Here is a 57,671-nt window from a genome sequence, read left to right on the forward strand (position 1 = left end):
CACGCCGTACAGCGATTCGCTGTGGATCATCTGGTACAGGCTCGATGGGCTCAAGCCATGCTGGCGCAGCGCGCTCGAGGCGAACTCCCAGATGCTGCCCTTGGTGAACACGACGATTTCCTGGCCCGCCAGCTGGTCCCAGCGCACTTCCTTGAGCGGCGCCAGCGCATGGCGTCCCGCCGTCACCAGCACCAGCTCGTCTTCGAACAGGCCCACGCTTTCCAGCGACACGGAACCGGGCACTTCGATGCCCACGCAAAAGTCCAGCTGGCCCGAATGCAGCGCGTGCAGCAAGCCATCGTTGGGCATGTCCGACAGGACGATTTCCACTTCATCGCCATGCTGCTCGCAGTAGCGCGCCACCACCACGGCCGTCATCGCCATGGCCGACGGGATGGCGCCGATGCGGATGCGGTGCCGGCCGCTGCCGATGGCGCGCTGGATATCGGCAAAGGTATTGCTCGCCGTATTCAATAAATGCGTGGCGTAGTCGAGCGCCAGCTTGCCTTCGCGCGTCAGTTCCAGCTGGTGGGTTGTGCGGTTAAACAACTTTTTTCCCAGTTGGTTTTCCAGCAGCTTGATCGATGCGCTGAGGGCCGGCTGGGTCACGCACAATTCCTGTGCGGCCTTGCTGAAGCTGTTTACCCGGGCTAGGGTGGCAAACGCTTGCAAATGTCGTAAGGAAATTTTCTTGCTCAGTTCATGCATGGGTTTGCTTATTAGAAAAAGTAATGGATTTATAAAAATAAACAAATTTTCTTATCCTGCAATTTACCATATTCTGGACTGGTCCTTACTTGTCTTGAAGGCAACAATCTTCAGAGAAGCGCTTGCCAGGCGGCGCCGGTACTCGCGGCAGCGCGCCACGCAAGGGATGCATCAATAAAATAATTCCAAAAAAACTCAGGGTTTATTCTTTTTAGGGTGGCGGCGATGAACAAATGGATGACGGGAACGATGGTGGTGGGGGGCTTGCTGGCGGCGCACGGCGTGGCGCAGGCGCAAAGCAGCGTGCAAGTGTATGGCTTGCTGTCGGCCGGTATCGGCTATGTATCGGATGAAGGCAAGGGCAGCCGCACGCATGCGCTGAGCGGCACGAATCAGAATCCCCGCATCGGTTTCCGCGGCCAGGAAGACCTGGGTAACGGCACCAAGGCACTCTTCGTGCTGGAAAACGGTTTTAACGTCATGACGGGCACGGCCTCGCAAAGCGGCCGTCTGTTCGGCCGCCAGTCGTATGTGGGGCTGTCCAGCAACGACAAGGGTACCCTGACACTGGGGCGCCAGTACGAAGCCGTCAAGGATCTGCTGGGACCTGTGGTCATCGCCAGTAACGGCGTGCACATCGGCGACAACGACAATGGCTACAACAATCTGCGCGTGCAAAACGCCGTCAAGTATGTGAGCCCGAACATCAGCAACCTGTCGTTCACGGGCTTGTACGGCTTCAGCGAAAACCCGGAAGACTCGAACCGCAACCGCGTCTACAGCATGGGCGCCGGCTACAAGGTCGACGCCTTCAGCTGGGCCGTCGCCTACACCAAGATGGACCGTCCGAACAGCCCCGACGCGCCGAATGGCGCCATCGGCAATGACTATGGCAGCTCCTTGTTGATCTTCAACAAGAGCGCCGTCAAGGGCGCCGGCGTGGACAGCCAGGCCATCGCCGGCACGGGAGGCTTTTATAATGTCGGCAAGACCAAGTTCGGCGCGCTGTACACCAACGTGCGCTACCACTACCTGGATCAGAGCAATCTGACCCTGCAAAACGTGGACTTGAACGTGAACCACAAGCTGACGGAAGCGTTGAACCTGGGCGCCTCGTATTTCTATACCACCGGTAAATATGACGTGATCAACAAGACGCCGAAATGGCATCAGGTCAATTTCCAGGCCGATTACTTCCTGTCCAAGCGCACTGATATCGCCATCACCTGGAGCTACCAGAAAGCGGCCGGCGATGCGACGTTCGCCCGCGTGTTCGGCTTTGGCGCCTCGGGCGGCAAGACGCAAAGCGTCCTGATCGCCGGCATGCGGCATTATTTCTGACTCTGATTCATCTTTACAGGCGCTGTCCCGCAGCGCCGTCCCCTGAAAGGAAGCATCTTGAAAAAGCACCTCATGTTGGCGTTGAGCCTAGGCTTGCTGGCTAACGCCGCTCACGCGGAAAAACGCGAGCTGGTCATTTCGGCCTATCCGATTGCCCAGCCCTTGTTCATGAAGTATGTGTACGAGCCGTTCAAGGCCAAATGCGGTTGCGATATCAAGGTGGAAACGGGGAATAACGCGGACCGCATCGCCAAGCTGGTGGTGCACGCCAAGAATCCGGTGATCGACCTGGTGCTGCTGTCCGATTCCGGCATGCTGGAAGCGGCGCAAAAGGGCGTGATCCAGCCCATGGATTACTCCAAGCTGAGCAATTACAAAGCCTTGTACGACGTGGCGAAAAACCCCATCGGCGGCAACTACGCCGTCGGCTACACCCTGTATTCCGTGGGCCTGGTGTACCGCAGCGACAAGATCGCCCCGCTGACGTCGTGGAAGGACCTGTGGCGCCCCGAACTGAAGGGCCGCGTGGCCTTCCCCGACGTGAGCACCACGCAGGGCCCGTTGATGCTGCGCATGGCCGATGCGGCCTGGGGCGGCAAGACGGACGACTACGCCACCGGCTTTGCGAAGATCGTCGGCATGAAGGGCAACGTCGTCACGTTCTCGAAAAACAGCGCACAACTGGCCGCGCTGTTCGCCCAGGATGAAATCTGGGCCGCGCCCGTGGCGCGCTTTACGTGGTCGCAAATGCTCAAGACGGGCCTGCCCCTGAAATGGAGCATCCCGGCCGAAGGCCAGGCGGCCGGCATGAATGTGATGGGCATCGTCGCCGGTTCGAAGAACGCGGACCTGGCCTACCAGCTGATGGATTTCTGGCTGTCCAAGGAAGTGCAGACGCAGCTGGCGACCAACCTGGTCGACTCGCCCGTCAACAAGGACGTGCGCCTGTCCGTGGCGGCCGCGCAATTCAATACCTATGGCGCCGACCAGATCAATTCGCTGAAATTCGTCAAGCCGGAAACCATCATCAAACAGCGCAGCAACTGGATGACGCAGTGGAACAAGGCCATGAGCAAATAGTGGTGACGAGGAGAGAACACCATGTTTGCTGATCCAAAAAAGCGCCTGGGACTGCTGCTGGTCCTGCCGGCGCTGATCTTCATCGTCGTCTGCTTCCTGCTGCCCGTGCTGGCCTTGCTGGTCGACGCTTTCCGCGTCGGCGACGGCATGCAGTGGGGCGTTGACCGTTTCATCGACTTCTTCTCGCAGGAATTCAACCGCACCATCTTCTGGCGGACCCTGCGCATCGCCGCGCTGGTGACCCTGGCGGCCATCATCCTTGGCTACCCGGCCGCGCAAGCCGTGGCGCGCGTGTCGCCGAAGTGGCGCGGGCTGGTGGTGGGCATGATGATCCTGCCGCTGATGGTCTCGCCGATCGCGCGCACCTACGCCTGGATCGTGCTCCTGGGCCGTAACGGCGCCGTCAACGCGGCACTCGTCAACATGGGCTTCACGGAAGAGCCGCTGCGTCTGCTGTTCAGCGAATTTGCCGTCTTTGTCGGCCTGCTGCAATTGCTGCTGCCGCTGATGCTGATGTCCTTGGCGGGCGCGCTGGAAAACCTGCCGCGCGACGTGGAACCGGCTGCCGCCACCTTGGGCGCCAATCCATGGCAAGTCTTCTGCAAGGTCACCTTGCCGCTGACGCAGGAAGGCCTGGTCGTGGGCGGCACGCTGGTCTTTACAGGCTGCGTGACGGCCTACGTGACGCCGGCCCTGTTGGGCGGCACCAAGGTTCTGATGCTGGAAACGCTGCTGTACCAGAAGGTCAGCGTGGAGAGTGATTTCGGCGCGGCGAATGTCATCGCCGTCATCCTCGTCTGCATGACCCTGCTGGTCAACGCCGGCCTTAAACGTATTTCCTCGAGCCGGAGCTCCGTATGAAAGAAAGCCTTTTTTCACGTGCCGTTTTATGGCTGGTATTCCTGTTCCTGCTGGGGCCTTTCGCTATCGTCGTGCTGGCGGGCTTTTCCGGCGGAGAGACGCTGGCCTTCCCGCCCGAGTCGTACTCGCTGCGCTGGATCATCGAAGTATGGTCGGCGCCCGAGTTCCGCCGTGCCTTCCAGACCAGCCTGGAAATTGGCCTGATCGCGACCGTCATCGCGCTGCTGCTGGGCATACCCGTCGCGTACGCGTTTTCGCGCATGCCGCCACCGGGCATCGGCGCCATCCGCCAGGTGCTGACGTCGCCGCTGATCATTCCCGCCATCCTCGTCGGTCTGGGCTTGCTGCACCACCTGGTGCTGACGATTAACGCGCCCGTCTACGTGGGCCTGCTGATCGGCCACATCGCGCTATTGATTCCGTATTCGGTGCGCGTCGTGTACGCCAGCCTGGTCAACCTGCGCGTGGATATCGAAGATGCCGCCATCACCCTGGGCGCGTCGCGCCTGCGGGCCTTCTTCATGATCGTGCTGCCGAATATCCGCAACGCCGTGATCGCCGCCTTCTTCCTTGCCTTCGTCACCTCGTTCAACCAGGTGCCCGTCTCGCTGTTCCTCACGGGCCCCGGCATCAGCACCTTGCCGATCGAGATGCTGGGCCATATGGAAAACAGCTTCGATCCATCGATCGCTGCCCTGTCGACCTTGCTGGTCTTGTTCACCATGGCCTTCGTGATGGTGACCGAGAAGGTGCTGGGCATTTCTAAATACATGTAAGAGGCAACACACCATGAGTTATCTGGAACTGCACAAGCTGAACCTCGGCTACGCGAAGAACACGACGTCCGTGAAAGACCTGGACTTGCACGTCGAGCAGGGCGAACTGATTTCCCTGCTGGGCCCCAGCGGCTGCGGCAAGACCACCACCATGCGTGCGATTGCCGGCCTGATGCCGCTGCAGTCGGGCCGTATCGTGCTCGACGGCCGCGAGATCGGCAAGCTGGCGCCGAACAAGCGCAATATCGGCATGGTGTTCCAGTCGTACGCGCTGTTCCCGCACCTGAACGTGTACGACAACATCGCCTTTGGGTTGCGCCTGCGCAAGGTCGCGCCGGCCCTGCTGAAAACGAAAGTGGAAGCCGTGATCGCCGCCGTGGGACTGACGGGTTTTGAAACCCGTTTGCCGGTGCAGATGTCGGGCGGCCAGCAGCAGCGCGTGGCGCTGGCGCGCGCCATCGTCGTCGAACCGGCCCTGCTGCTGCTGGACGAACCGCTGTCGAACCTGGACGCCAAGCTGCGCGTGCAGATGCGCGCCGAGCTGCGCCGCATCCAGCGCGAACTGGGCATCACCATGCTGTACGTGACGCATGACCAGGAAGAAGCGCTGGCCCTGTCCGACCGCATCGTCGTCATGAACGGCGGGCGCATCGAGCAGCTGGCCGCGCCGGAAGCCGTGTTCAATACGCCGTCGACGCGCTTCGTTGCCAACTTCATGGGTTTTGAAAACCTGTTCGATTACCGCGACGGCGCGCTGCACCACGCGGGCGCCAGCCTGCCGTACACGTCTCCCGTCGCCGCCGGCACCACGGTGCTGGGCTGGCGTCCGGACAAGGTGCGCGTCTGCGCCGCCGACGACGCGGCAGGTAACTACCCGGGCACCGTGCTGGCACGCGGCTTCCTGGGCGACACCGTCGAATACCTGCTGCAAACGCCGCTGGGCCAGGTCAAGGGCATCTGTGCGGCCGGCGGCGCCGCCTGGCGCGAAGGCACGGCCGTCTCGTTCGTGCTCCCTGCCGACAGCGCCTTGTGGCTGGGTGCCTAACTTCGACTGGAAACCATCATGGACAAACCCTTGAAAAAGATCTGGCTCGATACCGATCCCGGTTTCGACGACTGGCTGACGATGCTGCTCCTGGGCAGCAATCCCGCTATCGAGTGGCTGGGCGTGAGCGTGGTGGCGGGCAATGCGCCCGTCGATATCACCTACGACAACGCCTTGCGCATCAAGGCCCATGACGGCTTGACGGTGCCGATCTACCGCGGCTGCGACCAGCCGCTGGCCGGCGTCATCGAAACGGCGCAGCGCATCCTCGGCGACAGCGGCATGCCGACGACGGGCGAGATCCTGCCGCCCGGCGCGGCCACGGACGCTGCCGGCCACGCCGTCGACGCGCTGATCGCTGCCGTGCGCGCCCACCCTGGCCAGATCACCATCATGGCGATTGCGCCGATGACCAATATCGCAACCGCGCTGGCCAAGGCGCCCGACATCGCGGAAAAAATCGTCGAGATCATTTTGATGGGCGGCTCCACCGACCAGGGCAACCACACGGCGGCGGCCGAATTCAATATCTATGCGGACCCGGAAGCGGCCGCCCAGGTGTTCCAGGCCGGCATCCCGCTGCGCATGTTCGGCTTGAACCTGTGCCGCCAGCTGCTGGTGACGAATGGGGAAGTGCGGCAGCTGCGCGCCATCGGCACGCCGCGCGCGCAGCTTTTGTCCGGCTACCTGGAAGCGTATGTGCGCATCCGCAGCGCCGACGGTTCCGTGCCCATGCCCATGTACGACCCCGTGGTGGCGCTGTATCTGGAAGCGCCGCAGCTGTTCCAGTTCCAGAGCGCCCACGTGGCCATCGAATTGACGGGCGAACTGACGCGCGGTATGACGGTGTGCGAGTTCCGCGTGCCGCGCCGCGCGCCCATCAACACGCAGGTGGCGATGCTGGCCGACGGCCCGGCCGCCATCGCGTTGCTGATGCAGCGCCTGGCCGGCATTCTTGCCTGATCCACTCCATTACGAAACGAGCTTCATGTCTAATTCCCCCCTGAGCATCGAACAGTTTTTACGCGCCATGCCGAAAGTGGAGCTGCATTGCCATTTGTTCGGCACGGTGCGCCAGGCAACTTTCCGCGCGCTGGCGGCCAAGACGCGCAATGTCGTCACGCCCGAGGAAATCGACTCTTTCTACACGCGCGGCGACAAGCCCGTCGGCGTGCTGCGCGTACTGCGCGCGCTCGACGCGCACCTGATCGTCTCGCCGACGGACCTGTATTGCCTCGCCTACGAATACCTGGAAGACGCGCATGGCCACGGCGTGCGCTATGCGGAGTTCTTCTGGAACCCGACCGGCACCGTGCGCGTGTCGGGCATCCGCTATGAATCGGCGCAAGACGCCATCGTTGCCGCCATCCGCGACGCGCAGCGCGACTTCGGCGTGATTGGCCGTTTGATCCCCAGCATCGACCGCGAGGCGGCTCCCGCCGAAGCCGTGCAGATGGTGGAATGGATGAAGGCCTACCGCGCGCCGGAAGTCATCGGCATCGGCATCGACTACCGCGAAAACGACCGCCCGCCGGAACTCTTCATCGAGGCCTATCGCGCCGCGCGCGCAGCCGGCTTCAAATGCACGGCGCATGCGGGCGAATTCGGCATGCCGTGGATGAACGTGGAGACGGCCATCGAACAGCTGCGGGTGGACCGGGTCGACCATGGCTATACGATTGTCGACAATCCGGAACTGGCGCAGCGCTGCGTGGAGCGCGGTCTCGTGTTTACCGTGGTGCCGACCAATTCCTATTATTTGCGCACCCTGGCGCCCGAGCGCTGGGCCCTCGATCACCCGATCCGCGCCATGGCCAAGCTGGGCCTGAAACTGCATCCGAATACGGATGATCCGACCCTGCACCACGTGACGCCGACGGGCGCCTGGATGATGATGCGCGAATTTGGCTTTGGCCTGGACGACATGCGCGGCTTCATGTTGAATGGCCTGGACGCGGCCTGGATAGACGAGTCCACGCGGCGCGACTGGCGCGCGGAGTTTGCGCGCGAATTCGATGCGCTGCGCGCCCGGGTCGCCGAATAAATCAGGCTGATGCTGGCGGCGGTGCCAGCAGCGACGGAAACGCCCGCTGCGGGCAGCTTTGGCGCTCGCACACCTTGCAGCCCGTGCCGATCGGCGTGGCGCTGGAAGGGTCGTGCAGATCGAGTCCCTTCGAATAGATCAAGCGGTGCGCCTGCGAGATGTCGCAGCCCAGCGCCACGGCAAACGTCTTGCCGGGCGCACGGAAGCCAGGCGAGGCCGTGCTGACCTGGCGCGCGATCCACAGATACGTGCAGCCGTCCGGCATGCTGGCCACTTGCGTGAGCACCTGGCCCGGATGGCTGAAGGCGTCGTAGACGATCCACAGCGGGCAGGTGCCGCCCACCCTTGAAAAGTGAAAATCCGTGGCCGACTGGCGCTTCGAGACATTGCCGGCGCGGTCGACGCGCACGAAAAAGAAGGGCAAACCCGCTGCGTCGGGGCGCTGCATGGTGCTCAGGCGGTGGCAGACGGCCTCAAAACCCACGCCGAACTGGTGCGCCAGACGCTCGATATCGTAGGCGCGCGTTTCCGCCGCCTGCAGGAAGCGCTGGTAGGGCATCAGCAGGGCGCCCGCAAAATAATTCGAGAAAGCCAGGCGCGCGCCCGTTTGCGCGGCCGCGCCGGACAATCCCGCCGCCAGCACGAGAGCGTCGATCAGGTCGCTGTGTTCGAGCAGGCTGATTTGCGCCGCCATCTGGAAGGCGCGCTGGCCGCCTGTCAGGGTGTCGGGCAGCCACAGTATCTGTTGCTGGGCGTCGTAGCGGTGCTTGCGCACCATGCCCGCGTCGCCATCGGACAAGCGCACTTCGATACCGTGGCGTTCCAGCAGCCGGCCTTGCAGCGCGTCGAGCGTGCGCAGGGCGGGATCGAATTCGCCGGCCACGAGCTCCGCCGCCCGGTCCAGCTCATCGATATAGTTTTGCCGCCGGTTCAGGTATTCGCGCACTTCCTCGTCCGTGGACGGTGCCGCCGAGCTGGCGCCGCGGCTGCCGTCGTCGAGGCGCGCGGCCAGCGTATCGGCCCGCTCCGCCATCACGCGGTAGCGCCGCTGCAAGAGCAAGATCGAGCGGGCCAGTTCCGGCATGTTTTCCACCAGCATCTTGAGTTCGGCCATCGAGGTGGGCGGCGCGTCGGGCAATTCGCCGAACACGTCGCGCACGTCGGCCACGAGGCTGGCGCTGTCGTGTTCGGAAAAGATTTGCGGATCGACGCCCAGCACCGTGCCGATGCGCAGCAAAATCGGCACCGTCAGCGGGCGCTGGTTGCGCTCCATCTGGTTCAGGTAGCTGGGCGAGATGCCCAGGGACTTGGCCAGCGCCACCTGCGTCATGCGCCGTTCCTCGCGCAGCCGCTGCAGGCGCACACCCATGAAAACCTTTGCCATCGCGTTTCCTCTTCCCCGGTTTGTGGAATCTGCAAATTTACAATCTTTGCAGATTAACAGATTCAGCTTTGCATTATCTCGCATTTTCACGCCTTGTTCGCGGCGGCGATTGTGCGAATAATGCAAACAGACTTATACCCACACAAGGAGACACCGAGTGACCACGCAAAACGCTATTCCGACCGTTCCCCTCTTGATCAACGGCGAGTGGGTTGAATCCCAGACCACCATCTGGCGCGACGTCGTCAACCCCGCCACGCAGGAAGTCCTGGCCAAGGTGCCGTTCGCTACCCCGGACGAAGTCAACGCGGCCATCGCCTCGGCCCAGCGCGCCTTCAAGACCTGGCGCAAGACGCCGATCGGCGCGCGCGCCCGCATTTTCCTCAAATTGCAACAGCTGATCCGCGAAAACATGTCCGACCTGGCCGCCACCCTGACGATGGAACAGGGCAAGACCCTGCTCGACGCGGAAGGCGACGTCTTCCGTGGCCTGGAAGTGGTGGAACACGCGGCCAATATCGGCACCCTGCAAATGGGCGAATACGCGCAAAACGTGGCCGGCGGCGTCGATACCTACAGCGTGATGCAGCCGCTGGGTGTGTGCGCCGGCATTACCCCGTTCAATTTCCCCGCCATGATCCCGCTGTGGATGTTCCCGATGGCAATTGCCTGCGGCAATACTTTCGTGCTGAAACCATCGGAGCAAGACCCGCTCGTGACGGAAAAACTCGTGCGCCTGGCCTTGCAGGCGGGTATTCCTGCCGGCGTGCTGAACGTGATCCACGGCGGCGAAGACGTCGTCAACGCCCTGTGCGACCATCCGGACATCAAGGCGATCTCGTTTGTTGGCTCCAGCAAGGTGGGCACGCATGTGTACCAGCGCGCCAGCCTGAACGGCAAGCGCGCGCAATGCATGATGGGCGCCAAGAACCATGCCGTCGTCTTGCCGGATGCAAATAAAGAACAGACCTTGAACCAGTTGCTGGGTGCGGGTTTCGGCGCGGCCGGCCAGCGCTGCATGGCCGCCTCGGTCGCCGTGCTGGTGGGCGAAGCGCGCGAATGGTTGCCGGAACTGGCCGCCAAGGCGCAAGGCTTGAGCGTCGGTGCGGGCAAGGACAATCCGGACCTCGGTCCCGTCATTTCCTGCGCAGCCAAGGAGCGCGTGCACAGCCTCGTTGCCAAGGGCATCGAACAGGGCGCCGTCTTGACTCTCGATGGCCGCGACGTCAAGGTCGATGGCTACCCGAACGGCAACTTCGTGGGACCGACGATTCTGTCCGGCGTGAAACCCGGCATGGTCGTGTATGACCAGGAAATCTTTGGCCCCGTCCTGATCGTCGTCGAAGTCGATACCCTGGATGAAGCGATTGCTCTCGTGAACGCGAATCCGAACGGCAACGGCACGGCGCTGTTTACGCAAAGCGGCGCGGCCGCGCGTTACTTCCAGGAAGAAATCGACGTGGGCCAGGTCGGCATCAACGTGCCCATTCCTGTGCCCGTTCCCCTGTTCAGCTTTACGGGTTCGCGCGGCTCCAAGCTGGGCGACCTGGGCCCGTTCGGCAAGCAAGTCGTGCTGTTCTACACGCAGACGCAAACGATTACCCAGCGCTGGTTCACGGATGCGGCCTCGGTGGGCAAGGTCAACACGACCATCAGCCTCAAATAAGGAGCTGGCATGGACTTTGAACTGAGCGACGAGCAGCGCGAGTTCCAGCAGGCGGCGCGCGCGTTTGCCGAAGGGGAACTGGCGCCGCATGCGGCCCATTGGGACGCGGAATCGATCTTTCCCGTGGAAACTATCGCCAAGGCGGGCGAGATGGGCTTTTGCGGCTTGTACACGCCGCAGCGCTGGGGCGGCCTGGGCTTGAGCCGCCAGGATGCTGCCATCGTCTTCGAGGAGCTGGCCGGGGGCTGCACCTCGACCACGGCTTACATCACGATCCACAACATGGCCACCTGGATGCTGTCGCGCTGGGGCCAGGAAGCCCTGTGCGACGAATGGGTGCCGGCCCTGGCTGCCGGCCAGAAGCTGGCCAGCTATTGCCTGACGGAACCGCAATCGGGCTCCGACGCGGCGTCCTTGCGCACGAAAGCCGTGAAGGATGGCGATTTCTATGTGCTGGATGGAACCAAGGCCTTCATTTCGGGCGCGGGCCAGACGGACATGCTGATCGTCATGGCGCGCACGGGCGGCGAGGGCGCGGCCGGTATTTCCGCGTTTGCCGTGCCGGCGAATTTGCCCGGCATCGTGTATGGCAAGAAGGAAGAAAAGATGGGCTGGAACAGCCAGCCCACGCGCATCATCAGCTTCGACCAGGTAAGAGTTCCTGTCGGTAACTTGCTGGGCGCGGAAGGCGAAGGCTTTACCATTGCCATGAAGGGCATCGATGGCGGGCGCATCAATATCGCCGTGTGCTCGGTGGGCACGGCGCAGGCGGCCCTCACGCGCGCGCAAGCGTACATGAAGGAGCGCACGCAGTTTGGCCGCGAGCTGGCGCAGTTCCAGGCCCTGCAATTCAAGCTGGCCGACATGCTGACGGAACTGGTGGCGGCGCGCCAGATGGTGCGCCTGGCGGCCTGGAAACTGGACCAGGAAAGCCCGGACGCCACGGCGTACTGCGCCATGGCAAAACGTTTCGCCACGGATGTGGGTTTCAATGTGGCCAACGACGCGCTGCAATTGCACGGCGGCTACGGCTACATCCGCGAGTATCCGCTCGAGCGCCATGTGCGCGACACGCGGGTGCACCAGATCCTGGAAGGGACGAATGAAATCATGCGCCTGATCGTCGCGCGAGCGATTTTGAAAGACGGCGCCACGGAGACCTTACGATGAGCAAAGTGTATACAAATTTACTGCTGGAACGCCGTGGCCACACGGCCCTGGTGACCCTCGATAATCCTCCGGCCCACACGTGGACCCTGGCCAGTCTGAACGGGCTGACGCAGCTGGTAGCCGACCTGAATGCTGATCCCGACGTGTACGCACTCGTGATCACTGGGGGCGGCGCCAAGTTCTTCTCGGCCGGCGCCGACTTGAACGTGTTTGCCGATGGTAACAAGGACACGGCGTTTGCCATGGCCGCCGCGTTTGGCGAGGCGTTCGAGGCATTGTCCGCGTTTCGCGGCGTCAGCATCGCCGCGATCAATGGCTATGCCATGGGCGGCGGGCTCGAATGCGCGCTGGCCTGCGACATCCGTATCGCGGAAGAACACGCGCAGATGGCCTTGCCGGAAGCATCGGTCGGCCTGCTGCCGTGCGCGGGCGGCACGCAGCATTTGCCATGGCTGGTGGGCGAAGGCTGGGCCAAGCGCATGATTTTATGCGGCGAGCGGGTCGATGCGGCCAAGGCCCTGGCCATCGGCCTCGTCGAAGAAGTCGTGCCAACCGGCAAGGCTGCCGCCACGGCGCTGGCCCTGGCCGCCAAGGTGGCGCGCCAGAGCCCCAGCAGCGTGACGGCGTGCAAGACCCTGATCCAGGGCGCGCGCAGCCATCCGCTCGTCAATTCCCTGCCCGATGAACGCACCCTGTTCCTGGGCCTGTTCGATACGCAAGACCAGAAAGAGGGTGTGCAAGCGTTCCTGGAAAAACGTCCGGCGGAGTGGCGCAATGGCTGAAATCTTGGCTGAAAGCACCCTGATTGATACGGTGAAGATCGAGGAGCGCGATTGTCCCGGCGGCATGAAGCTGGGCGTCATCACCCTCGATGCGCCCAAATCCCTGCATGCGCTGACCCTGGACATGATACGCGCCATCGATGGCGCCCTCGTGCGCTGGGCCAGTGACGACGCCATCGCCTGCGTGGTGCTGCACTCGTCGACCGACAAGGCCTTTTGCGCGGGTGGCGACGTGCGCAGCCTGCGTTCGGCAGTTGCCGAGCAACCGGGCGTCGTGCCGAACCCGCAGGCGCTGGCCTTCTTTGCCGAGGAATACCGGCTCGACCACCGCATCCATACGTACGTGAAGCCGCTGCTCGTGTGGGGCGGCGGCATCGTCATGGGTGGCGGCCTGGGTCTGATGGCGGGCGCCAGTCACCGTGTCGTAACGGAAAGCACGCGCATCGCCATGCCGGAAATCACGATCGGCCTGTTCCCGGACGTGGGCGGCAGCTGGTTCCTGGGCCGCATGCCGGGCCGCAGCGGCCTGTTCCTGGGCTTGACGGGCGCGCCGATGAACGCGGCCGACGCCCTGTTCACAGGGCTCGGCGACTATTTCCTGCGCCAGGAAGAGCGCGCCATGGTGCTCGACTCGCTGGCGCTGGCGCAATGGCAAGCCAGCCCGCAGGCGAACGGCGAGCAGCTGGGCCGCTTGCTGCGCGGTTTCTCGGCGCCTGCCTCCATGCTGCCCGTCTCCGAAGTGCGCGCCAACTTCGACGCCATCGCGGCACTGACGCAAGCGCCCACTTTGCCCGAAGTGGTGGCCGCCATTGCCGCGTACGACGGCGATTCGGCCTGGCTGCAAAAGGCGGCCCACTCGCTGGCCAAGGGCGCGCCCAGTTCCGCCGCTTTGGTCTGGGCCATGCGCGACCGCACACGGCACATGAGCTTGGCGCAAGTGTTCCAGCTGGAATTGATCGTGGCCGTGCAATGCTGCGCCCATGCGGACTTCAGCGAAGGCGTGCGCGCCTTGCTGATCGACAAGGACAACGCGCCGCAGTGGCAGCCGGCCAGTCTGGCCGACGTCAGCGACGCGTATCAGAATGAATATTTCGCGGCGCCATGGGATAGCCATCCTTTGCGCGACCTGCATTAAAAGAACAATAGGAGACTTTAAAAAATGCAACATATCGCTTTCATCGGCCTGGGCAACATGGGCGCGCCGATGGCCCGCAACCTGGTGGCCGCCGGCTTCCACGTGTCCGTCTTCGACCTGGCGCCAGCAGCCGTCGCATCCCTCGTTGAAGCGGGCGCCACGGCGGCTGCTTCCGCCAGCGCGGCCGTACAGACGGCCGACGCCGTCATCACCATGCTGCCAGCCAACAAGCACGTGCAGGAGCTGTACCTGGCGGCTGGCGGCGTGCTTGATTCGGCCAAGCCCGGCGCCCTGTTCATCGATTGCAGCACCATCGCGGCCGACGTGGCACGGCAAGTGGCGCAGGCGGCCAGCGAGCGCGGCTTTGCCATGATCGATGCGCCCGTCTCGGGCGGCACGGCGGGCGCGGCGGCCGGCACCCTGACCTTCATCGTCGGCGGCAGCGAAGCGGCCTTGCAGCAGGCGCGTCCATTGCTGGAAAAGATGGGCAAGAACATCTTCCATGCGGGCGAGGCAGGTGCGGGCCAGGTAGCGAAGATTTGCAACAACATGCTGCTGGGGATCTTGATGGCCGGTACGGCCGAAGCGCTGAACCTGGGCGTGGCGCATGGCCTCGATCCGAAAGTGTTGTCCGACATCATGGCCAAGAGCTCGGGGCGCAACTGGACCCTGGAAGTGTACAACCCGTGGCCCGGTGTCATGGACGGCACGCCCGCGTCGCGCAATTACACGGGCGGCTTCGGCACGGCGCTGATGCTGAAAGACCTGGGCCTGGCGCAGCAGTCGGCCCTGTCGGCAAACGCACCCACGCCGTTGGGCGGGCTGGTGCGCCAGTTGTACCAGATGCATGCGCAAGCCGGTTATGCGCAGCAGGATTTCTCCAGCATCGTGCAGATGCTGCAACCCGGGTTGAATAAACCCGCTTGAGGAATTTTGGGCAAAAAAAAGCCCGCTGGTAAAAGCGGGCTAAATCCAATTCTTGGAAGAGTTGGAGGAGACAGATGCATTATGCTGCATCGCCACATATAACTCCAATTTATCTTTCGAATATCAACTATATATTTCAGTGATATCTCTTCCTGGCAGCCGCGTCGCGGCTGCCAGCGTTACCGCGTTAGCCCGGATTGCAGGCGATCTGCACGGTGGTCACGTTCGCTTCGCCCATCACGCCGACGCCAGTGTTGGGCGCCACGCTGCATTTCAAGCCGGTTGGCTGGGTAAATACGCTGATGCCATACTTGTCGCCATCGGCAACACGCGATGCCAGGGTGAAGGTCGTGCTGCCCTTGGCCACCGTGGTTTGCGCATTGCCGTTGATCAAGACCAGGCCGTCGGCTGTCAGGCCAGTCACCGTGCCGCCAACCGTGTAGCTATTTTGCGTGCACACGACCGCTGCCTGGATGCTCAGGTAATGACCGGCCGAACCGGTCCCGCCACTGATGGCGCAAGTCATGTGGGCTGGCTGGGTCTGCACGGTGATGTTGTAGTCGGTGCCATAGTCGATGCGCTTGGCAAAGGTAAACGAGGTCTGGCCCGATTTAATCGGAAGATTGACGCCGCCGTTGGCCAGGACCAGGCCGTCGGTGTTCAAGTTGCTGATGGTGCCACTGACATCATACGAGGCCTTGCCGCCGCAAGCAGCCAGTCCTAGGGTCAACAGCAGCGCGGCGAGTGGGCGCAGGCAGGATAACTTCATGTATTTCTCCAATATAGTGGTGACGAATCGCGTGGCTTACTGCGCCGTGCAGTTCAGTGTGGCGCCGGTCGTGGCGGCTGAGCCCATGGTGCCGACGACATCGCGGCCGTTGGCGCTGGCAGAGCCCACGAAACTGCACGTCTGGCCCGCTGGATACGTCGCTATGGAAATATTGTAGGCGATGCCGTCATTGACAGCGGGGAACGTATAGCTCGTGCTGCCTTTCAGCGGGCTGGTGCTGGCGTTGCCAATGGCCAAGGTCAAGCCGTCGGCGGTCAGGCCCGTGATCGTGCCGCTCAGCGGGTAGGTATTGGTCGTGCAAGTCACCAGGGCAGTGGTCACGGTATAGCTCGATGCCTTGCCTGCGCCATTGGTAATCGTGCACACGGCGCCTTTGGGCTGTTGTGCGATGCTGATGTCGTAGCGGTCATCGGTGTTGACCAGCTTGGTGAAAACAAACGAGGTCTGGCCTGCGGAGACCGGCAAGCGTTCGCCGTCATTGAGGAGAATCAGGCCGTCTTTTGCCAGATTGGACACTTGGCCACTCAGATACAGGTTGCCGCCGCTGCCGCCGCAGGCTGCCAATGTGACGGCGCAAGCCGCCGCCAGCATCGAGCGCAGGTACAAATTTTTCATACATTCTCCAAAACGAATTAGGTTGGGTAGCGCAACGCGGACGCTGGCGCCGCATTGGAATGGCGCCTATTTTAGTCTATCTGGCAAGCCGAATGATCTTGCCTTGTATCACCCTGTAACAATTTTTCGCCGGGAAGCGCTGGCCCGGCCCCATTTCACGGGGGCGCAGCGATGCCGGTGGCAGCGATCGGTGCGACAATAGATGCAGGCTGCGCACTGTGGCGCGGCATCCACCGTGAATCCCATGTCCCTTGCCCCTGTAAAACCTGCCGTGCCGCCCAAGGCCATCCTGTTCGACCTCGACGATACTCTGTGGCCCATCGCGCCCGTGATTGCCGCTGCCGAATCCCTGCTGCACGACTGGCTGGCCACGCATGCGCCCAAGGTGGCGCAGCAGTTTTCCATCGAGGTGCTGCGCCAGCACCGCCTGGCCATGCTCAATGAACAACCGCATTTTCATGGCAACCTGATCGAGTTGCGCCGCGCGGGCTTGCTGACCGCCTTCGAGGCCGCCGGCGAGGATCCGGCCCTGGTCGATGGCGCCATCGCGCAGTTCCTGGCGGCGCGCCATCGCGTCCAGCCGTATGACGATGTCTTGCCTGGCCTGGGCTGGATGGGCCAGCGCATGCTGGTCGGTTCCATTTCGAATGGCAATGCGGACCTTGAAATTATCGGCCTGGCGCAGCATTTTAAAGTGTCGATTGCCGCCAGCGATTTCGGTGTGGCCAAGCCCGACGCCAGCATTTTCCTGGCCGGTTGCGCCGCGCTGGGCGTGGCGCCCCATGAGGCCGTGTATGTCGGCGACGATCTGTATTTCGATGTGACGGGAGCGCAAGGGGCGGGCATGCGTGCCGTGTGGATGAACCGCAAGGGCAGCGATGCCCACCTGGCCGCCGGCGTGCAGCCCGACGCCATCTGCGCCAACTTTGATGAATTGCTGCTGTGGCTGCAGGGGCAACTGGAAGATTGATCGCCGCCGGACGGGCGAACGTGCATAATAGGCGCTGTTGATGCACGTTCGGCCGCTTTCGTTGCCGCTTGCTTAACAAAACACTTGCTTAAATAAAACACCATGCAACTCGATACACGTGCCCAAACACTGCTGAAAGCCCTGGTCGAGCGATATATCGCCGACGGCCTGCCGGTCGGTTCGCGCGCCTTGTCGAAAATTTCCGGCCTCGACCTGTCGCCAGCCACGATCCGCAACATCATGGCCGATCTGGAAGAGCTCGGTTATGTGTCCAGTCCGCATACCTCGGCCGGACGCATTCCCACGCCGCGCGGCTACCGCATCTTTGTCGACACCTTGCTGACCGTCCGGCATCTGGACGAGCATCTGGTGGAGTCGCGCATGCGCCTGCAGACGCCGCAGCCGCAAAAAACCATCGCCAACGCGGCGCAGATGCTGTCGTCGCTGTCGCAGTTTGCCGGCGTCGTGCTCAGCCCGCGCCGCGAATCCGTGTTCCAGCAAATCGAATTCCTGCGCCTGTCCGAAAAACGCATCCTGCTCGTCATCGTCGCGCCCGGCGGCGACGTGCAGAACCGCCTGCTGTTGACGGAGGCCGACTATACGCCGGCGCAACTGGTGCAATCGGCCAATTACATCAACCAAAATTATGGCGGCCTGTCATTCGACGCCGTGCGCGTGCGCCTGCAGGGCGAGCTGCGCCAGTTGCGCGACGACATGGGCAGCCTGATGCAGGCCGCCGTGGAGGCGGGCAGCGAAGCGATGGCCGACCATAGCGACGACATGGTGATTTCCGGCGAGCGCAACTTGCTCAGCGTGAGCGATCTGTCATCGAATATGCATTCGCTGCGCCAGATGTTCGACATGTTCGAGCAAAAAACGGGCTTGATGCAGCTGCTCGACGTGTCGAGCAAGGCGACGGGCGTGCAGATTTTCATCGGCGGCGAATCGAACCTGGTGCCGATGGATGAAATGAGCGTGGTGACGGCGCCGTATGAAGTCAACGGCAAGATCGTGGGAACGTTGGGAGTGATCGGACCGACGCGCATGGCTTACGAGCGCGTCATCCCGATTGTCGATATCACGGCCAAGTTGCTGTCAAGCGCGCTCAGCCATCATTGATCGTACTGCCTGATGCGCCAGCCGCTCCATGGGCGCGGCCGGAACGAATCAGGCGGTTTTGTGCGGGCAAGCCGTCTTGGTGCAGTTGCCGTAGATGGCCAGCGCGTGTTCGGCGATCTTGAAGCCGCGCTCTTCGGCCACTTTTTGCTGGCGGATTTCGATTTCTTCGTCAAAGAATTCTTCAACCCGGCCACAGTCGAGGCACACCAGGTGGTCGTGGTGGGAGCCTTCGTTGAGTTCGAAAATCGCCTTGCCGGTTTCAAAATGGTTGCGGTTGAGCAAGCCTGCCTGTTCGAATTGGGTCAGGACGCGGTAGACAGTTGCCAAACCGACATCCATATTGTCGGCCAGCAGAATCTTGTAGACGTCTTCCGCCGTCAGGTGGCGTACCGGGCTACTCTGGAAGATATCGAGTATCTTCAGCCGTGGCAGGGTGGCTTTCAGGCCGCTTGCCTTGAGATCACTAGGATTGTTACTCATGTTTGTTGCTCGTATGTGGGTCAGGTGCTTTATCATATAGCGTTTTAGCGGGGAGTGCCAAAATATGCATTTTTTGGCAGGCCGGCCACTCCTGGCGTTTTGTTCATCAAATTGAGGTCATTTATGCGCGTAACACCGGCTGTATTGCCATCTCTCTGGCACCGTATTTCATTCCGAGCACCAGTCGTGGCAGGCATGGTCTGTGTCGCGCTGGCCATGTCCGGCTGCGCCAGCCGTGGCATCCTTGGCGAAAAGCCGGCAGCTGCTCAAAAGGAAGGCAAGGAACTGGTCCCCGAACAGGGCGCACAAACGACCACCATTACGCCGCTGCAAAAATTCATGTGGTTTTTCTCGCCGTATCGTCCTGACATTCAACAAGGCAACTTTGTCTCCGAAGAGATGCTGGCCCAGTTGAAAGTGGGCATGACGCGCGACCAGGTGCGCTTCGTCCTCGGTACCTCGCTGCTGACCGATATCTTCCATGCCGACCGCTGGGATTACCCATTCCGCCTGGCCCGGGGCAGTGGCGAAACCACCAGCAGCCGCGTGGTCGTGTACTTCGGCAAGGATGGTAAAGTGGAACGTTTCGAAGGCGGTAACTTGCCGACGGAGAAAGAATACATCGACCGTATCGCCGGTCCGTCGCCGTTCGCCAAGGTCGCCAAGGCCGACGTGCCTGCCGCCGCCGTGCCATTGCCGGTGGCGCCAAGCGCCGTGCCGGTGCCGGCCGATGCCGCCCCTGCCATTCCTGTGAGCAAGCCTGACGTTGCACCCGCACCCGCAACGGCGCCTGCCGCCGAGCCTGCACCTGCACCTGCACCTGCTGCCGAACCCACCAAATAAGCTGTTGTAAGAGAATAAAATGACTGAACTGAAAATTGCCATCGCTGGCGCCAGCGGCCGCATGGGCCATATCCTGATCGAAGCGGTCAGCAACGCGCCCGACGCCGTGCTCGCTGGCGCTCTCGACCGCGCCGGTTCGCCGTCCGTCGGCCAGGATGCGGCCGCTTTCCTCGGCAAGCCTGCCGGCGTGCTGATCGAGTCCGACCTGGCCACCGGCCTGGCCGGCGCCGATTACCTGATCGACTTCACGCGCCCTGAAGGCACTTTGCAGCACCTGGCGTATTGCGCCGAGCACGGCGTCAAGATGATCATCGGCACCACCGGTTTCGATGACGCTGGCAAGGCCGCCATTGCCGCCGCCGCTGAAAAGACGGCCATCATGTTCGCGCCGAACATGAGCGTGGGCGTGAACGTCACCATGAAGCTGCTGGAACTGGCCGCGAAAAGCCTGTCCGAAGGCTACGATATCGAGATCATCGAAGCGCATCACCGCTTCAAGGTCGATGCGCCGTCGGGCACGGCCCTGCAAATGGGTGAAGTGGTGGCCGGCGCCCTGGGCCGCGACTTGAAGGAATGCGCCGTGTACGGCCGCGAAGGCGTGACGGGCGAACGCGACTCGTCAACCATCGGCTTTGCCACCATCCGCGGCGGCGATATCGTCGGCGACCATACGGTGCTGTTTGCCGGCATCGGCGAGCGCATCGAGATCAGCCACAAGTCGAGCAGCCGCGTCACCTACGCCCACGGCGCACTGCGCGCCGCGCGTTTCCTGGCCGACAAACCGACCGGCCTGTTCGACATGCAGGATGTGCTGTCGCTGAAGAACTGAGGAAGATATGGCCACTGCCATCCTGAATGGAAAAGACATCACCGATGAAGCAAGCTTTCACGCGCAATGCGTGCAAGCCTTCGGTTTCCCCGAGTTCTACGGCAACAGCATGGATGCCTGGGTCGATTGCCTCAGCTATTTGCGCGATGACGAAAACATGACGCAATTCCGTTTGAAGCCGAACGAAGTGCTGGAAATCGTTGTGCAGGATGCGGCAAGCATGAAGGCGCAAGTACCTGATTTACTGGAAGAAATCACCTTCTGTATCGCCGGCATCAATGAGCGCTATGACGATTATGGCGAAAAGCCGGCGTTGAAGCTGGTACTGAAGTAGGTCGGATTAGCGGCAGCGCCGCGTAATCCGACACATTGTTGGCTGTGCAAGTCGGATTACGCGCAAGCGCTAATCCGACCTACGTTCTTCCAATCAATCTTTACACCACCTTGCGCTCGCGCAAGCCGTCAATTTCCGCACTGTCCAACCCCAGCCACTGCTGCAGCACTTCCTGCGTATGCTGCCCCAGCAATGGCGGTGGCAAGCGGTATTGCACCGGCGAGCCGGACAGGCGCACGGGATTGGCCACCAGCGCCACCGTGCCCGCCGTCGGATGCGGCATTTCCACTTTCAAGCCACGCGCCACCACTTGCGGGTCGGCAAAGACTTGGTCGATGCGGTTGACGGGACCGCAGGGCACGGCTTGCGCCTCGAACGCGCTGATCCACTCGGCCGTCGTACGCATGACCGTGGTCTGGCGCATCAAGGGAATCAGGATCGCCCGGTGCGCCACGCGCTGCGGATTGGTGGCGAAGCGTTCATCCTGCGCCCATTCCGGGTGGCCGGCGACGGCGCAAAAGCGCGAAAACTGCCCATCGTTGCCGATCGCCAGAATCATGTCGCCATCGGCCGTGGGAAAGTCCTGGTAAGGCACGATGTTCGGGTGCGCATTGCCCATGCGCTGCGGCACTTTGCCGCCGCACAGGTAATTGGCCGCCTGGTTGCCCAGCGCCGCCACTTGCACGTCGAGCAAGGCCAGGTCGATATGCTGGCCCAGGCCCGAGCGTTCCCGTTCGGCCAGCGCCGCCTGCACGGCGATGGTGGCGTACAGGCCCGTCAGGATGTCCGTCTGCGCCACGCCCACTTTTTGCGGGCCGGCGCCCGGCTGGCCATCGGGTACGCCCGTGATGCTCATCAAGCCGCCCATGCCCTGGATCAGGAAGTCATAGCCGGCGCGCGCCGCGTACGGCCCATCCTGGCCGAAGCCCGTGATGGAGCAGTAGACGAGGCGCGGATTGAGCGCCAGCAAGCTGGCCGCGTCGAGGCCATATTGCTTCAATCCATCCAGCTTGAAATTTTCCAGCAGCACGTCCGATTCGGCAGCCAGCTTGCGCACCAGCGCTTGCCCTTCGGGGGCGGCCAGGTCGATGCACAAGGAGCGCTTGTTGCGGTTGGCGCACTGGAAATAGGCGGCCTCGGCCGTGTCGCGGCCATCTTCATCCTTCAGATACGGTGGACCCCAGGAGCGCGTGTCGTCGCCGCGGCCCGGCTGTTCAACCTTGACGACGTCGGCGCCCAGGTCGGCCAGCATTTGCCCGGCCCACGGGCCGGCCAGCACGCGCGACAGGTCGAGCACGCGCAAGCCGGTCAGCGGCGCGGGCCGCAAGGTGGAAGCCAAGGCGTCCATTAGTTGAAGGCGGCGATGCCGGTGATGGCGCGGCCGATGATCAGCGCGTGCACATCGTGCGTGCCTTCATAGGTGTTGACCACTTCCAGGTTGACCAGGTGGCGGATGACGCCGAACTCGTCGGAAATGCCGTTGCCACCCATCATGTCGCGCGCCACTCTGGCAATATCGAGCGCCTTGCCGCAGCTGTTGCGTTTCATGATAGAGGTGATTTCCACGGCCGGCGAGCCTTCATCCTTCATGCGGCCCAGGCGCAAGCAGCCTTGCAAGCCCATGGTGATTTCCGTCAGCATGTCGGCCAGTTTCTTTTGCACCAGCTGGTTCGCTGCCAATGGGCGGCCGAATTGCTGGCGGTCCATCGTGTACTGGCGTGCCTTCAGATAGCAGTCCTCGGCCGCGCCCAGCGCGCCCCAGGCAATGCCGTAGCGGGCGCTGTTCAGGCAAGTGAACGGGCCTTTCAGGCCGCGCACGTCGGGGAAGGCGTTTTCTTCAGGGCAGAACACTTCATCCATGACGATTTCGCCGGTGATGCTGGTGCGCAAGCCGACCTTGCCGTGGATTTCCGGCGCCGACAAGCCTTTCCAGCCTTTTTCCAGCACGAAGCCGCGGATCGCGCCTTCATCGTCCTTGGCCCAGACGACGAACACGTCGGCGATCGGGCTGTTGGTGATCCACATCTTTGCGCCCGACAGGCTGTAGCCGCCCGGCACTTTACGGGCGCGCGTGACCATGCTGCCAGGGTCGGAGCCGTGGTTCGGTTCCGTCAGGCCGAAGCAACCGATGTATTCGCCCGTCGCCAGTTTCGGCAGGTATTTCTGTTTGGTTTCTTCGTTGCCGAAGGCATTGATCGGCACCATCACCAAGGACGATTGCACGCTCATCATCGAACGGTAGCCCGAATCGACGCGCTCGACTTCGCGTGCGGCCAGGCCGTAGCAAACATAGTTCAGGCCGGCGCCGCCGTATTCTTCGGGAATGGTGGTGCCCAGCAAGCCCAGCTCGCCCATTTCGCGGAAGATGGCCGCATCCGTGCGGCCATGGCGGAACGATTCGAGTACGCGTGGCACCAGGCTGCCCTGGCAATAGTCGCGGGCCGCTTCCAGCACGGCGCGTTCATCGCCCGTCAGTTGTTCTTCCAGCAGCAGGGGGGAATTCCAGTCGAATACGGTTTTGCTCATCACAGGCCTCGCAGGTGAGCGCCGGTGACCGGCGCAAGATTGAATATGGCTCATGGTAGGTTTTTGCCTAGCCTTGCGCAAACGATTTTTTCGCACCCAGACATGCGTTCTGCGCATATCTTGCGGCATACTAGGAGCCTTTCACCGGCCGGATAACTCCATGTCACGCAAAATCCCCATGCTGCAAGCCCTGAACTGCTTCGAGGCGGCGGCGCGGCACCAGAGCTACACGCATGCGGCGCGCGAACTGTCGCTGACGCAAAGTGCCGTGTCGCGCCAGATATCCTCCCTGGAAAGCTTTCTTGGCGTGCAACTGTTCCAGCGCACGCGCCATGGCGTGCTGCTGACCAGCGCCGGCGCCGCGTATGCGCGGCAGATCGCGGCCCGCCTCGATGGCCTCGAGCGCGACACGCTCGACACCATGGCGCGCCAGGGTGGTGGCGGCGCCTTGCAGCTGGCCTCGGTCCCCACGTTTGCCACGCGCTGGCTGATGCCGCGGCTGGCTTCACTGGCGGGCTTGCACCCGGACATCGTCGTGCACATCGATGCCTATACGAAACCGTTCATGTTTGCCGATACGGAATACGATGGCGCCCTGTACGCGGGCACGCCCGAGCAGCTGGCGCGCTGGCCCGGCACGCGCGCCACCTTGCTCATGCATGAAGAAATCGTGCCCGTCGCCAGCCCACGCCTGCTGGCCGCGCGCAGCGCCTGGCAGCCGCAGGATTTATTGGAATTGACCTTGTTGCAGCAAAGTACGCGCCCGGGCGCCTGGCGCCAGTGGTTTGACGCCATGCAGGTCGATGGGGAACTGGCGCGCTACGGCGCCCGCTATGAGCTGTTTTCCATGCTGGCCATGGCGGCCGTGCAGGGGCAGGGCGTGGTCTTGCTGCCACGCATGCTGGTCGAAGCGGAACTGGCGCGCGGCGAGCTGCGCATCGCATGCGAGCGCCCACTGCGCGGCCAGCGCGCGTATTACCTGATCACGCCCGAGGCGGCGCATGAAAAACTGGCCTTGCAGCAGTTCCGGCGATGGCTGCAGGACGAGGCGGCTTAGGCGACCTTGGCCGTGTCGAAATGGGGATTGTCGATCAGGCCGATCTGGTTGCCGAACGGGTCGAGCAATTCCACCGTGCGGATGCCGTCGCCCACGTCCGTGAGCGGGTGGTGCAGGCTGCCGCCCAGTGCCACGATGCGTTCGACCTCTGCCTCGATGCCGTCCACGCCCCAGTACGTCACGCTGCCCTGCGTGCCAGGCTGGCCGTCCGGCAGCAAGCCCAGCTCGAAGCCGCCGATGGCAAAGCCAACATAGAACGGCTGGTCGAAATACGGCGCCGTGCCGAATACCTGGCTGTACCAGGCCTTGGCCTTGTCCAGGTCGGGGACGGGATAGGTGACGGTGCGTAAACCCTTGATCATGTTCTGCTCCTGATGAATGAAGAATACGGTCATCATGCCACCGGCGCGCGGCGCGTGATTGTAAAAATGGAAGGTATTCAAGTGCGCCGGCCCGCCAGCCACGCTTCGGGCGAACTACGGGCGAAATCCTGGAAGTCGTGGATCAGGTGCGACTGGTCGAAATAGCCATATTGCAAGGCCACTTGCGCCCAGTCCTGCTGGCCCGCCAGGCTTTGCATGCCCTGGCTGGCCGCGCGAAAGCGGCAGATGCGGGCAAACAGCTTCGGGCTGATGCCCACTTGCTGGCGAAATTGCAGCGCCAGGTGCTGGCGCGACACGCCCAGCTGCCGCGCCAGGCCATCCACGCGCACCTGACCCGATGCCGCCTCGATGGCCGCGATCGCGTGGTCGGCCGCGCCAGCCTGGCGCCGTGGCGGCGCGGTGCGCAAGCGCAGCAGCAAATATTCTTGCAAAATGGAAACTCGTTGCACGTTGCTCAAAGGCTCGCTCCATAGCGCGTCACCGAGGCGCGCCGCCAGCTCGCGGCCCCACAGCTGCTGCAATCCCGTGCGGCCATCGTTGAGTTCACACAAGGGCAGCTGGAAGAAGCGTGCCGCCGCGCCCGGTTTGAAGCGGGCCGCCACCGTCTGCACGAGGCCCTGGCTGACGACGGCAATGGGCGCCGTCATCATGCCGACGGCAAAGCTGGCGTCCTGCTGGTCCTGGCACAGGATGTCGATGCAATTGTCGGGCAAGACCTGGTGCGTGAAGGGCGTGGCGCCCGTCTGCACGCGGCACGTCCAGACGCACTCCAGCCAGGGCCGCAGGGCGGGGATGGGCGGATATTCCTGGTAGACGATCATGGCCGGCTTTGATGCAAAGAACAAGATTGCGTATATCTTACACAGCATAATTGTGCGCCGGCCAAAATATGCGCGCCCGGGCCGCCAGCGCGCCGCGCTATCGGGCGGCGACAACCAGTATAATGCTCGGTTCATATCCACTATTGGCCGCACATCATGCAAGATAAATATAGTCCCGCCGACGTCGAACAAGCCGCCCAATCGCACTGGAAGGCGATCGACGCCTATAAAGCCGTCGAACACGACCCGCGTTTCCCAAAAGGCAAGTATTTTGCCTGCTCGATGCTGCCTTACCCTTCGGGCAAGCTGCACATGGGTCACGTGCGCAACTATACGATCAATGACGTGATGTACCGCTACCTGCGCATGAACGGCTACAACGTGCTCATGCCGATGGGCTGGGATGCGTTCGGCATGCCGGCGGAAAACGCGGCCATGGCCAACAACGTGCCGCCCGCGCAATGGACGTACTCGAACATCGCCCACATGAAGCAGCAGATGGAATCGATGGGCCTGGCCATCGACTGGTCGCGCGAAATGACCGCCTGCAAGCCCGAATACTACAAATGGAACCAGTGGATGTTCCTCAAGATGCTGGAAAAAGGCATCATCTACAAGAAGACCGGTACCGTGAACTGGGATCCGATCGACCAGACCGTGCTTGCCAACGAACAAGTAGTCGATGGCAAGGGCTGGCGTTCTGGCGCGCTGATCGAAAAGCGCGAAATCCCCATGTACTACGCGCGTATCACCGATTACGCGGAAGAATTGCTGGCCTATGTGGATGACAAGCTGCCGGGCTGGCCCGAGCGCGTGCGCACCATGCAGACCAACTGGATCGGCAAGTCGACGGGCGTGCGCTTCGCCTTCCCGCACACAATCGCGGATGCCGAAGGCGCCCTGATCGGCGACGGCAAGCTGTATGTGTTTACCACGCGTCCTGACACCGTCATGGGCGTGACCTTCTGCGCCGTGGCCGCCGAGCACCCGCTGGCCATCCACGCCGCGCAAAGCAATCCTGCGCTGGCGGCCTTCAACGCCGAATGCAAGCTCGGTTCCGTGATCGAAGCGGACATGGCAACGATGGAGAAGAAGGGCATGCCGACCGGCCTGTTCGTCACCCATCCGTTGACGGGTGCGCAAGTGGAAGTCTGGGTCGGCAACTACGTCCTGATCACCTACGGCGATGGCGCCGTGATGGGCGTGCCGGCGCACGACGAACGCGATTTCGGCTTTGCCAAGAAATACAATCTGCCGATCAAGCAAGTGATCGAAGTCAAGGGCCAGGAATTTTCGACGGATGCCTGGCAGGAATCGTATGGCAGCAAGGACGGCGTCTGCGTCGCTTCCGGCAAATACGACGGCCTGCATTTCGCTTCCGCCGTCGATGCGGTGGCGGCCGACCTGGCCGAACTGGGCCTGGGCGAAAAGAAAACCACGTTCCGCCTGCGCGACTGGGGCATTTCGCGCCAGCGCTACTGGGGCACGCCGATCCCGATGATCCATTGCGCCGATTGCGGCGTGGTACCGGTGCCGGAAAAAGATCTGCCGGTAGTGCTGCCGGAAGACTGCGTGCCGGACGGCACGGGCAATCCGCTGAACAAATATGAAGCCTTTTTGCAGTGCGACTGCCCGCAGTGCGGCAAGCCGGCGCGCCGCGAGACGGACACCATGGATACCTTCGTCGATTCGTCGTGGTACTACATGCGCTATACCTCGCCAGGCTCGAACGACGCCATGGTCGACGCGCGCAACGATTACTGGATGCCGATGGACCAGTACATCGGCGGCATCGAACACGCCGTCATGCACTTGCTGTACGCGCGCTTCTGGACCAAGATCATGCGCGACTTCGGCCTGGTCAAGTTCGACGAGCCATTCGTCAACCTGCTGACGCAGGGCATGGTGCTCAACGAAACCTACTTCCGCAAGGACGCGGCGGGCAAGACCACCTGGTTCAACCCGGACGACGTGCGCCTGTCGCTTGATGACAAGGGCCGTCCGCAAAGCGCCGTCCTGGTGGCCGACGGCCAGCCGGTGGAAATCGGCGGCACGGAAAAAATGTCGAAGTCGAAGAACAACGGTATCGACCCGCAAGCGCAGATCGAGCAGTACGGCGCCGACACGGCCCGCCTGTTCACCATGTTCGCTTCGCCGCCGGAACAGACGCTGGAATGGTCGGGCAGCGGCGTCGAAGGCGCTAACCGCTTCCTGCGCCGCGTGTGGAACTTCGGTTACGCGCAGTCGGCCACGATCCAGGCCGCACTGGCTGGCGGTGCCGCACCGGCCACGGGCGACGCGCAGAAAAACCTGCGCCGCGAATTGCACAAGCTGCTGCAGCAAGCCGATTACGACTTGAAGCGCATCCAGTACAACACCGTGGTGTCGGCCTGCATGAAGATGCTCAATACGCTGGAATCGGCGAAGCTCGATGACAGCGCGCAGTCGAAGGCGCTGATCGCCGAAGGCTTCTCCATCTTCCTGCGCCTGCTTAACCCTGTCGCGCCGCACATCACCCACGTGCTGTGGCAGGAACTGGGCTACGCTGGCGTGCACGGCGATCTGCTCAACGTGGCATGGCCGCAGGTCGACCCGGCCGCATTGGAACAGTCCGAGATCGAGATGATGATCCAGGTGAACGGCAAGCTGCGTGGCTCGATCACGGTTGCCAAGGATGCGGACAAGGCCAGCATCGAAGCGGCCGCGCTGGCGTGCGAAAGTGTGCAGAAGTACGTCGAGACCACGCCGAAGAAGATCATCGTCGTGCCAGGCAAGTTAATCAGCATCGTGGTGTAATCATGACGACTTCCTCTCAAGTATCGCTGTTGGGCCGCCGCGCCGTGCTGGCGTTGGGCCTGACCGTTTTGCTGTCGGCCTGCGGCTTTCATTTGCGCGGTTCGAACGGCAGTTTCATGCTGCCGTTCGCGACGATGTACATCGGCTTGCCCGACTCGTCGCCGCTGGCGATCGGTCTGAAACGCTATATCCGCGCCATTGGCAGCACGGAGGTGGTCAATACCAAGGATGGCGCCGACGCCGTCCTCGAGGTGCTCACCGATCCGGAGAGGAATCGTACCAAGACCATTTTGTCCCTGAATACCAGCGGTCGCGTACAAGAGTACCAACTTGGCTATGCGATCAATTTCCGCGTATTGGACAAGGCCGGCAACCAGCTGCTGGCGCCGACGACCATCAGCCTGGTGCGTCCTATCACCTTCGACGACAGGCAGGTGCTGGCCAAGGAAACCGAGGAAGCGGCGCTGTACCGCGACATGCGCAACGACCTGGTGCAACAGATCATGCGCCGCCTGGCCGCCATCAAGCCGGTGCTGCCGGCCATGTCGGTGGCGCCAGTGGCGCCCGTGACGCCGGTCGCGCCGGCAGCCCCGCAGCAGTAACGGGGACGCCATGCAATTGCGGATAGACGCGCTCGATGGGCATGTGGCCAAGCCGCTGGCGCAGCTGTATGTGATCACCAGCGACGAACACCTGCTGGCGCTGGAAGCGGCCGACAAGATCCGCCGCGCGGCGCGCGCGCAAGGGTTTTCCGAGCGCGACGTGCTGACGGTGGAGCGCAGCTTCAAGTGGGGCGAACTGCTGGCGGCGAACCAGGAGCTGTCGCTGTTCGGCGATAAAAAACTGATCGAGCTGCGCATCCCCACCGGCAAGCCGGGCAAGGATGGCGGCGCGGCGCTGCAAAGCTACGCCAAAAACCTCAGTCCCGATAATCTGACCCTGATCACCTTGCCCAAGCTGGACTGGGCCACGCAGAAGGCGGCCTGGGTCGCCAGCCTGCAGCAGGCGGCCGTGTATATCGACATTCCGAATGTGGAACGGGCGCAGTTGCCGGCATGGATATCGCAGCGCCTGGCCGCGCAGGGGCAAAGCGCCGAACGGGCCAGCATCGACTTCATCGCCGAACGGGTGGAAGGCAACTTGCTGGCGGCGCACCAGGAAATCCAGAAACTGGGCTTGCTGCATGCCGCTGGCAAGCTGACGTACGAACAAGTGCAGGACGCGGTGCTGAACGTGGCCCGCTACGATGTCTTCAAGCTGTCCGAAGCCATGCTGGCCGGCGACCCGGCGCGCCTGGTGCGCATGCTCGAAGGCTTGAAAGGCGAGGGCGAGGCGCTGCCGCTGGTCTTGTGGGCCGTCTCCGAGGAAATCCGCACGCTGTTAAAATTGAAGGCCGGCATGGCGCAAGGGCGTCCATTGGGCGCGCTGCTGAAGGAGTACCGCATCTGGGGTCCGCGCGAGCGGATGATGGAACCGGCCCTGCGGCGCATTTCGCTGCCCGTGCTGGAAGCGGCGCTGCAGCAGGCGGCGCAGGTGGACAAGATGATCAAGGGCTTGCGCGCCAAGGGCTACGCGGGCGATGCCTGGGACGCCATGCTGCAGCTGGGCCTGAAGATCGCCCGAGGTTAACTTTTATGGATACGAGCATGGACATCACAGAATATATGCAGGACGTGGGCACGCGCGCGCGCGCCGCTTCGCGCGCCATGGCGCGTGCCGACAGCGCCACGCGCAACCACGCCTTGAGCCTGATCGCCGCCGCCATCGTGCGCGATGCCGATCTGCTGCGCGCGGCCAACCAGCGCGATCTCGATGCGGCCGCTGCCGCCGGCCTGGCGCCGGCCATGCTCGACCGCCTGACCCTGTCCGATGCGGCCATTGCCACCATGGTCGAAGGTTTGACGCAGATCGTGTCGCTGGCCGATCCGATCGGTGAAATCTCGAACATGAAATTCCGCCCGACAGGCATCCAGGTGGGCCAGATGCGCGTGCCGCTGGGCGTTATCGGCATCATCTATGAAGCGCGTCCGAACGTGACGGTGGACGCGGCCGGCCTGTGCATCAAGAGCGGCAACGCGACGATCTTGCGCGGCGGCTCGGAAGCGATCCACTGCAACCGCGCGCTGGCCAAGCTGGTGGCCGAAGGCCTGCAGGGAGCAGGCCTGCCGGCCGATGCCGTGCAAGTCATCGACACCACAGACCGTGCCGCCGTCGGCGCCCTGATCACCATGCCGCAGTACGTTGACGTCATCGTGCCGCGCGGCGGCAAAGGCCTGATCGCGCGCCTGATGGAAGAAGCTACGGTACCGATGATCAAGCACCTCGACGGCATCTGCCACGTCTACATCGACGCCAAGGCCGATATCAGGAAGGCGATCGATATCGGCTTCAACGCGAAATGCCACCGCTACGGCACCTGCAACACCATGGAAACCCTGTTGGTGTCGCGCGCCATCGCCGCCACCGTGCTGCCGCAACTGGCCGAACTGTACCTGACCAAGCAGGTGGAACTGCGCGCCGATCCGGAAAGCCATGCGATCCTGGCCGCCGCCGCTTATCCGCACCTGGTGCCTGCCACCGAGGAAGACTGGTCCACCGAATACCTGGCGGCCATCCTGTCGGTGAAGGTGGTCGACGGTATCGACGAGGCGATGGACCACATCAACCAGTATTCATCGAAGCACACGGAATCGATCATCACGGAAGACTACAGCGATGCGCTGCGCTTCCTGCGCGAAGTCGATTCCGCCTCGGTGATGGTGAACGCGTCGACGCGTTTCGCCGACGGTTTTGAGTATGGCCTGGGTGCCGAGATCGGCATCTCGAACGACAAGCTGCACGCGCGCGGTCCGGTGGGCCTGGAAGGCCTGACCTCGCTCAAGTACGTGGTATTCGGCCACGGCGAAGTCCGCAAGTAGTCTCCTCGCGGGCGGCCCACAAGGCGGCCCGTGCTCTGTTTCTCTCCACCTCCGACACTGGGAACCCCATGCTCTTTCTCTGGACCAAAGCCTTCCACATCATCTTCGTCATATCCTGGTTCGCCGGCCTGTTTTACCTGCCGCGCATCTTCGTGAACCTGGCGATGGAGACGGAAACGGTGGCCACCGAGCGCCTGCTGCTGATGGCGCGCAAGCTGTACCGCTTCATGTCGTTGCTGGCGCTGCCGGCGATGGTGCTGGGGCTGGCCCTGATGTGGATGCTGTACGGCGGGGGCGAAGGCCGCATGAAGATGCCGGGCTGGATGCACGCCAAGCTGACGTTCGTGGTGCTGCTGCTTGGCTATCACCACGCCTGCGGTTCCATCCTGCGCAAGTTTGAAAAAGGTCTTAACAAGCGCAGCCACACCTGGTTCCGCTGGTTTAATGAAGTGCCGGTGGTGATGCTGCTGGCCGTCGTCGTGCTGGTCGTGGTCAAGCCTTTCTAAGGGAGTCGAGATGAGTGCAAGCCAGAACAAAGTCGTGCAGTATTTCTTCGCCCCCCACTCGCCATGGACCTATTTGGGCCACGCGCGCCTGATGGCCATCGCCGCGAAGACGGGCGCACAGATCGACGTGCGTCCCTTCGACCTGGGCAAGGTCTTCAGCGTCTCGGGCGGCCTGCCGCTGGCCAAGCGCGCGCCGCAGCGCCAGGCCTACCGCCTGGCCGAACTGGCGCGCTGGTCCGCCTTTTTGCAAGTGCCATTGACCCTGCAGCCAAAGTTCTTTCCCGTGTCGCCGGAAGCGTCGGCCAAGCTGATCATCGCCACGCGCCTGGCGCACGGCGTGGAAGCCTCGCTGAACCTGGCGCACGCCATCATGCGCGGCCTGTGGGCCGAAGAGCGCAACATCGGCGACGAGGAAACCCTGGTGCAGATCGCGCTCGATGCCGGTTTCGATGGCCGCCAGTTGCTGAAAACGTCGGAAACGGCCAGCGTGCAGGCGGAATACGACGCGAATACGGAAGCGGCCACCGCCGCCAATATCTTTGGCTCGCCGTGGTACATCGTCGATGGCGAAGGCTACTGGGGCCAGGACCGTCTCGATTTCGTCGAGCGCGCGCTGGATGCAAAATAGATAGGGATGTAGGTCGGATTAGCGCCCCGCGCGTAATCCGACAAGCTCAGTCGGCAGCGCATGTCGGCTTACGCCCTGGCGGGCTAAGCCGACCTACGTGATATGCAGGATTTTTAGTTAATTGTTTTTCAACGGATAAAAGGTATCCTCATTATGGCTTCATATTTTTGCCCATGCCCGCGCGGCATGGAAGCGGCGCTGGCCGAGGAACTGGGCGAGATCGCCCAGGATAGTGCGACCATGAAGGTCCACAACCAGGTACCGGGCGGCGTACACTGCTCGGGCGACCTGCTCGATTCCTATCGCATCAACCTGCATTCGCGCATCGCTTCGCGCGTGCTGATGCGCATGGCCCATTCCGGCTACAAGACGGAAAACGACATCTATGACCTGACCCTGGCGCAATCCTGGGAAGACTGGTTCGGCGTGCACCACACGATCCGCGTCGATGTCACGGCCGTCAAATCGCCGCTGCGCAGCCTGGAATTCACGACACTGAAAATCAAGGATGCGATCTGCGACCGCTTCCGCGACCAGTTCAACGAACGTCCTTCGGTCAACACCAAGACGCCGGACATGCGCATCGTCGGCTTCCTCGACGCACACACGTTTACCGTCTACCTCGACACCTCGGGCGAAGCCCTGTTCAAGCGCGGCTGGCGCGAAGAGACGGGCGACGCGCCGCTGCGCGAAAACCTGGCCGCCGGCCTGCTGCGCGTGTCGGGCTGGAAGCCTGGCATGGTGCTGTTCGACCCGATGTGCGGTTCCGGCACCATCCTTGCCGAAGCGGCGCAGATGCTGCAGGGGATTCCACCGGGCGCGTCGCGCCAGTTCGCGTTTGAAAACTTCCACGACTTCGACCCCGCGCCGTGGAATGCCATGAAAAACGCCATCAAGGTCAATCCGCTGCCAGCCGAACCGACGATTTTCGGCAGCGATATCTCGGGCGACATGGTCGCCATGACGCGCCACAACCTGCGTTGCGCCGGCGTGCGCTTCGAGGTGCCCTTGAAACAGATCGAGGCGCAGGAAGTCAAGCCGCCAAGCGACGTGCCGGGCATCATGCTGACCAACCCGCCGTACGGCGAGCGTATCGGCGTGCGCGGCGACAGCACCATCCCGGAAGATGAACTGTCGACGTCCTTCTACTCGGCCATGGGCACGACCCTGAAGCAGCGTTTCGCCGGCTGGACCGTGTTCCTGTTCACGGCCGACCTGGGCTTGCCCAAGCTGCTGCGCCTGAAGGAAGCGCGCAAAACGCCATTCTTCAACGGTGCGCTGGAATGCCGTTTGTTCCGCTTTGATATGGTCGCAGGCTATAACCGCCGCGAAGAAGCGAAACCGAAGCCACAGCAGTAAGCATTCACCGCAAGACACCCGCAGTAACCCCGCGCGCGGGCCAATGCAGGTCCGCGCGCCACTTTGGATCCGCCATGTTTCCCACCCCTCCGGCCGATGTGCCGCCAGACCCGGTTACCCCCGTTCCGCCTCCCACGCCGAGCCACATGGCGCCGCTGAGCCGCGGCGCGCTGGCGATGATGCTGGCCGGGCTGTCGATGCTGGGCCCCCTGTCGATCGATACGTATCTGCCCGCGTTTGGCGCGATCCAGGGTTCGCTGCAGGCGTCGCCGCTGGAAGTGCAGCAGTCGCTGACGTTCTACATGCTGGCCTTTGCCGGCATGGTGCTGTGGCATGGCGCAATCTCGGACACCTTTGGCCGGCGCAACGTCATCCTCGTGTCCCTGCTGATGTTTGCCATCGGCTCGCTGGGCTGCGCTTCGGCGCACACGGTGCACTACCTGTGGTTCTTCCGCATCATGCAGGGCGTCTCGGCCGGCGCCGGCGTGGTGATCAGCCGCGCCATCATCCGCGACCTGTATGCCGATGCGGCGGCGGCGCGGCTGCTGTCGCTGGTGACGATGATCTTTTCCATCGCCCCGGCCGTGGCGCCGATTCTCGGCGGCTGGATCGTCATCTGGTTCGACTGGCGCTCGATCTTCCTGTTCCTCGCCTTTTACACGGTGGTGCTGCTGGCGTTCTGCTACTGGCGCTTGCCCGAAACCCTGCCTTTGGCCAAGCGCCAGCCGTTCAATCCGCGTTTCCTCGCGTCGAGCTATGGCCAGATCCTGCGCTCGCCCCTGTTCCACATCAAGGCGGGCATCGTCGCCCTCAATTTCGCGGGCCTGTTCCTGTTCATCACGGCCGCGCCGGAAATGCTGCCCAAGCAGCTGGGCCTGGGACCATCGCAATTCGCCTGGCTGTTCATTCCCTGCGTGAGCGGGATTTTCATGGGCGCCGCGGCGGCCAACCGCATCGCCGGCAAGGTCACGTTCGCGCGCCAGATCGGCATCGGCTTTGCCTTCCTGCTGTGCGCCGCCAGCGTCAATGTCGTGTATCACCTGTTCCTGCCGCCATCGTTGCCCTGGTCGGTGTTGCCCCTGTTCTTCTACACCTTCGGCATGTCGCTGGTGGGGCCGGGCGCGACCCTGCTGGCGCTTGACCTGTTCCCGCATATCCGTGGCACGGTGGCCTCGTGCCAGTCGTTTGCCAGCACCTTGCTGGGCGCCGTGGTGGCTGGCGTGATCTCGCCGCTGCTGTCCGGTTCCGTGCTGTGGCTGGCGTCGGGCCAGTTGGCGTTTACGGGGCTGGCGCTGGCCCTGTGGCTGATATCGCGGCGCTTCCGCCACCGTTTGCTGGGTTCCTTCAAGGCATAAGTTTCCACTGTAGAAGGCTGGATTTATTTCAACTTAATTTTCTATATTGCAAGTAATATCCGGCGCTTATGATAAGATGACTGCTTTCCCGGCATCCTCTCAGGCAACACATTTTTTGCTTACAGGAGTGGAGGATTCTTCTGAACGTGGCCGCGCTTCGCTGCTGAGCGCTCATCCTTTTCGAACCGGCAATGCCTGATACGATGCATCAATCTGATCAAGATATACGCAATCGCCTGCTGATTGCCCGCCTGCCGGCCATGCCGCAGATCCTCCTCAAGCTGATCGCCCACCTGCAGGCCGACGATGCCGGCATGCCGGAGCTGGCCGCCCTGATCGCCAAGGATGCGGGCATGACCAGCAAGATACTCGGCGTGGCCAACAGCTCGGCCTACCATCGCCAGAGCAAGGTCGTCAGCCTGGAGCAATCGCTCGTCTCGCTCGGCACGGACATGATCAAGACCCTGGTCATCAGCGAATCTGTCTTCCAGACCTTCAACAGCTTCCCTCATTCCGGCAGCACGGATTTGCGCGCCTTCTGGAAAAGTTCGCTGTCGGCCGCCGTCATGGCGCGCGCGCTGGCCAAGGCCATGGCCTATCCGCACGCCGAGGAAGCGTATCTGGCCGGCTTGCTGCACAACGTGGGCCGGCTGGCCTTGCTGGCCACGGCGCCGAAGGAATACGCCTTCAATTTCACGGCGCGCGACGATGCCGCCCTGTGCGCGGTGGAGCAGCGCACCTTGCAGATCACGCATGCGGAAGCGGGGGCCTGGCTGATCGAACGCTGGCATCTCGATTCCTTCCTGGCCGACAGCGTGCTGTATCACCATGAACCGCTGGCGCGCCTGGAAGCGAGCCATCCCCTGATCCGCATCGTGCGTCTGGCGCACCTGTTGTGCTGCCATGCGGACGATGCGGACGAGGCCGAGTCCATCACGCAGGCGGCAAGCCTGTGTGCGCTGGACGTCGAGACACTGGACGACCTGGCCGGCAGCGTCGCGCGCCAGGTAGAGCAGGCCGCCCAGCACTTGGGCATCGACCTGGCCGGCGCGGACGATATCGCCACGCCGCCCGCGTATGCGCCGCCATCCGTCGATCCGGTGCAGCGGCGCCTGTCCGACGAAGTGCGCAATATGGTGCTGGTGTCCGAAGTGGGGCAGACCTTCGCCCGGCAGCAGGGCGAGAGCAGCCTGCTCGAAGCCATCACGCGCTCGGCGCGCATCCTGTTCGATTTCGACACCGCCGTCATCCTGCTGCAAAACGCCACCGGCCATGCGCTCGTCGGCGTGGCGGCGGGCGAGCATCAGCAGCGCCTGGCCGGCTTCTCGATCCCGTTGGCCAAGGGCGGGCCTTTGGCTGCCTCCGCGCTCGAGTGCCAGCTGGCGTTCCTGAAACGCGACATGCCGGCGCTGGGCATCGTCGAAGAGCAGCTGTTCCGCATTCTCGGTACCGACAGCCTGGTTTGCGTGCCGCTCGTGGCGGGCCAGCGCAGCCTCGGCGTGCTTATTGGCGGCGTGGCGGCGTGGCAGATTCCCGCTTGCCAGAAGCGCGAAGGTTTTTTGCGCGCGTATGCCAACCAGGCCGCCACGGCGCTGGAAACGGCCTTCAGCGCGCGCGGGCTGGCGCGGCGCCAGCTCGATCACGTGGCCGAGGAATACCGCGCCGCGTCGCGCCGCGTCGTGCATGAAGTGAACAACCCGCTGTCCATCATCAAGAACTACCTGAGCGTGCTCGATCACAAGCTGGAAAAGCAGGAACCGGTGTCGGGCGAAATGGCGATCCTGAACGAGGAAATCGACCGGGTCGGCCAGTTGATCGGCGGCCTGGCCGATCTGCAGCCGGCAGCGGCCAGCGGCGTGACCGATTGCGCGCGCGTCGTCGACGATGTGCTGCGCCTGTTCCGCGCTACCGATTTCCTGCCGCCGAAGATCGAGGTGGTCACGCGCATGCAGGATGCGCCATGCGAGGTGGAGGCCGATGCCGACATGCTCAAGCAAATCCTGCTCAATCTGCTGAAAAACGCCGTCGAAGCCTTGCCCGATGGCGGGCGCATCGAAGTGGCGAACCGTGGCCACGTCAACCGCGACCGCCGCCTGTACCTGGAACTGTGCGTCAGCGACAATGGCGCCGGCCTGGCGCCGGAAGTGCTGGCCAATCTGTTCTCGCCTGTGCGCAGCAGCAAGGAAGGCGCGCATCACGGTCTGGGCCTGTCCATCGTGCATGACCTGGTCACGCGCCTGCATGGCGTGATCGGCTGCCGCAGCAGCAAGTCCGGCACCTCGTTTGAAATTCTACTGCCCATTCCCTTGCCGGCGAGCGCTGCAGCCGCGCTGCCCGCGCCCGGCAATACCGCCTTGTCTTCGTAACGTCCATGAACTCCTCCGCCATTCCGTTTGACCTGGAAAACAGCCCGCGCATCCTGCTGGTCGACGACGAGCCCCGTTTGCTCGCCTCCCTCCACGAATTGCTGAAGGACCGCGGCTACCAGCTGCACACGGCCACCTGCGGCAGCGAGGCGCTGGCGCAGTTGTCGAAACTGCGCTTCGACCTGATCCTGCTCGACTTGCGCCTGCCCGACATGAGCGGCCATGAAATCATGGACCACATCAACCGGCGCGGCATCGAAGGCGACGTGATCGTCATGAGCGGCGACGTCGGCATCGAGGCGGCCATCGGTGCCCTGAAACGTGGCGCCTACGATTATCTGCGCAAGCCCTACAGCCGTGAAGAGCTGCTCAAGACGGTGGAGAACGCGCTGCAAAAGCGCAAGCTGGCGCTGGAAAACGAGCGCATCGCGCTGCAGCTGGAAAACTCGGAAAAGATGTACCGCTACCTGGTCGACAGCTCGCCCGACATCATCTATACCTTGAACCACGAAGGCCGCATCACCTTCATCAACGACAGGGTGCACCAGTTGCTGGGCTTTAGCCGCGAAGAGCTGATCGGCAGCCATTACTCGATCCTCGTGCACGATGAAGACCAGGAGCGGGCGCGCTATGCTTTCAATGAGCGTCGCCTCGACGAACGCGCCTCGCGCAATGTGGAACTGCGCCTGAAGTGCCATAGCGGCACTGGCAGCGACCGCACCTTCAACAACACCTTGATGACGATTCCGCTCAATTCGATCGGCATGCACAGCCACGATCAGGAAGCGAAAAAGCAGGAGTACTTCGGCACCTACGGCGTGGCGCGCGACATCACCGACCGCAAGCGCGCCGAGGAAGTCATCTCCTACCAGGCTTATCACGACATCCTGACGGACCTGCCGAACCGCATGCTGTTCAAGGACCGCCTGGGGCTGGCCGTGATCCAGGCGCGGCGCAAGCTGACGGAACTGGCCGTGATGTTCATCGACCTCGACCGCTTCAAGCTGGTCAACGATACCCTGGGCCACGTGAAGGGCGACGAATTGCTGCAGCAGGTGGCGCTGCGCCTGAAGGATTGTCTGCGCCGCGGCGATACGCTGGCGCGCCAGGGCGGCGATGAATTCACCATCGTGCTGCCGGAACTGCGCGACCGCCAGGATGCGCGCCTGATCGCCGACAAATTCCTCGAATGCCTGCACCAGCCGTTCGACCTCGATGGCAACCAGGTGCATATCTCGGCCTCGATCGGCATCGCCATCTATCCGGGCGACGGCGAGACCATCGACGAGCTGCTGCGCCATGCCGACATCGCCATGTACCAGGTCAAGGCGCTGGGCAAGAACGGCCACAGTTTTTATCACGAGTCCATGCTCGACGTGTCGCACCAGAAGATCGCGCTCGAGCAAAGCTTGCGCAAGGCGCTGGAGCTGAACCAGCTGGAGATGTATTACCAGCCGCAGGTGGACGTGATGACGGGCCGCATCGTCGGCGCCGAAGGCCTGATGCGCTGGAACCACCCGCAGCGCGGCTTGCTGACGGCCGGCGAATTCTTGCCGTTTGCCGAGGAAAACGGCTTGATGCTGCCGATCTCGGACTGGATGCTGGGCGCGCTGTGCCGCGACCTGGTGCAGTGGAACGCGGCCGGCGGCGAAGCCGTGCGCTTGTCGCTCAATTTGTCGCCGCAATACCTGGACCGGGGCGACTTCTTCGAGAAGATGCGTGGCGCGCTGACGCGCTATGGCATCGCGCCGGAAAAGATCGAAGTGGAGATCACGGAAAACATCTGCATCCGCAACCCGCAGTATGCGATCGAGCAGTTGAACAAGCTGTGCCAGCTGGGCGTGTCGGTGGCCATCGATGATTTCGGCACTGGCTACTCCTCGCTGTCGTACCTGCACCGCTTCCCCATCCACACGATCAAGATCGACCAGTCGTTTGTGAAGGAAATCCACGACGAGCACGGACACTATCCCGTCATCCTGGCCATCATCTCGATCGCGCGCGGCCTGGGCCTGCACCTGATCGCCGAGGGCGTGGAGACGGAAGGGCAGGCGCGCTACCTGCAGGACAAGGGCTGTACCACGATGCAGGGCTACTTGTACCATCGGCCCATTTCGCTGGGCAGCTTCATCGGCGTGCTGCAGGAGCAGAACCGTCTGATCGCCGATGCCGCCCCCGCGCCGTCCCAGACGCTGACCATCGAGGCTTGATCGTGTCGCTTGCCGATCCCCGCTCCACGGCCGCTCATTCCACAGCTGCTCATTACACAGCTGATTATCTGCGTCTGAAAGGTCTGGCCGAGAAGGGCAATGCAAACGCCCAGCACAGCCTGGGCTTCATGTATTTCAATGGCCAGGGCATCGAGCAAAGCTATGCGCAGGCGCTGCACTGGTATGGCCTGGCTGCCGCGCAGGGACTCGAGCATGCGCAATACAACCTGGGCGTGATGTGCCAGAAGGGCCAGGGCGTGCCGCAGGATTTTGCGCAGGCGGCGCACTGGTACCAGCAGGCGGCCGAGCAGGGTTACGCGGCGGCGCAGTACAACCTGGGCTGGCTGTACGCCAAGGGCCAGGGACTCGCGCAAGACAGCGGACAAGCCATGCTGTGGTTCAGCCGCGCGGCGGAACAGGGCGACGCCGGTGCGCAAAACAATCTGGGCATGATGTATGACAATGGCAAGGGCGTGCCGCAGGACTTCGTGCAAGCGATCGCCTGGTACCGCAAGGCGGCCGAGCAGGGCTATGCGCGCGCGCAGTTCAACCTGGGCCTGCGTTACGACAATGGCCAGGGCGTGCGCCAGGATCGCCAGCAGGCGACGGCCTGGATGCGCAAGGCGGCAGAACAGGGCTATGCGCCGGCCCAGTTCAACCTGGCGCTGCGCTATGAAAATGGCGACGTGCTGCCGCAGGACAGCCGGCAGGCGATCGCCTGGTACCGGCGCGCGGCCGAGCAGGGCCACGCCAGTTCGCAGTTCAACCTGGGCCTGATCTACGACAATGGCCAGGGCGTGCCCTGCGATAAGCAGGCGGCGCTGGAGTGGTATGTCAAGGCGGCGGGACTGGGCCATGCGGCGGCACAGCACAACCTGGGCCTGCACCATGAACACGGCGCCCACGATTACGCGCAGGCGCAAGCGTTCTACCGCCAGGCGGCAGAGCAGGGTTTTCCCGCCGCCCAGTATCAGCTGGGGCTCTTGCATGAGCATGGTCAGGGCATGCCCGCCGATGCGCAGGAAGCCATCTTCTGGTACCGCAAGGCGGCCGACCAGGGGCATGTACGGGCGCAGTTCGACCTGGGCCTGCGTTACGAACATGGCCAGGGCGTGCCGCAGGATCTGGCGCTGGCGCTGGAGTGGTACCGGCGCGCCGCGGATCAAGATTACGCGCCGGCGCAATACATGCAGGGCGTCTTGCACGACCGCGACGATGGCCCGGCGCCCGACAGTCAGCAGGCTTGCGCCTGTTACTGCCGCGCCGCCGCGCAGGGCCACAGCCTGGCCCAGTTCGCGCTGGGGCTGCGCCATGACAATGGCCAGGACGTGCCGCAGGATTATGCCGCCGCCTGGGACTGGTATGCGCTGGCTGCGCGCCAGGGCCATGCGCGGGCGCAGATGAATCTGGGCTTGATGGCGGCCAGCGGCCAGGGCGGTCCGCTCGATTTGCAGCAGGCGTATATCTGGCTGTCGATGGCCGTGGCGGCCGGCGTGGCCGGCGCTGAAAAATCCTTGCGCCAGACGGCGGCGCGCATGCGCGAGACGGATCTGGCGCGGGTGCGCGAACAGCTGGCGGCGATAGCAGGCTGAGCCTTGCCGCCCGCGTTAGCGTGCGCGGATACAACAGCAGGTGCTGTATAGTCCTTTCCCTTCGCCATCTGTGGCACCCCTTGTTTCCCCCAGACGCACAAAATTGCTGCGGTATTTGCAGTTTTGATGTGCTAAGGTTCCAGAAGAAGGTGGTCTGTATATTCTTTAGAAAAGGAAAACCATGCGCCTGAACCCTTTCCCTGGCCGTCCAGCCGCCATGCTGTGTGCGCTGGCGCTGCTGTCGTCCGGCGCAGGTGCCGCCGGCCCCCTCGATGTCCTCAGCAACCAGGATGCCAGCAATGGCTTGAAAGCGGCGCTGGAAGCCGGTTCCGCCGCCGCCGTATCGAAACTGGGTGTCGAGAATGGTTTCCTGAACAACGACAAGGTCAAAATCAAGCTGCCCGGCATCCTCGAGCAAGCCAAGCCCTTGCTGAAAATGACGGGCCGCGGCCAGCAGCTGGACGATCTGGTGGTGTCGATGAACCGTGCCGCCGAGTCGGCCGTGCCCATGGCCAAGCCCTTGCTGCTCGATGCGGTCAAGTCGATGAGCGTGAGCGATGCGAAAAATATCCTGTCCGGTGGCGATACTTCCGTCACGGATTTCTTCCGCCAGAAAACATCCGCTCCCCTAGCCGTCAAATTCCTGCCCATCGTGAAATCCGTCACCGACCGTTCCGGCCTGGCCAGCAAATACAACAGCACCATGAGCCAGATCGGCAAGACGGGACTCGTGCCGCAGCAGCAATCGACGGTGGAAGGCTATGTCACGGACCGCGCGCTTGACGGTCTGTACCTGATGATCGGCGAGGAAGAAAAAGCCATCCGCAGCAATCCGCTCGCATATGGCAGCAAGATAATCGGCAAGGTGTTTGGCAGTTTGAAGTGACGGTTCAAGCGTGATGGCGGGTTGCGGACAGCGTTTGCGCGGTGTTGACAGGTGTGGCGCAAGGGAAACAAGTTAAGCATTTGCTACAAGAAAACAATGTTAAAATTCTGCGATATACATTCCTGAGGCATGGTTAAGCAACGATCAATTGCCAGGGAGTGCCCAGTTTTAGCGGCGAACTGATGCGTGGCATTGCGAGATGCCCGTCAGTTGGCCTTTTTTCGTTTTATTCACGTTTCCCCAAGCTCATTGATTTTCTGAATATATTGTCAGGAATTCCAGGTGCAGGATATTTTAGGTAGCCGGATTTGTTAAGCGTACTCAGAAAATCAATCAAATATACCTGGTGTGGCTGTCTGATGCTTGGCGCGCCTTCGGTGATGGCTGCGACCCCGAATCATGGTGGTCAATCCGGTTACATCAATATGCCCAGCGCCGTGGTGGAAACGGACGGCACCTTCAGCGTCGGCTACAGCTACGACAGCCCCTATGGCCAGCTATGGGCCACGGCGAATATCCTGCCTTTCCTGCAAATGACGGGACGTTATGTGTCGATAACGGGCATTCCGGCGTTTGGTAGCAGTGATCCGGAATATGGCAAAGGATACGGCCGCTATAAAGATAAGGTTGTCGATGGGAAATTACGCCTGTGGACGGAGACGGAGTGGATGCCGTCCGTCGCTGTCGGCATGACGGATATGTTCGGTACTGAGCTGTTCAAGGGGCAATATGTGGTTGCCACCAAGACTTTTGGTGCCAGCAAGAATATCGAAGCGAGCCTCGGCTATGCCCATAGACGCCCGGATGGCGTGTTTGCCGGCATGCGCTGGACGCCAAAGGCATTGCCGCGCTGGTCGATGGTGGCCGAATATGACGCGACGAATTATCAGCGCGATATCCGCGCCATCGAGACCGGGGCGGACACGCGCCGCAAGGGCGCTTCCGTGGGCCTGGAATATCGCTGGGGCTGGCTTGCCCTGCAAGCAGCCCGCAGCCGCGACCAGTTCAGCGTGAACGCCTTTATCAGCATTCCATTTGGCGAGCGCGAGTTCATCCCCAAGGTGTACGAGCCGCCGTATTTCGTCGACGACAAGAATCCGCCACCGCTGCCGAGCAAGGAAGAATGGCACCGCGACCCCGTGTATGGCGCCGACCTGGTCAATGCCCTGGTAAAACAGGACTACAAGAACATCCGTGTCGAGCAAGAGGGCAATGTCCTGAGCCTGAGCCTGACCAATAGCCGTATTTCGAACATGGGCCGCGCCGTCGGCCGTGCCGCGCGCACGGCTGTCGCCTTCACGCCAAAGGGTGTGACGACCCTGCGCATCACGTATACCAAGCTGGACCAGCCAATCGCCACCTACGAATTCTTTGATTTGCCAAAACTGAACGACTATTTGGCAGGCAAGATCGACCGCAAGGCATTTCTCGATGTCGTGCTGCTGCGCTATCCCGAGAAAAGCGATGTCATCCGGGATGACCAGCAAGGCTGGCTGCAGGAGTTCCTCGACAAGCCGGCGCCCGTCGTTGCCGCCGCGCCAGCACCTGCGCCCGCACCGGCAATTGCCGCAGCGCCCGCGCCTGCCACCACGCCGGCTCCCGCTGTTTCCGCGCCACCGCCCGCCCAGGCCGCCAACGTCCTCAAGGACGATGGCAAGCTGGCCGTCGGTGTCGGCGTCGATGGCGACGTGGTGCAGATCAAGTCGCTGGACCGCGAGGCGAACCGTTTCAAGATCGCTCCCAAGGTTGGCTTCTTCTTCAATGACCCGAGCGGCGCCTTCCGCTATTCGATTTCGGCCGTGGCCAACTACGACCGCCGTCTGGGCGATGGCTTGTACCTGAATAGCGCCGCCAGCTTGCAGTTGCTGGAAACGGTATCGGGCGTCAAGCAGCCATCGAACAGCAATTTGCCGCACGTGCGTACCGATATTGCTGAATATTTACGCGGCGGGCGTTTCTCGCTGAGCCGCGTCTTGCTGAACAAATACAACAATCCGGCCGAACGCGTGTATACCCGCATGTCGGCCGGCCTGTATGAAGACATGTTCCGCGGTGTGGGCGGCCAGGTGCTGTACCTGCCGAAAGACAGCCGCTGGGCTGCCGACGTGGCCGTCGATGCCTTGCAACAGCGTGGATTCAAGGGCTTGCTCGACTCGCGCGACTACAAGACAGTGACGGCGATCGGCTCGCTGCATTACCGCTTGCCGCACGATATTACCGTGACGGCGCGCGCCGGCCGCTTCCTGGCCAAGGACACGGGCGTGCGCATGGAATTCAAGCGCCGCTTCCAGTCCGGCATCGAAGTCGGCGCCTGGTACACGCATACGAACGGCAACGATATCACCAGCCCCGGTACGCCATCGAAGCCGTACCAGGACCGTGGTATTTTCCTGTCCGTGCCGCTGAACAGCATGTTGCCGATGGATACGCAATCGACGGCCGGCTTCGCCATCTCGCCATGGACGCGCGACGTGGGGCAGATGGTGGCCTCGCCCGGCGACCTGTACGACATGTTCGAGCGTCCGCGCGCCGACATGCACAGCTACGATGGCCTGGGCAACTTTGCCGAGCGCCCGGACGAACAGCACTTGCCAGCAGTCAATCCGCCGGACCGTCCGTTTGTCAGCCCATGGCCGGCTTTCCGCGCACGCCTGGAGCAATCGTCTTCCGCCTTGCCGCAACCGGCCGAGTGGGTCAAGGCGACGGCCCTGATCGGCGGCGTGGTCGTGGCTTCCGCGCTGGCCGACAAACCTGTCGACCGTTTCGTCAAGAAACATGAAGATTCCAAGGTCTACCGCAACTGGGACAAGCTGGGCAAAGCCATGCCCTACGCGGCAGTGGGCGCCGCTGCCGCTGCTTTCGCTTTGGGCGATGATCGCATGCAAAATACGGGACTCATTTCCCTGCAATCGGTTGCCGCAGCAACGGGCCTGGCGGTGGCCGGCAAGTATGCGTTTGGCCGCGCCCGCCCAGAGGAAGACCGCGGAGCGTGGAGCCGCGTCGGCAGCGGCAATTCCCGCTCGAATTCCTCGTTCCCTTCCGCGCATGCCGCCATCGGTTTTGCCGCCGTGACGCCATTTGCCAAGGAATACGATGCGCCATGGCTGTACAGTGTGGCCGCCGTGGGTTCCGCCGGCCGCGTGTTTGGCCGCAAGCACTGGGTCTCGGATACGGTCGCCGGCGGCATCCTCGGTTACGCCATGGGCAGCTGGCTGTGGCACGCGCAGCGCGACCAGAGCAAATCGGGCCTGTCGATCAATCCCGGACCGAAAGAAATCAGCGTGACTTGGCAGGGCAAGTATTAAAAGCGCATAGCGCCCCTTTACTCATACAACATCATTCATCCAGACAAAGACCAGCATGAAAAAGCAATTTCGTACTTCCCCGCCTTTCGTGAAACACATGATTTTATCGGCTTGCCTGCTGGGCGCAACTTCGGCCTATGCGGCAGGGCAGGAACTTGGCGCGGGTGAGATGCCTCGAACGGATCTTTCGCGGGTACAAGCGAATGACATAGGAGGCAGCAGCTTGCCCAGCATTCGTAGTGGCATCAATGAACAGCGTCACGCAAAATCGCCACCTGCCAATCTCGGCAGCCAGCGTAGTACGGCTGATGTGTCCGTTGGCGCATTTGAAGCGTATGTCGATGGCGTCACAGGGCAAAAATTAAGTGTCTTTGGCAAGGATTTGTTCAGCGATGTACCGTCCACCTTTGCACCGCTCGATGGAGTACAGGTAAACCAGGAATATGTGATCGGTACGGGCGACGAGTTGCAGGTACGCGGCTGGGGCATGGTTGATATCGACGTCAGTGCCACGGTCGACCGCAGCGGTGCGATTTTCATCCCGCGCGTCGGCTCTATCAAGGTCAGCGGCGTGCAGTACAAGGACTTGCAAGGCTACCTGAAGAAAGCCATTGGCAAGATCTATACCAATTTCGACTTGACAGCGAGCATCGCGCAAACGCGTGCCGTGCAAGTGTACGTGGTTGGCCACGCGGTGCGTCCTGGGACATATACCTTGAACTCCATGAGCACTCTGCTCAATGCCTTGTTTACGTCGGGTGGGCCGGACGCCACCGGTAGTATGCGCAATATCCAGCTCAAGCGTGGCAAGGATACCGTCAGCACCTTCGACTTGTATGACATGCTGGTCAACGGTGACAAGAGCCGCGACGTCACCTTGCGCGACGGCGACGTGATTTATATTCCTGAAGTGGGCCCGCTGCTGGCGTTGACGGGGAGCGTGAAACGGCCCGCTATTTTCGAATTGAAGGGCAGTTCCAGCCTGGCTGATGTGTTGAGCTGGGCCGGCGGCTTTGATTCTGCTGCGGAAACGAAGCAGGTGATTGTCGAGAGAAACGTCGATAACCAATACAAGACGGTGCTGGAGTTGGCTGCCGATAAAGACATCAGTCATACCCAGCTGGCCAGTATCGCAGTCAAGCCTACCGATATCCTGCGGGTGTTCGCGCCTGGTGCAGTGCCCGTGCAGGCACAAATCCAGAATGAATACGTGCGCGTGGCCGGCGAGGCAAAGCAGAGCGGTATTTTCCTGTTGAAAAAAGGTGAAACGCTGCGCGAGCTGATCGCCCGTGTCGGCGGCGCCAATGAAAACGGCTACTTGTACGCCACCCAGCTGAACCGCGAATCCGTACGTCGCGCCCAGCAGATCAAACTGAATCAGGTTGCTGACCGCTTTGAACGGGAGCTGGAATCGAATGCGACCCAGCGCATGGCCGCTTCTGGTGACAAGGAAAATGCAGCGAAAACCGCTGCCGAAGTGGAGCAGCAGCGCCGCATCGTGCAAAAACTGCGTTCCGTTAAGGCCGAGGGCCGCATTGTGCTCGATTTGCCCGGCGTTGACACACAAGTCAAAAACCTGCCGGATTTGCCGTTGCAGGACGGCGATTCCATCCTGATCCCGCGCCGTCCTGGTACGGTAGATGTGCTTGGTTCCGTCTTCCAGCAAAATGCGTTCGTCTACCGTCCGCAACGTACGGTTAACGATTATGTACAACAAGCCGGCGGCATCACATCCAACGCGGACAAATCCGAAATGTACGTGATTCGTGCCGATGGCACGGCGCAAAGCGGTCAAGGCACGGGCTGGTTTAGCGGCCTGGGTGGCACGGCGTTGAACCCTGGCGATACCGTCGTGGTACCGGAGAAAATTGAACGTAGCACGTTCATGCAGAGCCTGAAGGACTGGACTGCCATCTTTTATCAGTTTGGTTTGGGTGCGGCTGGTTTGAAAGTGTTGAAAAACTAGAATGCCTGTAAACCGTAAAGTACATCTTTGGTAGTGACTATTGATGGCAGAGCGGTTTTACAGTACTACGCCGTTTATCGCGTGACAATTTCATATACCATCGGTGTGTACTTGACATATAGTTATCCCGATGGTTTTTTAAATATTCAGCCCCTAAAAAATATTCACGTTATTTTTATTATGCGTGAAATAACGAAGTAGCGAGAAAAAGATGTCAACTGTAAATCCTTCAAATAATAGTGGTGACGGGATGGCTGGAAAATCAGAGTATTTGAATATTTTTGATTTTTTCAAAATAATAAAAAAAAATAAAAGGATCGTATTCCTGACGCCGTTGGCATTTGCCGTAGCAACAGCTGCCGTAAGTATGTTGCTACCTAATATATATACTGCGTCAGCGAAAATCCTGCCACCGCAGTCGCAATCAGGCGCGTCTCAGTTGCTTGGGCAACTCGGCGGCCTTGGCGGTCTCGCTGGCGCGGCCTTGGGTAGCAAGAATACAGGTGAGACATACGTCGGCATGCTAGGCAGCCGTACCGTTGGCGATAATCTGGTCCAGCGATTCAACTTGATGGAAATATACAAAGCTGATTTTAAAAGTGACGCCCGTAAGGCGCTGAAGAAAGCGACCACGATTACTAATGGACGTGACGGCATTATTGTCATCGATGTCGATGATAAAAATCCTGAACGTGCCGCACTTTTGGCAAATGGTTATGTTCAGGAGCTGCAGAAACTGACAGAATCGTTGGCGATCACGGAAGCTTCAAAACGCAGGTTGTTTCTTGAAAAACGTTTGGGTGAATCTAAAAAAGCTCTTGATGAGTCAGAGCTGGCATTGAAGGAAATTCAGGAGAAAACGGGACTCATTAAGCTTGATGGTCAGGCACAGGCAACGATTACTGCCATTGCAATGATTAAATCACAAATCGCCTCGAAAGAAGTTGCTTTGGCGGCAATGCGTACTTTTGCCACCGCAGACAATCCCCTGTATATCCAGAACAGACAGGAAATAAATGGCTTGAGGGCTCAGCTGGAGAAAGTGGAGCGAGGTACTAATCAGGGCAATGGTGATATTTCCATTTCTACCGAAAAGTTGCCGGGTCTGGGCATGGAATATATCAGGAAAGTCAGGGATGTGAAATATAACGAACTGTTGTTCGAAAACCTGGCGAAGCAGTTTGAGATTGCACGTATTGATGAAGCACGCGATAGTTCGATGATTCAGGTACTGGATGATGCGGTGATTCCGGATAGGAAGTCAAAACCTACCCGCAGCATATTGGTGATGATATTTTTGATGTTGGGTGGTATTGTCGGTCTGGTCTGGGCATTTTCAAAAGAAGCGTTGGCACAAGCTGGAAATCCATTTCTAAAAAATAATGAATAATTATGCTGGAGGAAAAATTGCCTTCGATTTTTTTGGATGGACGTTCAAATGTTCTTGAAATATGCTGGCTCGAAAGTCGCGAGAGATATTGTTAAAGTTCTTTCTGGAAACGTTGTAGCACAAGGACTATCATTTCTCGCGATAATTATCATATCGCGGGATCTTGGCCCCAAAAGCTATGGCGATTTTGCCCTGATCATTGCCATTTTCACGTTTCTTACCCAGATATCTGATTTTGGTACGTCTACTTCCTATGTGAAGTTTTTGAGTGAAAATAAACCCGAGGAGAAAACAATATTTTCTTCGGTTTTGATATTCAAGACACTGACAGGCATTCTATTTTCTGCGGCGATCTGGTTTTTTTCATCCGACATATCAGAGTATTTTTTCTCGGTAGACAGGTATGAGTATTATTTCAGGTTGGCCGCCATTGCTCTTGTTTTTCATTCTATCTTGGGAACGGTTATTGCCCATTTTCAGGGGTTGGAGAAATTCAGGCAGTATTCTCTCGTCAGTATTTCGCATTATGCTATTCGGTTCGTGGCGGTAATCGTCGTTATCTTTGCTTTTGCTGCAGGAAAAAGGTTCGAGTATTTTATCTATATTTATTTCTTCGCTGTCGTGCTTGTTTCAGTATCCGCTATTTATATCTTGAAGACCGGATTTTTATTCAAGTGGAAATACGTTGAAGAAATTTACAAGCTGGGATTTTGGATATTTTTCTCATCAGTAGCGGTCGTTATAATGATGAGAATTGATGTGGTCATGCTGAAGAAATTAGGCGATGCCGAGGCGGTTGGATTCTATTCTGTCGCGTCAAATGTGGCAATGATTCTGCCATTGATTACCATGTCGATCACCGCTACATTGATGCCAAAAATGGAAGCTTTCTTAAGGGAAAGTACCATTCGAGAATTCATTAAGAAAATACTCAAGAAAGTAAAGTATGTCATCGGGATCAGCTTGCTTTTACAAGCGGCCTCACCGTTGATCATCTATATATTATTTGGTGAAGCATATTTAAAAAGCATTCCAGTCTTACTGATACTTGTCGTTTCCTATATGTTTGGCGTCATCGTCAATCCGATCTCTTTGATCTATTACCAGATAAAGAAACCTTTTCTGTTGACTGCTGTGAACTGGGGACAACTTTTGATCGGTTATTCCCTCAATCTGCTGCTGATTCCCGATTTTGGAGCGATAGGCGCCGCCATTTCTTCACTCGGCATACATATATTCAGCAGTTCGATTATTGTTGGATATCTTTATTTCTCCAAGATTCGAGATTTCAGTTTAAAAGAGAAACTAATATAAGAAATTGGACAGAATATGCGTGTGGCTTTAATGACGGAATACCATCACATTGGTGGTGGCGAGTCAAATTTACTCAATTTGTGTGAAGAACTGAGCAAGAGTATAGAAGTTGTACTTTTTTGTGACGGTGCAGTTTATCAAAAGGCTAGCGAACTTGGACTTGCATGTAGAAAAACTGATTTGTCGGGAAAAAGATGGCTCCGCTTTATTCCGTTCCTGTCTTTCCCTGCTGAGCTCAGAAAAGAGTTAAATAGTTTTGATGTGGTTCACTCTTACTCATTAAATGTTCTTTCCCGGCTGGCTTTTCTGAAGCGCCCTGTTATATGGACTACGCATGGCTTCTGGGAGAGCCCTTTTGGATTGCGCGCGAAAGTCATCAATCTGATTGTTGATAAAGTAGTAGCAGTTTCTACAGATGTATACGATATTTGTAGCTTTGGATCAGATAAGCTGTCCAAGATATTCCTGGGCACGAAAATGAAAGGAATCCAAGGAACGAAAAAGGAAATTGATCCTCGCAATATTACTATATCCTGCATTGGCCGTTTTCAACGGATAAAAGGCCAGGATATCCTGTTGTCAGCGTTGATGGATATTGCAAAAGAGCGGCGCGACATTAATATGAAATTGCACTTTGTTGGTGGCGTGAATAGTAATAAAAAAGAGGATATTGATTTCCATACGGAATTACATAATATCGTGGAAACGCAAAGGCATGAGAATCTGGACGTTGTTTTTGATGGATTCCAGGCAGATATTTCTCCCTTTCTAACGGCTAGTGATTTTATCGTCGTACCTTCTCGTTATGAATCTTTTAGCATGGTAGCAATTGAAGCTCTTGCATATGGCAAGGCAGTGATTTGTCCGAATATCGGTGGCCCTAAAGATATTATTAACGCCAAAAATATTGGAATCTTGTTCACTCCGGAAGACTCCACAGCGCTGAAGAAATCAATATTGGAAATGATCGAGAGTTTTGAGATGTTTGATCCAGAGCAAGCCAGGGTTAGGGCTGAGGATTTTTCTATTGTTCGCCAGGCTCGTGAACATTTGACGATTTATCAGGACGCCTGTAATGGATAAAGTATTGATTGTTGCGACCAGTTATCCTTATCCCGAGTATAGGGACGGCCTGGCGAAAATAAATGCAAATTTGCTAAAGAAAAATGATTATTTTGATGCCGATATGCTTTGTATTGGTGATTTAGGTGATTTGAACACTTCCGATGTTGGAAATATATTTAAAATTCCTCCAAAGAAGAAGAAAGATAAGTTCTCCCAAATTTTCAGTTTCATTTTTTCGATGAAACCAATTAATGTATCGAAATATTCTGAATATGTTCGTCAATACAAAGATTTTTTGCTCGAACATCACTCTCGTTATTCGGTTATTCATCTTAGTTCCCCCTATCTGGCGGAAATAGCTATTGGCATGCCATCAGAAATTGTCAATAAGATGATTATTTTCCCTATCGACTGTATGACGCTGTTCTGGTGTCGCCGCAAGAAAAATGAAGAGAATATTCTTAAAAAAATAATTTATTCGATCGAGTTTCTGAAGTGTTCGTCATTCGAGAAGAGATATTATAATATATTCAAGGCTGCCGTCTTTGTTTCGGATGTCGACCGAGATTATGCCAAGGCAATTACCAAAAAAGATAATTATTACTGTATTCCTAATGGTGTAGATGTAGATTACTTCAAGTCTGATAGTTTGGCTCAAAGGGATAAAAATTTCCTGATTTTTACAGGAGACATGTCATACGCCCCAAATAAGGATGCGGTCAATTTTTTAGTTAATAAAGTACTCCCAAAAATAGACCAAAAATTTCAACCACATCTGCTTCTGGTAGGGCAAAAGCCGGATGAAACCACGTTATCTTTTGCTAGTGAACATATCACCGTGACTGGTTTTGTCGAGGATCTGAGGCCATACCTGAACCGTTCCAAGGTCTATATTTCTCCTTTGCGCTTTGGAAGTGGAATTAAGAATAAAATTCTGGAAGCCATGTCCATGGGGATGGTTGTTATTGGGACGAAGGTAAGCTTTGAAGGGATCGGATGTACCCCTGGTCATGATTGTGTACAGGTCGAGGTTGATGAATTTAAAATGGCAAAAGCCGTGGAAGAAATTTTTCAGAATCAAGTAGCTTATACGTCAATGCGCAAAAATGCCAGGGACTTGGCTGAGAAGAAGTATTCCTGGGATTCCATAAGAAAAGCATACGGATTGATTTATGAAAATCGCTTTAGTAACTGACAAATTTTCTACCGGCGGGGGATTGGAACATATTTATCAACTATGTCGCGGCATGCCGGATGTAGAGTTTGGTGTGTTTGCTAAAGATGGGAATGCCAAGGACAAATTCCTTTTACTGGACAATGTTACTGTCTTCAATAACGGATACACCTCGGAATCCATTGTTGCCTATGCTCCTGATGTGATTCACTTCCACCATTTAAGGCCGTTGCTGGCATTTAGAGGTAAAGCCAAAAAAACCATGTTTACAGTACATGGAATTCATTTGCACCAGTATGAATTCAAAAACGGAATTGTATCAAAAATTCAATATTTCATCCGATTAAATCTTGAGAAATTTTTATATCGAAAAGTTGATAAAATCATTTCGGTATCATATGAGGATGAATATTTTATTGAAGAAAAATATGGAGTTAAGGCAAAGACCGTATTTAACGGAATTCAATTCGATGCAATAAAAGATGTTCAGGGAAGTCAAGATAGCTATAGAATTTTATTAGATATCCCTTTGGATCGGAAAATATTTCTTACCGTCGCGCGTTTTGATTTTCCCAAAGGATATGATGTATTAATCAAGGCGATTGGGCTTCTGAAGCAGCAAGATAAATTAACCAACCAGCTGTTTGTCTTTGCTGGCGATGGTGCCGAGCTGGCCTCGATGCAGGAACTAGCCGTTACGCTAAAGATCGATACACATGTGCGATTTTTAGGGCGTCGGACGGACGTCTATGAGCTGATGAAAGCGGCTGATGTTTTCATACTTCCAAGCAGGTGGGAAGGGTTACCCATTACATTAATCGAATCGCTGGTCTCACATTTGCCGGTTATCGCTAGCAATACCTATGGCATAAAAACGGTTTTTAATGAAATAAAAAATAACATTTCTCTTTTTGAAAACGAAAATTCTTCAGATTTGGCAAAGGTTATTCTTGAGGAACTTACCTACGAGCCATGCGATATGAGCATTTTTTCACTTGCTCCCATGATATCGGCTATGCAGAAGGAATACTCAAATGTATAAAATAAGAAAATCCCTGATATTTTTCATATTTTTCTTTTTTTTATTAAGTGTCATTTCCATGCCTATGGCATTGTTGGATAAATTCACTATTGCAGGAAGTGAATTTTCAGCATCCTACATATTTGTATTTTGCATGATACTCACTTTCTTGGTTTTTGCTTTGTCGAGTATAAGGAAAAATTTTCCAATTGAAATAGATAAGAATTTTTTGTGCGTAATTGCTCTTGCCTTCAACTTTTTATTTTTTTCCTTGCTCAATGAGCCAGATGGCGGGTTTTTTCTTGGAATATCCTTTTGGATAATATCTATATTCATTGGTTTGAATATAGATACCTTGAGCGAAACTAAATTTCTAAAAATAATATTTTTTCTCGCATGGACTTTGTCCATTGTCGGGTTGATATTATATTTTCTGAATTTACCATTGCTCGATTTGAAAACGGCTGGTCGCGAACTTTATTTTATAAACTCGAATGGTTATTATAGGGCATCGTCTGTATTCTTGAACCCGAATAGTTTTGCATATTTCTTGGTGTTCTATTTTTGTATTTTCTCTACATCAAGAAAATATGACATAAAGCACTGTGCCGTATTCCTGATTGTTTTTCTTGCTTTCTACTTTTCCGAGTCCAGGTCGGCCATGCTGTCTCTGTTCCTGATTTTCTTGTTTGCCATCGTTGTAAAGACAAGGCCGGCCAATTTGTCAGGGAAATTGTACTTCCTTAATATAGCCATTCTTTTGGCATTGTTCTTCTTGTTGCTATTGTCCGGCGATCTTTTCTCATATGACATCAGGTTCGAAAAATGGCACATGGCACTTGATATCTTTTTTGGAAATTATGAATACCTGTTGAAGGGAATTCCTTTTTCTGTTCCGTTATCCTCTCAAGGAATTACTTTTAGCGATAATATGTTTTTATATATATTATTCAGGCTGGGTTTCTTTGGTTTTTTGGGTTTCTTTGTATTTTATATTTCTATATTAAAAAAATCATGCACAATCTTGGCGAACGAAAGTACCCATAGCCAAAGTGCACCGTATGCAATGTATTTTCTTGTGTCATCAGTTTCGATGTTTTATTCAAACTTCTTATTGTTTTATCCAATAATGATTTTGCATGGAATTGTGGTCGGCGTCGTTTTGCAAGAAAAAAATGTTAAAAGTAGGTGTGGAAAATAATGAAGATTGCAATTGTTCATGAGTGGTTCGTAAACTATGCGGGCTCAGAGAAAGTCGTCGAGAAAATTCTGGAGTGTTATCCCGATGCAGATCTGTTTGCTTTGGTTGATTTTTTGCCAGACGATAGCAGAAAATTTATTATGAATAAAAAGGTGAAAACATCATTTATTCAGAAATTGCCAATGGCGAAGAAGTCTTATAGAAATTATATTGCGTTGATGCCAATTGCAATAGAGCAATTTGATCTTTCATCTTACGATTTAATTATTTCCAGCTCACATGCCGTGGCGAAAGGTGTATTGACAGGACCAGATCAATTACATATCAGCTATGTTCATTCTCCAATCCGATACGCTTGGGATTTTCAGCATCAGTATCTGCAAGAATCAGGGTTGACAAAGGGATTGAAATCCATATTGGCGCGCTGGATTTTGCATAAAATCAGATTGTGGGACACCCGTACATCCAATGGTGTTGATTATTTTTTGGCCAATTCTCACTTCATAGCAAGAAGAATTATGAAGTCATATCACCGGCAAGCTACTGTAATTTATCCACCGGTTGATGTAGATGCGTTTACGTTTCAGGGCGAAAAAGAGGAATTTTATCTCACCGCATCGAGAATGGTTCCCTACAAAAAAATTGATTTAATTGTGGCCGCTTTTTCATTAATGAAGGACAAGCGGCTTGTTGTCATTGGCGACGGTCCGGACTTCGAAAAAATAAAGTTGAAGGCTGGCGAAAATGTCGAATTACTGGGTTATCAGGAATTTGATGTATTAAAAAAATACATGATGAATGCCAAGGCTTTTGTATTTGCGGCAGAGGAGGATTTTGGTATCACTCCGGTAGAGGCTCAGGCTTGTGGTACGCCAGTTATTGCATTTGGTAAAGGCGGGGCGCTTGAAACTGTTTTGCCGTTATCACATGAGACACCTACTGGAGTGTTATTTTCACAGCAGACAGTCGAGTCGGTCATCGAAGCGGTGAACACATTTGAAAATAGCTCTGCACAGATATCGGCGGAAAACTGCAGAAAAAATGCTGTACGATTTAGTAATGACCGTTTTAAAAGCGAGTTTGTTGACTTTGTCAAAAAATCCCATGAAGACTGCAATGAGAGAAAATTTACAGTTCCTGAGAAATTATTGACTTGAGAACTGAGGTTACTGTCGAAGAGAGAACCCATCGCATTTGCTTCTCTGCTGAATATAAAATACAGAATCTCGGTTTCATCCATGAATCAGCTGATGGAGTCAACTTCATCCAGTGGATTCGTCAGCGCTGGCTCGCCATCGTCTTCCCTTGAGCGCCGCGCGTCTTCATGCCAGGCTGTTTGGTTGACGCGGCTATACCGCCACTGGCGCGACTGTTGCCAGGATCGGCTTGTCAGCAGGCATCAAGGTCAGGCTGGCCACATGACCGCCATGTGCGCCAGCATGAATGGACTGGCGACAACGGCGTTGGCCGAAAGGGCCGTTACAAGGAGAGGACGACTTCTGACACTTGCGCCCGGGAATTATCGGTACCTGAAAAGCACTCCATCTCCCAACTATGTGAGGCCATCCTCTGGCGCGATACGGCACCCTGCTCAGGACCGCGCCGGGTAAAAAAGAGGCCAGACCGTGCATGTGCGCGGTTTGGCCTTGATTTTTTACAACCGTGACAAGCGCCGCTGCTATTTTTTGAAATTGCAATCTTGTTATAGATCAGAGCGTTTTTTCCCGGAAAATCTGGGAATTAATTGATCAGGCGTTATGGCGACCATTAATGGCATCTACTCTTTGCAATGAAAGGACATCCGCATATATGGAACCTGATTTGCCGGGAGTTGTTCACTATTGACCGCCGATGGCGGTTGGTGATCACCTACAATGTACGCTTCAGTACACCCCATATCAGTACTCATGCTCAAGGTGGCTGCCATGCTGCCAATGGCATTGCGCGCAACAATTTGTGAATCGCCGATAGCATCGATATCCCGGAAATACTGGGTTGGAGTTTCCAGCATGGACGAGGCGACCGGTTCATGGCTGGACAATGAAAGCATGTATAAAAATGCCTTATCTTCATGACGTATCAATTCAATGCCAAAAGTAATCATATCCTCATCACAAATGCCTGCAAATGGTCCTGGGCAGGTATTGAGTTGCCGCATTTCCGGTTGAAAGTATGCATTATCGATACCCAAGTGCTTCCAAACAGTATCGCGCGCATAAAACATTTTTTGATAACCATGCACTCCAAAAACTTCATACCCCTTGTTTTTCATATACGCAGGAACGCAGTTATCGGCAACCGATGAAAAGTTGGTGCCAGAATCGAGTTTTATATATTGGGAACATAACTCGCGGATCTCTCCCTGCATGGTAGAACCGTGATAGTCGGTAAAACCTGAGTCAAGCACTTTGACACCGTCGCGCTGTAACCGCTTCTTAACTGACACCAACGAAGCCTGGCTCTCTCCCCATGACTCCACAACCATCAAAACCATCTTTTGGGGCATCTTTTCTGCACCCTTGATATGATTTAAAAATGTTGGCTCGGCAGTTTTCCCCAAAAAATTCTTGTCACTAGAGATATCATCAAGAAACAATGTTTTTATTGCAAACGGCGATGGTGTAATTATCGCTTTCCGTAGCGATGTTGGACCCACATCACACATCGACATGATGGATTTTAAAATAAGTAAAAAAACTCCAATAATTAATGCAAATTTTCTGAATCCCAGGGAACTTCTTCTATATATGTCGGAGAAAACGAAGAATGACATTACTGCCACAAATAAAAAGCAGGTAACTAATACAGGCGTAGGAGCATTTCCCATTACTGTAAAGAAATAGAAATTATAAGCGTTCGGCCGGATATTCCAATTTGCCAAAATGGAAATTAAAAAGACAAAGAACCAGACGGTCTTTATCAAGAGAGATAGC

General features: G+C 58.5%; 48 protein-coding genes and 1 pseudogene (2 of these 49 running past the window's edge). 39 read left to right on the forward strand and 10 right to left on the reverse strand.

Going from position 1 to position 57,671, the window contains the following annotated elements; translation table 11 throughout:
* On the reverse strand, positions 1-708 hold the 5' portion of the coding sequence (locus JAB6_RS11315; protein ID WP_034745670.1) for a LysR family transcriptional regulator. 210 nt of this gene lie to the left of the window's left edge; 708 of the gene's 918 nt are visible here — the first part of the coding sequence; the start codon lies at positions 706-708; its stop codon lies beyond the left edge, outside the window.
* 225 nt (positions 709-933) lie between these two features.
* Between JAB6_RS11315 and JAB6_RS11320 the strand changes: the two genes are divergently transcribed.
* From JAB6_RS11320 to JAB6_RS11350, 7 genes are read left to right on the forward strand one after another with little or no spacing between them, the layout of a single operon-like run.
* Positions 934-2,049 carry a porin gene (locus tag JAB6_RS11320; protein ID WP_254671582.1) on the forward strand — a complete coding sequence of 372 codons (1,116 nt, stop codon included), beginning with the start codon at positions 934-936 and terminating at the stop codon, positions 2,047-2,049.
* Between the two features lie 57 nt (positions 2,050-2,106).
* The gene (locus JAB6_RS11325; protein WP_034745676.1) at positions 2,107-3,129 is read left to right on the forward strand and encodes an ABC transporter substrate-binding protein; all 1,023 of its coding nucleotides are present in this window, start codon (positions 2,107-2,109) and stop codon (positions 3,127-3,129) included.
* A gap of 21 nt (positions 3,130-3,150) precedes the next feature.
* On the forward strand, positions 3,151-3,990 hold the full coding sequence (locus JAB6_RS11330) for an ABC transporter permease (protein ID WP_034745679.1): 840 nt from the start codon (positions 3,151-3,153) through the stop codon (positions 3,988-3,990).
* Positions 3,987-4,766, forward strand: coding sequence for an ABC transporter permease (locus JAB6_RS11335; protein WP_034745682.1), 780 nt, complete (start codon positions 3,987-3,989; stop codon positions 4,764-4,766). Before JAB6_RS11330 ends, JAB6_RS11335 begins: the two co-directional genes overlap by 4 nt.
* Positions 4,767-4,779: 13 nt before the next feature.
* On the forward strand, positions 4,780-5,811 hold the full coding sequence (locus JAB6_RS11340; protein WP_070302870.1) for an ABC transporter ATP-binding protein: 1,032 nt from the start codon (positions 4,780-4,782) through the stop codon (positions 5,809-5,811).
* An 18-nt stretch (positions 5,812-5,829) separates the two neighbouring features.
* Positions 5,830-6,774: a nucleoside hydrolase gene (locus tag JAB6_RS11345; protein ID WP_254671585.1), complete on the forward strand. Its 945-nt coding sequence runs from the start codon at positions 5,830-5,832 to the stop codon at positions 6,772-6,774.
* Positions 6,775-6,799: 25 nt separating this feature from the next.
* Positions 6,800-7,855, forward strand: a complete 1,056-nt coding sequence (locus JAB6_RS11350; protein WP_070303024.1) for an adenosine deaminase — start codon at positions 6,800-6,802, stop codon at positions 7,853-7,855.
* 1 nt (position 7,856) lies between these two features.
* Here the strand turns inward: JAB6_RS11350 and JAB6_RS11355 are convergent, their stop codons facing one another.
* Positions 7,857-9,239, reverse strand: a complete 1,383-nt coding sequence (locus JAB6_RS11355; RefSeq protein WP_070302871.1) for a short-chain fatty acyl-CoA regulator family protein — start codon at positions 9,237-9,239, stop codon at positions 7,857-7,859.
* A gap of 157 nt (positions 9,240-9,396) precedes the next feature.
* Between JAB6_RS11355 and JAB6_RS11360 the strand changes: the two genes are divergently transcribed.
* From JAB6_RS11360 to mmsB, 5 genes are read left to right on the forward strand one after another with little or no spacing between them, the layout of a single operon-like run.
* Positions 9,397-10,905, forward strand: coding sequence for a CoA-acylating methylmalonate-semialdehyde dehydrogenase (locus JAB6_RS11360; RefSeq protein WP_070302872.1), 1,509 nt, complete (start codon positions 9,397-9,399; stop codon positions 10,903-10,905).
* Positions 10,906-10,914: 9 nt separating this feature from the next.
* The gene (locus JAB6_RS11365; RefSeq protein WP_034745696.1) at positions 10,915-12,075 is read left to right on the forward strand and encodes an acyl-CoA dehydrogenase family protein; all 1,161 of its coding nucleotides are present in this window, start codon (positions 10,915-10,917) and stop codon (positions 12,073-12,075) included.
* Positions 12,072-12,857, forward strand: a complete 786-nt coding sequence (locus tag JAB6_RS11370) for an enoyl-CoA hydratase (RefSeq protein WP_034745699.1) — start codon at positions 12,072-12,074, stop codon at positions 12,855-12,857. Before JAB6_RS11365 ends, JAB6_RS11370 begins: the two co-directional genes overlap by 4 nt.
* The gene (locus JAB6_RS11375; RefSeq protein ID WP_083292669.1) at positions 12,850-13,992 is read left to right on the forward strand and encodes an enoyl-CoA hydratase/isomerase family protein; all 1,143 of its coding nucleotides are present in this window, start codon (positions 12,850-12,852) and stop codon (positions 13,990-13,992) included. Before JAB6_RS11370 ends, JAB6_RS11375 begins: the two co-directional genes overlap by 8 nt.
* 24 nt (positions 13,993-14,016) lie before the next feature.
* The gene (mmsB, locus tag JAB6_RS11380) at positions 14,017-14,919 is read left to right on the forward strand and encodes a 3-hydroxyisobutyrate dehydrogenase (RefSeq protein WP_034778800.1); all 903 of its coding nucleotides are present in this window, start codon (positions 14,017-14,019) and stop codon (positions 14,917-14,919) included.
* Positions 14,920-15,106: 187 nt separating this feature from the next.
* Here the strand turns inward: mmsB and JAB6_RS11385 are convergent, their stop codons facing one another.
* Both JAB6_RS11385 and JAB6_RS11390 read right to left on the reverse strand, forming a co-directional pair.
* A complete protein-coding gene (locus tag JAB6_RS11385; RefSeq protein ID WP_034745706.1) occupies positions 15,107-15,688 on the reverse strand; it encodes a hypothetical protein in 582 nt (193 codons plus the stop codon).
* A gap of 36 nt (positions 15,689-15,724) precedes the next feature.
* On the reverse strand, positions 15,725-16,324 hold the full coding sequence (locus tag JAB6_RS11390) for a hypothetical protein (RefSeq protein ID WP_034745710.1): 600 nt from the start codon (positions 16,322-16,324) through the stop codon (positions 15,725-15,727).
* A 244-nt stretch (positions 16,325-16,568) separates the two neighbouring features.
* Here JAB6_RS11390 and JAB6_RS11395 point away from each other — a divergent pair, with 244 nt between their 5' ends.
* Positions 16,569-17,294: an HAD family hydrolase gene (locus JAB6_RS11395; RefSeq protein ID WP_070302873.1), complete on the forward strand. Its 726-nt coding sequence runs from the start codon at positions 16,569-16,571 to the stop codon at positions 17,292-17,294.
* 102 nt (positions 17,295-17,396) lie between these two features.
* Positions 17,397-18,413 (forward strand): heat-inducible transcriptional repressor HrcA, encoded by a 1,017-nt coding sequence (gene hrcA, locus JAB6_RS11400; protein WP_034745713.1) that lies wholly within the window; start codon positions 17,397-17,399, stop codon positions 18,411-18,413.
* A 48-nt stretch (positions 18,414-18,461) separates the two neighbouring features.
* Here the strand turns inward: hrcA and fur are convergent, their stop codons facing one another.
* The gene (gene fur, locus JAB6_RS11405; RefSeq protein ID WP_034745717.1) at positions 18,462-18,893 is read right to left on the reverse strand and encodes a ferric iron uptake transcriptional regulator; all 432 of its coding nucleotides are present in this window, start codon (positions 18,891-18,893) and stop codon (positions 18,462-18,464) included.
* 195 nt (positions 18,894-19,088) lie between these two features.
* On the opposite strand from fur, the gene JAB6_RS11410 reads away from it, so the two are divergent.
* The 3 genes from JAB6_RS11410 to JAB6_RS11420 are packed head-to-tail and all read left to right on the forward strand — an operon-like array spanning position 19,089 to position 20,899.
* Positions 19,089-19,736, forward strand: coding sequence for an outer membrane protein assembly factor BamE (locus tag JAB6_RS11410; RefSeq protein WP_254671598.1), 648 nt, complete (start codon positions 19,089-19,091; stop codon positions 19,734-19,736).
* A 19-nt stretch (positions 19,737-19,755) separates the two neighbouring features.
* Positions 19,756-20,565, forward strand: a complete 810-nt coding sequence (dapB, locus tag JAB6_RS11415) for a 4-hydroxy-tetrahydrodipicolinate reductase (RefSeq protein ID WP_070302874.1) — start codon at positions 19,756-19,758, stop codon at positions 20,563-20,565.
* Between the two features lie 7 nt (positions 20,566-20,572).
* A complete protein-coding gene (locus JAB6_RS11420) occupies positions 20,573-20,899 on the forward strand; it encodes a barstar family protein (protein ID WP_034745723.1) in 327 nt (108 codons plus the stop codon).
* 100 nt (positions 20,900-20,999) lie between these two features.
* Here the strand turns inward: JAB6_RS11420 and JAB6_RS11425 are convergent, their stop codons facing one another.
* Both JAB6_RS11425 and JAB6_RS11430 read right to left on the reverse strand, forming a co-directional pair.
* On the reverse strand, positions 21,000-22,247 hold the full coding sequence (locus tag JAB6_RS11425; RefSeq protein WP_070302875.1) for a CaiB/BaiF CoA-transferase family protein: 1,248 nt from the start codon (positions 22,245-22,247) through the stop codon (positions 21,000-21,002).
* The gene (locus JAB6_RS11430) at positions 22,247-23,425 is read right to left on the reverse strand and encodes an acyl-CoA dehydrogenase (protein WP_034745726.1); all 1,179 of its coding nucleotides are present in this window, start codon (positions 23,423-23,425) and stop codon (positions 22,247-22,249) included. Before JAB6_RS11430 ends, JAB6_RS11425 begins: the two co-directional genes overlap by 1 nt.
* Before the next feature lie 160 nt (positions 23,426-23,585).
* On the opposite strand from JAB6_RS11430, the gene JAB6_RS11435 reads away from it, so the two are divergent.
* A complete protein-coding gene (locus tag JAB6_RS11435; protein WP_034745730.1) occupies positions 23,586-24,482 on the forward strand; it encodes a LysR substrate-binding domain-containing protein in 897 nt (298 codons plus the stop codon).
* On the opposite strand, the gene JAB6_RS11440 is transcribed toward JAB6_RS11435, so the two are convergent.
* Positions 24,479-24,844 carry a VOC family protein gene (locus JAB6_RS11440; RefSeq protein ID WP_070303028.1) on the reverse strand — a complete coding sequence of 122 codons (366 nt, stop codon included), beginning with the start codon at positions 24,842-24,844 and terminating at the stop codon, positions 24,479-24,481. The genes JAB6_RS11435 and JAB6_RS11440 overlap by 4 nt on opposite strands.
* Positions 24,845-24,921: 77 nt before the next feature.
* Positions 24,922-25,710, reverse strand: coding sequence for a helix-turn-helix domain-containing protein (locus JAB6_RS11445; protein ID WP_254671591.1), 789 nt, complete (start codon positions 25,708-25,710; stop codon positions 24,922-24,924).
* 132 nt (positions 25,711-25,842) lie between these two features.
* Here JAB6_RS11445 and leuS point away from each other — a divergent pair, with 132 nt between their 5' ends.
* The 21 genes and pseudogenes from leuS to JAB6_RS11550 form a co-directional block, all read left to right on the forward strand.
* Positions 25,843-28,482 carry a leucine--tRNA ligase gene (gene leuS, locus JAB6_RS11450; protein WP_034745733.1) on the forward strand — a complete coding sequence of 880 codons (2,640 nt, stop codon included), beginning with the start codon at positions 25,843-25,845 and terminating at the stop codon, positions 28,480-28,482.
* A 2-nt stretch (positions 28,483-28,484) separates the two neighbouring features.
* Complete coding sequence (lptE, locus tag JAB6_RS11455; RefSeq protein ID WP_046684470.1) at positions 28,485-29,084, forward strand: LPS assembly lipoprotein LptE; 600 nt, start codon at positions 28,485-28,487, stop codon at positions 29,082-29,084.
* 10 nt (positions 29,085-29,094) lie between these two features.
* Positions 29,095-30,111 (forward strand): DNA polymerase III subunit delta, encoded by a 1,017-nt coding sequence (holA, locus tag JAB6_RS11460; RefSeq protein ID WP_034745739.1) that lies wholly within the window; start codon positions 29,095-29,097, stop codon positions 30,109-30,111.
* Between the two features lie 17 nt (positions 30,112-30,128).
* On the forward strand, positions 30,129-31,400 hold the full coding sequence (locus tag JAB6_RS11465; RefSeq protein WP_070302876.1) for a glutamate-5-semialdehyde dehydrogenase: 1,272 nt from the start codon (positions 30,129-30,131) through the stop codon (positions 31,398-31,400).
* A gap of 68 nt (positions 31,401-31,468) precedes the next feature.
* The gene (locus tag JAB6_RS11470) at positions 31,469-31,906 is read left to right on the forward strand and encodes a CopD family protein (RefSeq protein WP_070302877.1); all 438 of its coding nucleotides are present in this window, start codon (positions 31,469-31,471) and stop codon (positions 31,904-31,906) included.
* A 10-nt stretch (positions 31,907-31,916) separates the two neighbouring features.
* Positions 31,917-32,534: a 2-hydroxychromene-2-carboxylate isomerase gene (locus JAB6_RS11475; protein ID WP_070302878.1), complete on the forward strand. Its 618-nt coding sequence runs from the start codon at positions 31,917-31,919 to the stop codon at positions 32,532-32,534.
* A 186-nt stretch (positions 32,535-32,720) separates the two neighbouring features.
* On the forward strand, positions 32,721-33,893 hold the full coding sequence (locus JAB6_RS11480; RefSeq protein ID WP_034745750.1) for a class I SAM-dependent RNA methyltransferase: 1,173 nt from the start codon (positions 32,721-32,723) through the stop codon (positions 33,891-33,893).
* 74 nt (positions 33,894-33,967) lie between these two features.
* The gene (locus JAB6_RS11485) at positions 33,968-35,248 is read left to right on the forward strand and encodes a multidrug effflux MFS transporter (RefSeq protein ID WP_198511227.1); all 1,281 of its coding nucleotides are present in this window, start codon (positions 33,968-33,970) and stop codon (positions 35,246-35,248) included.
* 203 nt (positions 35,249-35,451) lie between these two features.
* Complete coding sequence (locus JAB6_RS11490; RefSeq protein WP_070302879.1) at positions 35,452-37,614, forward strand: HDOD domain-containing protein; 2,163 nt, start codon at positions 35,452-35,454, stop codon at positions 37,612-37,614.
* A gap of 5 nt (positions 37,615-37,619) precedes the next feature.
* Positions 37,620-39,824, forward strand: coding sequence for an EAL domain-containing protein (locus JAB6_RS11495; protein WP_034745758.1), 2,205 nt, complete (start codon positions 37,620-37,622; stop codon positions 39,822-39,824).
* 2 nt (positions 39,825-39,826) lie between these two features.
* Positions 39,827-41,416: an SEL1-like repeat protein gene (locus JAB6_RS11500; protein ID WP_034747643.1), complete on the forward strand. Its 1,590-nt coding sequence runs from the start codon at positions 39,827-39,829 to the stop codon at positions 41,414-41,416.
* 181 nt (positions 41,417-41,597) lie between these two features.
* Positions 41,598-42,302, forward strand: a complete 705-nt coding sequence (locus JAB6_RS11505; RefSeq protein WP_070302880.1) for a DUF4197 domain-containing protein — start codon at positions 41,598-41,600, stop codon at positions 42,300-42,302.
* Between the two features lie 380 nt (positions 42,303-42,682).
* The gene (locus JAB6_RS11510; protein WP_083292685.1) at positions 42,683-45,607 is read left to right on the forward strand and encodes a YjbH domain-containing protein; all 2,925 of its coding nucleotides are present in this window, start codon (positions 42,683-42,685) and stop codon (positions 45,605-45,607) included.
* A 55-nt stretch (positions 45,608-45,662) separates the two neighbouring features.
* Positions 45,663-47,573 carry an SLBB domain-containing protein gene (locus JAB6_RS11515; protein ID WP_083292672.1) on the forward strand — a complete coding sequence of 637 codons (1,911 nt, stop codon included), beginning with the start codon at positions 45,663-45,665 and terminating at the stop codon, positions 47,571-47,573.
* Positions 47,574-47,784: 211 nt separating this feature from the next.
* Positions 47,785-48,963, forward strand: coding sequence for a Wzz/FepE/Etk N-terminal domain-containing protein (locus JAB6_RS11520; RefSeq protein WP_083292673.1), 1,179 nt, complete (start codon positions 47,785-47,787; stop codon positions 48,961-48,963).
* Between the two features lie 48 nt (positions 48,964-49,011).
* Positions 49,012-50,277, forward strand: a complete 1,266-nt coding sequence (locus tag JAB6_RS11525) for a flippase (protein WP_175444532.1) — start codon at positions 49,012-49,014, stop codon at positions 50,275-50,277.
* Positions 50,278-50,292: 15 nt separating this feature from the next.
* Positions 50,293-51,360 (forward strand): glycosyltransferase family 4 protein, encoded by a 1,068-nt coding sequence (locus tag JAB6_RS28415; protein WP_083292674.1) that lies wholly within the window; start codon positions 50,293-50,295, stop codon positions 51,358-51,360.
* Entirely contained in the window at positions 51,353-52,537 is a 1,185-nt protein-coding gene (locus tag JAB6_RS11535) for a glycosyltransferase (protein ID WP_083292675.1), read from the forward strand. Before JAB6_RS28415 ends, JAB6_RS11535 begins: the two co-directional genes overlap by 8 nt.
* A complete protein-coding gene (locus JAB6_RS11540) occupies positions 52,515-53,558 on the forward strand; it encodes a glycosyltransferase family 4 protein (protein ID WP_083292676.1) in 1,044 nt (347 codons plus the stop codon). The genes JAB6_RS11535 and JAB6_RS11540 overlap by 23 nt, the downstream gene beginning before the upstream one ends.
* Positions 53,559-53,616: 58 nt before the next feature.
* Positions 53,617-54,738, forward strand: coding sequence for a hypothetical protein (locus JAB6_RS11545; RefSeq protein WP_139143359.1), 1,122 nt, complete (start codon positions 53,617-53,619; stop codon positions 54,736-54,738).
* A pseudogene (locus JAB6_RS11550) lies at positions 54,738-55,841 on the forward strand (glycosyltransferase family 4 protein); the annotation flags it as partial. The gene JAB6_RS11545 and the pseudogene JAB6_RS11550, both read left to right, overlap by 1 nt.
* A 674-nt stretch (positions 55,842-56,515) precedes the next feature.
* On the opposite strand, the gene JAB6_RS28945 reads toward JAB6_RS11550, so the two are convergent.
* Positions 56,516-57,671, reverse strand: partial view of a sulfatase-like hydrolase/transferase gene (locus JAB6_RS28945; RefSeq protein ID WP_139143360.1) — the 3' portion only. Its footprint extends 185 nt past the window's final position; the window shows 1,156 of its 1,341 coding nt (coding positions 186-1,341); its start codon lies beyond the right edge, outside the window — the gene reads right to left on this strand; it ends in the stop codon at positions 56,516-56,518.

The sequence above is a fragment of the Janthinobacterium sp. HH104 genome (genome assembly GCF_001758715.1).
GTDB lineage: Bacteria > Pseudomonadota > Gammaproteobacteria > Burkholderiales > Burkholderiaceae_D > Janthinobacterium > Janthinobacterium aestuarii.

Bases quoted from the DNA above. Each gene is read 5' to 3' on its own strand.
- JAB6_RS11320 (WP_254671582.1), top strand. From the start codon at position 934: ATGAACAAATGGATGACGGGAACGATGGTGGTGGGGGGCTTGCTGGCG.
- JAB6_RS11330 (WP_034745679.1), top strand. From the start codon at position 3,151: ATGTTTGCTGATCCAAAAAAGCGCCTGGGACTGCTGCTGGTCCTGCCG.
- JAB6_RS11335 (WP_034745682.1), top strand. From the start codon at position 3,987: ATGAAAGAAAGCCTTTTTTCACGTGCCGTTTTATGGCTGGTATTCCTG.
- JAB6_RS11340 (WP_070302870.1), top strand. From the start codon at position 4,780: ATGAGTTATCTGGAACTGCACAAGCTGAACCTCGGCTACGCGAAGAAC.
- JAB6_RS11345 (WP_254671585.1), top strand. From the start codon at position 5,830: ATGGACAAACCCTTGAAAAAGATCTGGCTCGATACCGATCCCGGTTTC.
- JAB6_RS11350 (WP_070303024.1), top strand. From the start codon at position 6,800: ATGTCTAATTCCCCCCTGAGCATCGAACAGTTTTTACGCGCCATGCCG.
- JAB6_RS11355 (WP_070302871.1), bottom strand. From the start codon at position 9,239: ATGGCAAAGGTTTTCATGGGTGTGCGCCTGCAGCGGCTGCGCGAGGAA.
- JAB6_RS11365 (WP_034745696.1), top strand. From the start codon at position 10,915: ATGGACTTTGAACTGAGCGACGAGCAGCGCGAGTTCCAGCAGGCGGCG.
- JAB6_RS11370 (WP_034745699.1), top strand. From the start codon at position 12,072: ATGAGCAAAGTGTATACAAATTTACTGCTGGAACGCCGTGGCCACACG.
- JAB6_RS11375 (WP_083292669.1), top strand. From the start codon at position 12,850: ATGGCTGAAATCTTGGCTGAAAGCACCCTGATTGATACGGTGAAGATC.
- mmsB (WP_034778800.1), top strand. From the start codon at position 14,017: ATGCAACATATCGCTTTCATCGGCCTGGGCAACATGGGCGCGCCGATG.
- JAB6_RS11385 (WP_034745706.1), bottom strand. From the start codon at position 15,688: ATGAAGTTATCCTGCCTGCGCCCACTCGCCGCGCTGCTGTTGACCCTA.
- JAB6_RS11390 (WP_034745710.1), bottom strand. From the start codon at position 16,324: ATGAAAAATTTGTACCTGCGCTCGATGCTGGCGGCGGCTTGCGCCGTC.
- JAB6_RS11395 (WP_070302873.1), top strand. From the start codon at position 16,569: ATGTCCCTTGCCCCTGTAAAACCTGCCGTGCCGCCCAAGGCCATCCTG.
- hrcA (WP_034745713.1), top strand. From the start codon at position 17,397: ATGCAACTCGATACACGTGCCCAAACACTGCTGAAAGCCCTGGTCGAG.
- fur (WP_034745717.1), bottom strand. From the start codon at position 18,893: ATGAGTAACAATCCTAGTGATCTCAAGGCAAGCGGCCTGAAAGCCACC.
- JAB6_RS11410 (WP_254671598.1), top strand. From the start codon at position 19,089: ATGGTCTGTGTCGCGCTGGCCATGTCCGGCTGCGCCAGCCGTGGCATC.
- dapB (WP_070302874.1), top strand. From the start codon at position 19,756: ATGACTGAACTGAAAATTGCCATCGCTGGCGCCAGCGGCCGCATGGGC.
- JAB6_RS11420 (WP_034745723.1), top strand. From the start codon at position 20,573: ATGGCCACTGCCATCCTGAATGGAAAAGACATCACCGATGAAGCAAGC.
- JAB6_RS11425 (WP_070302875.1), bottom strand. From the start codon at position 22,247: ATGGACGCCTTGGCTTCCACCTTGCGGCCCGCGCCGCTGACCGGCTTG.
- JAB6_RS11430 (WP_034745726.1), bottom strand. From the start codon at position 23,425: ATGAGCAAAACCGTATTCGACTGGAATTCCCCCCTGCTGCTGGAAGAA.
- JAB6_RS11435 (WP_034745730.1), top strand. From the start codon at position 23,586: ATGTCACGCAAAATCCCCATGCTGCAAGCCCTGAACTGCTTCGAGGCG.
- JAB6_RS11440 (WP_070303028.1), bottom strand. From the start codon at position 24,844: ATGATCAAGGGTTTACGCACCGTCACCTATCCCGTCCCCGACCTGGAC.
- leuS (WP_034745733.1), top strand. From the start codon at position 25,843: ATGCAAGATAAATATAGTCCCGCCGACGTCGAACAAGCCGCCCAATCG.
- lptE (WP_046684470.1), top strand. From the start codon at position 28,485: ATGACGACTTCCTCTCAAGTATCGCTGTTGGGCCGCCGCGCCGTGCTG.
- holA (WP_034745739.1), top strand. From the start codon at position 29,095: ATGCAATTGCGGATAGACGCGCTCGATGGGCATGTGGCCAAGCCGCTG.
- JAB6_RS11465 (WP_070302876.1), top strand. From the start codon at position 30,129: ATGGACATCACAGAATATATGCAGGACGTGGGCACGCGCGCGCGCGCC.
- JAB6_RS11470 (WP_070302877.1), top strand. From the start codon at position 31,469: ATGCTCTTTCTCTGGACCAAAGCCTTCCACATCATCTTCGTCATATCC.
- JAB6_RS11475 (WP_070302878.1), top strand. From the start codon at position 31,917: ATGAGTGCAAGCCAGAACAAAGTCGTGCAGTATTTCTTCGCCCCCCAC.
- JAB6_RS11480 (WP_034745750.1), top strand. From the start codon at position 32,721: ATGGAAGCGGCGCTGGCCGAGGAACTGGGCGAGATCGCCCAGGATAGT.
- JAB6_RS11485 (WP_198511227.1), top strand. From the start codon at position 33,968: ATGTTTCCCACCCCTCCGGCCGATGTGCCGCCAGACCCGGTTACCCCC.
- JAB6_RS11490 (WP_070302879.1), top strand. From the start codon at position 35,452: ATGCATCAATCTGATCAAGATATACGCAATCGCCTGCTGATTGCCCGC.
- JAB6_RS11495 (WP_034745758.1), top strand. From the start codon at position 37,620: ATGAACTCCTCCGCCATTCCGTTTGACCTGGAAAACAGCCCGCGCATC.
- JAB6_RS11505 (WP_070302880.1), top strand. From the start codon at position 41,598: ATGCGCCTGAACCCTTTCCCTGGCCGTCCAGCCGCCATGCTGTGTGCG.
- JAB6_RS11510 (WP_083292685.1), top strand. From the start codon at position 42,683: ATGGCTGCGACCCCGAATCATGGTGGTCAATCCGGTTACATCAATATG.
- JAB6_RS11515 (WP_083292672.1), top strand. From the start codon at position 45,663: ATGAAAAAGCAATTTCGTACTTCCCCGCCTTTCGTGAAACACATGATT.
- JAB6_RS11520 (WP_083292673.1), top strand. From the start codon at position 47,785: ATGTCAACTGTAAATCCTTCAAATAATAGTGGTGACGGGATGGCTGGA.
- JAB6_RS11525 (WP_175444532.1), top strand. From the start codon at position 49,012: ATGTTCTTGAAATATGCTGGCTCGAAAGTCGCGAGAGATATTGTTAAA.
- JAB6_RS28415 (WP_083292674.1), top strand. From the start codon at position 50,293: ATGCGTGTGGCTTTAATGACGGAATACCATCACATTGGTGGTGGCGAG.
- JAB6_RS11535 (WP_083292675.1), top strand. From the start codon at position 51,353: ATGGATAAAGTATTGATTGTTGCGACCAGTTATCCTTATCCCGAGTAT.
- JAB6_RS11540 (WP_083292676.1), top strand. From the start codon at position 52,515: ATGAAAATCGCTTTAGTAACTGACAAATTTTCTACCGGCGGGGGATTG.
- JAB6_RS11545 (WP_139143359.1), top strand. From the start codon at position 53,617: ATGCCTATGGCATTGTTGGATAAATTCACTATTGCAGGAAGTGAATTT.